Genomic DNA, 56,819 nt, shown 5'->3' with positions numbered 1-56,819 from the left:
CGCCGCTGCTGCCCCTGCAGCTGGCGGCGCGCAGGCCAAGGCTGTGGCCCCCGTGTCCCCCAAGCGCGGCACCACCGAGAAGATGAGCCGCATGCGCAAGCTCATCGCGACGCGCATGGTCGAGTCGCTGCAGGTCTCGGCTCAGCTGACCCAGGTGATCGAGGTCGACGTCACCAAGGTCGCCCGTCTGCGCGCCAAGACCAAGGCCGACTTCGAGCAGCGTGAGGGCGTCAAGCTCAGCTTCCTGCCCTTCTTCGCCCTGGCGACCGTCGAGGCGCTCAAGGCGTACCCCCAGATGAACGCCAGCGTCGAGGGCGACTCGATCGTCTACCACGGCAGCGAGAACCTCGGCATCGCGGTCGACACCGAGAAGGGCCTGTTCGTCCCGGTCGTCAAGGACGCCGGTGACCTCAACATCGCGGGTCTCGCTCGCAAGATCGCCGACCTCGCCGGTCGTACGCGTGACAGCAAGGTCAAGCCCGACGAGCTCGGCGGCGGCACGTTCACGCTGACCAACACCGGCAGTGTCGGAGCGCTGTTCGACACCCCGATCATCAACCAGCCGCAGGTCGGCATCCTCGGCACGGGCATCGTCGTCAAGCGGCCGGTCGTGGTCACCGATGCCGACGGCGGCGAGACGATCGCGATCCGCTCGATGGTCTACCTCGCCCTGTCCTACGACCACCGCATCATCGACGGCGCCGACGCCGCGCGCTTCCTCCAGGCGATCAAGGCTCGCCTCGAGGAAGGCGCGTTCGAGGTCTGAGGATCACCGCCATGACGACACAGCGCGTCGCCGTCACTGGCTCGTCCGGGCTCGTCGGCGGCGCGCTGTCGTCGTACCTGCGCGATCGCGGTGACGAGGTGGTCCGCCTCGTACGCCGTCCGGCACGGTCGGCGGACGAGGTCACCTGGGACCCCGCCCGCCATCAGCTCGACCCGCGCGCGCTCGAGGGCGTCACCGCTGTGGTCAACCTCGCCGGCGCGGGCGTCGGCGACCACCGTTGGACGCCCTCCTACAAGCGCACGCTGGTGCGTTCGCGGGTCGACTCGACACGCACCCTGGTGCAGGCGCTGCTCGAGCTGGATGCCGAGCCGCGGCTGGTCAACGGCTCCGCCATGGGCTTCTACGGCAACCGCGGCGACGAGGTGCTCGACGAGACCAGCTCCCGCGGCGAAGGCTTCCTGACCGACCTGGTCCAGGACTGGGAGAACGCCGCCGCACCGGCCGTCGACGCCGGGTGCCCGACGGCGTTCGTCCGGTCCTCTCTCGTGCTCTCCGGCAGCGGCGGCGTGCTGCAACGGCTGCTGCCGCTCGCGCGTCTGGGCGCCAACGGCCCGCTCGGTGACGGGCGCCAGTGGTGGTCGTGGATCAGTCTCGAGGACGAGGTCCGCGCCATCGCTCACCTGATCGACCGCCCCGAGATCACCGGCCCGGTCAACCTGGCCTCGCCCGACCCCAGACGCCAGAAGGACTTCGCGCGGGCTCTCGGCCGGGCCGTGCACCGACCGGCGATCGCGCCGGCTCCTGCGTTCGTGCTGCGGGTGGTCGTGGGTGAGATGGTGCAGGACATCCTCGGCAGTCAGCGCCTGGACCCCGGCGTGCTCAGCCGCACGGGCTTCACCTGGCGGCACCCCGGCCTGGACGACGCGCTCGCGCACGCCGTCCACTGAGGCGGGTCAGCGCGGCGTCCAGCTCGCGATCCGCCACCCACTGCTCGTCCACGTCAGTGTGAGCTCGGCCAGCTCGGCCCGGCTCGCAGGCACGGTCCGCGGTCGAGCCTGCTGCGTCACGGTGTACGCCGACCGGTCGACCACGACGTCGACCACGGCGTGGTCGCCCACCAGCTCGAGGGCCGCCTGCCGCACCGTGAAGGTCAGCCCCGCGTAGCGCACCGCACCACGGGACGCAGCCTGCAGGTCGCGACGGTCCTGGTTCCACGCGGGCGAGCCGGCCTCCAGCGCCCCCGCCAGATCGGCCTCACGTCCGGTGGTCCAGGCGCGGGCCCGAGCCGCTGCGAGCGTCTGCACCACGGCGCGCGGGTTGCTGCCGAGCGCTCCCGCCGACCGCGGGTCGGCCGAAGGCGTCGGGGACGCGGGTGACGTCGGCACGGCCGACCCGGACGACGTCGAGGTCGGTCGGGCCGCGGTCGGGTGTGCACTCGGCACTGCTCGGACCAGCGCACCGGGCGTCGACCGCGCGTCGGTCGACGCCGAAGCGGCAGGAGTCGCCCGGCTCGGGCCCGGACGAGGAGCGTCGGTGGTCGGTGCCTGTGTCGCCGAGACCGTCGTACGCGGAGCACCGGAGCCGCTCCCGGTCCCACCGCTGGCGGGAGACCCGAGCGCGGCGTACCCGGCACAGGCGGCGCCGAGCGCTGCGGCCGCCACCGAGGTGGTCCGCACGACCCGGTGTCGCCACCAGGGCGCGACCGGGGGCTCGGGCACGGCGACAGCGCGTTCACGGATGCGCTGGGTGAGGCCCGCGGCCGGGTCGACGACCGATGCCGTACGCCGACCGGTCGAGCCGGCCACCGGCGCGGGCTCGGGCGTCCCGAGCTCCCACAGCCGCAGGGCGAAGTCGCCGGGAGCAGGTCGGGCCTCAGCAGTGTGCGCCAGGCACGTGAGCACCAGGTCGCGCAGGGCGGCCGGCGCCTGGGGCGCGACGTCGCCGAGATCAGGGCGCAGGGCAGCCGGCTCGGGCGGCGTGCCGACCAGGGCGGTCCAGGCGAGGGCACCCAACGCGTAGACGTCGGCCGCAGGGCCGGGCGCACCGCCGTCGAGCACCTCAGGTGCCACGAACCCGTTGCTCCCCCACACCTCGGCGTCAGCCATCCCGGCCAGCCGCGCGATGCCCAGGTCGGCGATGAGCGGACGGCCGTCGTCGGTGAGGAGGATGTTGGCCGGCGACAGGTCACCGTGCACCAGGCCCAGGGAGTGCAGGTCGTGCACCGCACGCGCGATCGGGCACAGCACGGTCACCAGCTCACCCACGGTCAGGTGCCCTCGACCGGCCACCGCGTCGGCGAGCGAGCCACCGCCTGCGAGCTCGGTGATCAGGGCGGTGCGGGGTGTGCCGTCATCGGCCGGGGCGAGAACGACGTCGACGAGCCGCAGGACGTGGTCGTGCTCCAGCCGCTGCAGCAACGCCGACTCCAGACCGGTCTCCTGGTCCGGTGCGAGCACCTTGGCCGCGAGCCGCGCACCATCACCGTCACGGACGACCGTCCACACCTGCCCCGAACCTCCTGCACCCAGGAAGGGGCCGGTGCGGTAGCCCGGGATGACCGGCGGGACGGGTGTGGCGTCGGGAGCCTCGGCGTACATGGGTGCAGCCTGGCAGTCCGAGGGCGCCCGGAACCGTTGTCCACAGGCACGGGATACGTTGCCTGCCATGAGTACGCCGGAGCTGATCCCCGCGGCCGCTGCGGCCGACCTCCTCGGCGTACGACGCCAGACGCTCTACGCCTACGTCAGCCGCGGGATCCTCACCCGCTCGCACGCCACGGACGACCGGGGCCACCGGGTGTCGATGTTCGACCGACGCGAGGTGCTGGCGCTGACCGAGCGGCACCGTCGCGATCGCACGGGCGTGTTCGAGCTCCACCTCGACACGGCCGTCACGCACCTCGACCCGGCGGGCCGGCTGCTCTACCGCGGCCGTGACGCCTGCGACCTCGCTCTCACCCACTCTTTCGAGGCCGTGGCCGAGATCCTCTGGGACACAAGCAGTTCCGGCGACTGGGACGTCTCCGATGAGGCGCTGTGGGTATGGCAGCACCTGGATGCAGCATGCCCCGCCGACGCCATGCCGGCCGCCCGAGTGCGGGTCGCTCTGGCGATGCTGGCCGCCTGCACCGCCGGCCCGGACCGTCCCTCGCCGAGCGATGTACGACGTCTCGCGCGCGTGGCGGTGATGACCGCCGCGGGTGCGCTCGGCCGGCCGACAGCCCCATGGCCCGGCAGCGTGGCACTCGCTGCGTCCCGTGCACTCTCCCCGACCGGTGACCGCGCAGCCTCGGCCATCGGCACGGCGCTCGTCCTGCTGGCCGACCACGAGCTGGCGACGTCGACGGTGGCCGCGCGCGCTGCTGCGAGCACGCACGCCGATCCCGTGGTCACCTTCCTGACCGGCGCGGCGGCGATGGGTGGGCCGTTGCACGGCCGGGCCGGCGAGGCGGCGTACGCACTGCTGCGGGACGCGGCCACACTCGGCGCGGCGGCGGCTCTGGACCGACGCGGTGAGCGCACTCCGCCGGGGTTCGGGCACGCGGTCTACACCGATACCGACCCCCGTGCGGAGTGCCTCCTCGACGTGGTCCTCGACGGGCAGCCGCACCTCTCCGACACGATCGACGACCTGTCACTGCAGGTACGCCGGCGCCACGGGCTGGCGATGAACGTCGACCTGGCGATGGCCGCAGCGACGATGGCGCTGCCGCTGCGGCCCGGCGCCGCCGAGGGCATCTTCGTGGTCGCCAGGCTCGCCGGGATGGCCGCGCACGCTCTGGAGGAGCTCGAGCACCGCCTGCGCTTCCGGCCGCGCGCCGTCTACACCGGCGAGAGCTCTGGCTAGCGTGCGTCGAGCGACGGTACGGCCTGCGGCGGCTGCTGTCCGACGTAGCGCGAGCTCGGACGCACGATCTTGCGACCGCGGCTCTGCTCCAGCACGTGCGCGGTCCACCCGACGGTGCGGCTGACCGCGAACGTCGGCGTGAACATCTCGCGTGGGATCCCGCACGCCTGCATGACGACGCCCGCGTAGTACTCGACGTTGGCGCGCAGCGGCCGGTCCGGCTTGGCCTCGTCGAGCACGCGGACGACCTCCTGCTCGACCTGCACGGCGAGGTCGGCCGTCGGACCGCCCAGCTCGACGGCCGTCTCGCGCAGCAGCTCCGAGCGCGGGTCGAGCCCGCGGTAGACCGCGTGCCCGAACCCCATGACACGCTGCCCCGCCGCGAGCTGGGCCCGCGCCCACGGCTCAGCGCGCTCGACCGTGCCGATCTCGTCGAGCGCGTCCAGCGCCCGCGAGGGTGCCCCGCCGTGCAAGGGCCCGGACAGCGAACCGATCCCCGCGACGACGCACGCGCTCAGGTCGGCGCCGGTCGAGGCCACCACGCGCGCGGTGAACGTCGAGGCGTTGAAGCCGTGGTCGACCGTCAGGCACAGGTAGCGGCTGAGCGCACGCAGGTGCTGCTCGGACGCCTCCTCACCCGTGACCATCCACAGATAGCTGCCGACGACGCCCAGCTCAGGGCGCGGCTCACGGACGGGCTCGCCGGCGCGCACCTGGCGAGCCGCCGTCACCAGCCAGGGCACGGCCGCCGCCGTCCGGATCGCCGCGGCCTCCTTCGCGTCGGCGTCCAGGTCCCACAGCGGCCGGTCGCCACGCAGGGCGCCGAGCGCGGAGACCGTCGTACGCAGGGAGACGAGCGGGTCGTCGCTGCCGCTGCGGCGCATGATCTCGACCAGGTTGTCGGCGAGATCCGTTGGCAGCACCGCGTTCTCGGCGATCAGGTCGTTCCACTGGTCGAGCTCGGCGGCGGTGGGCAGATGCCCGCGTACGAGCAGGTGCCAGACCTCCTCGAAGGTCACCTCGCGCGCCAGCTCGGTGGCGTCGTACTGCCGGTAGTGGAAGAAGCCCTCGGCGCCGCGGACATCGCCGATCTCGGTGTCGGCGACCACGACTCCGGCGAGTCCGGGCGGCGCGATCAGGGGTTCGTTCTGCGTGGAGGTCGTCATGGGTACGACCCTGGTCCCGGTCCGCGCCAGGTCCAACGTTGATCGTGTCAACGTGGGGTCGGCTGGTCCTTCAAGAAGGCGTCCACCTCGGCACGGGTCGGCGCTGTAGCGGGCCCCTTGCGCGTCACCTTGATGGCACCGGCAGCATTGGCCCGCTGTGTCGCCGTCGCCCAGTCGGCGCCACGCGCACGCTCGGCCACCAGCACGCCCGTGTGCGCGTCACCAGCCCCGTTGGTGTCGACCGGTTTCTGCGGATAGCCGGGCACGTACGACGTCCGCCCACCCTCGCGCAGGAAGCACCCCTGCGGGCCGTCACGCACGATCACGACGGCACCGTCCGAGAGCTCGTCCGCCACCGCTGCCGTCGAGCCCTCGACGTCGTCGACGCCGGTGAGGTCGGCGGCCTCCTCGGCGTTGCTCGTCCACACGTCGGTGATCGCGAGCATCCGTCGACGGACACCGGCGTCGAGCTCGGCGAACGGCGCTCCCGGGTCGAGGACGACCACCACGGAGGCGTCCAACGACTCCAGCCAGCCAAGCAGCGGCTCGCACGTCTCGCCGAGCAGCGTGTAACCGGTGACGCACACGATGTCGTCGTCGACCGGGGCCGACGCGGCGAGCGACTCGGGCGTGATCCGGCGTTCGGCGCCAAGGGTCGTCACGAACGTCCTCTCAGCGCTCGGCTCGATCATCACGAAGCAGATGCCGGTGTCCACGTCGTCGACGGGTTGCGTTGCCACCTGGACGTTCTCGGCGCTCAGCGCCTCGCGGACGAGGTCGCCGTTCGGCCCCGTCCCGACCGCTCCCGCGTGCACCGCTGCAGCCCCCGTGCGCGCGGCGGCGACGAGGATGTTGACGGCGCCACCGGCGTACCGCTCGTACGACGACGCCATCGCGTTGCCGCCGCGGCCTGGCAGGCCGGGGACGTCGACGACGACGTCGACGAGCGCCTGACCGGTGTGGATCACTCTGCTCACAGGGCCACCTCTCTCAGGTCCAGCAGATCGGCGGTGAGCTGCCGCAGATGCAGGTCGTTGACGACCTCGACGGTCGTGCACCAGACGTCGGGCAGTCCGCTCCGGCCGACCACCGCGCCTGTCATCGCCCCGAGCATGGCAGCGATGGTGTCGGTGTCGCCGCCCAGACGCGCGGCCCGGCACAGTCCGTCGGCCGGGTCGGCGACCGCGGCGGGGAGCAGTGCGAACGCCGCCGGCACAGACTCGGCGGTGGCGACCGTGGTGCCGACGACGTCGTACAGCCACGCGTCGAGGTCGTCCCCGGTGCGACGTGACGCCTCGTGGCGCACCCACTCCAGGCGCGCTGCGACCGACGGACCCGGTACGCCGGTGCCGCGCCTCTCCCCCAGCCGCGCACCGTCGAGGGCGGCGTCCAGCACCGTGTCGAGCGGATGTCCGTCGACAGCGGCGGCCACCGCGCATGCCACGGCTGCTGCACCCGCGATGGCCGTCCCGGTGTGGTGGGTGGGCAGGCACGCCTCCTCGACACGGTCGACCACGGCGTGCACGCCCTTCGCCCAGGACACGAGCAGACCGATCGGCGCCACCCGCATCGCTGCTCCGTTGGTGGTGCCCGACGACCCGGCCTCGGCCGGGTCCTCGCCCGCCCGGATCCGCTCGATGGCACGCCGCGTCGACGGGCCGAGCAGGTCACGCGACCTACGCGCCACCATCGAGCGCTCCCACGCATCGAGAGCGCCGCTCCACCGTGCGGCGTCGACGTGGCCCGCTCCCTCGATCAGCTCGCGTGCCAGCAGCACGGCCTGCTCGGTGTCGTCGGTGACCCGGCCGCGGCCCATGCCGGGAGCGATCGGCTGGTCGGGCGGTGCGTCGACCAGGTCCGTGAGCCGACCGAACCGTTGCGCGATCCGGGCGCGGCTCAGCGACTGCGTCGGCATCCCGAGCGCGTCACCGAGAGCGAGTCCGGCGAGCACACCATGAGATCGGTCGAGCGCTGAGCTCACCACGTGCAGAACACCTTTCGGCCACGCGACCGGTGCTGGTCGCGAGGCCCACAGTACGAGCGTCCGGGCTACTCGTGGGTACGCCGAGGCGCCGGTCGGGAGAGCCCGTCACCGGCGTACCGTGACGGCATGCGCATCGAGCACCTGGGCTTCGACCCCGACCTCGTCGACTACGAGGAGGCGTGGCAGATCCAGCGGGCCGTCCACGCCCGCGTCGTGGCCCGCGAGCAGGACGACACCACCCTGCTGCTGGAGCACCGCGCCGTCTACACCGCCGGCAAGCGCACCGAGCCGCACGAGCGGCCGTTCGACGGCACGCCGGTCATCGACGTCGACCGCGGCGGCAAGATCACCTGGCACGGCCCCGGTCAGCTGACCGGCTACCCGATCGTGCGGCTGCCCGACCCCGTCGACGTCGTCGGGCACGTACGCCGGTTGGAGCAGCTGATGATCGACGTGTGCGCCGACCTCGGACTCGACACCGGCCGTGTCGAGGGTCGCAGCGGCGTGTGGCTGCCGGCCGACGGCGGACGTCCGGAGCGCAAGCTCGGCCAGATCGGCATCCGTGTCAGCAAGGACGTCACGATGCACGGGTTCGCACTCAACTGTGACTGCGACATGGCGTGGGCCGAGACGATCGTGCCGTGCGGCATCCCCGACGCGGGCGTGACGTCGCTGTCGGCCGAGCTCGGCCGCGACGTCACCGTCGCCGAGGTGGTGCCGTTCATCGAGAAGCGCCTGCCCGACATCCTCGGCTGACGTCGCACCGCCGCCGGACGACCCCGATCAGCGGGCGAGTACGGCGGCGTACCCTGGAAGACACCGTGCCCGCGACTGCTTCGCCGCGGGCTCATCCTCGTGGCAAGGGAGCCGGAGAACCGATGACCGTCGCACCCGAAGGACGTCGTCTGCTGCGCGTCGAGGCGCGCAACGCCGAGACCCCGATCGAGCGCAAACCCAGCTGGATCCGCACCACCGCCAAGATGGGGCCCGAGTACTCCGCGATGCAGTCGCGGGTCAAGAGCAGCGGGCTGCACACCGTGTGTCAGGAGGCGGGCTGCCCCAACATCTTCGAGTGCTGGGAGGACCGCGAGGCGACGTTCCTCATCGGCGGTGATGTCTGCACGCGCCGATGCGACTTCTGCGACATCGCCACCGGTCGTCCCACCGCGCTCGACGTCGACGAGCCCCGTCGCGTCGCCGAGTCGGTCCGCGAGATGGGCCTGCGTTACGCCACGGTCACCGGTGTCGCACGCGACGACCAGCCCGACGGCGCTGCCGGCCTGTACGCCGAGACCATCCGTCAGATCCACGCGCTCAACCCCACGACGGGTGTCGAGATCCTGCCGCCCGACTTCGGTGCGGTGCCCGAGCTGGTGGGTCAGGTGTTCGACGCCCGCCCCGAGGTGTTCGCGCACAACCTCGAGACGGTGCCGCGCATCTTCCGCCGCATCCGGCCGGCGTTCACCTACGAGAAGTCGCTCAAGGTCCTGACCATGGCCCACGAGCAGGAGCTCGTCACCAAGTCCAACCTGATCCTCGGCATGGGTGAGGAGGACCACGAGATCGAGGTGGCGCTGGTCGACCTGCACGAGGCCGGCTGCGACATCCTCACGATCACCCAGTACCTGCGCCCCTCCAAGCTGCACCACCCGATCGACCGGTGGGTCAAGCCCGAGGAGTTCGTGCGCTGGTCCGAGCGTGCTGAGGAGATCGGCTTCAAGGGCGTCATGGCCGGACCGCTGGTGCGCTCCTCGTACCGCGCCGGTCGTCTCTACACCCAGGCGATGAAGGCGTACGGCCGTCCGCTGCCCGAGCACCTCGGCCACCTCGCGGCCGCCGCGAGCGACCCCGCACGCCAGGAGGCGGCGTCGCTCGTGGAGCGCCGCCTGTCCGACGTATCCTGAACCCCATGGCCTCTTCCGACTCCGCGAAGGACGCGACCCCCAAGAAGTCGCGCTTCGCTCGCAAGCCCAAGGACCCGAGCAACCCCGGCCGCGGGTCTCAGCTCAAGCAGGTCTTCCAGACCACCAAGCAGCACGACCCGGCCATCGTGTGGTGGCTCGCTCTGGCGTTCCTCGTGGTCTTCGGCGTGTTCCTGCTCATCGGCCTCGCGGTCGGCCACCCCGTTTACCTGGGCATCATCGGTGTGCTGTTCGGTCTGGTCGCCGCGATGTTCGTGCTCGGCCGCCGTGCCGAGAAGGCCGCGTACTCCTCGATCGCCGGCCAGCCGGGCGCGACGGGCGCTGCCCTCGGCTCGCTGCGGCGTGGCTGGCTCGTCGAGCAGGAGCCTGTGGCCGCCGAGGCCGGTCGCGCTCGCAACGTCAAGGACATGAGCAGCGCTGCGATGGTGTTCCGCGCGGTCGGCAAGCCGGGCGTCGTCCTCGTGGGTGAGGGCCCCAAGGGCTCGGCCGCCAAGCTGCTGGAGTCCGAGCGCAAGCGTGTTGCTCGCGTTGCTGGACCGGAGGTCCCCGTGCACACACTGCGCGTCGGCCAGGGCGAGGGCACGGTCGCTGTCAGTGACCTGACCAAGTCGATGCGCAAGCTCCCCGACAAGCTGACCAAGGACGAGGTCGGCGCGGTCACCAAGCGGCTGCGTGCCCTCGGCTCGGCCAAGCCGCCGGTGCCCCAGGGCATCGACCCGCGCAAGGCCCGCATGGACCGCAAGTCGCTACGCGGCAAGTAGAAGACCCCTTCACATGACGAAGGCCCCGACGAGCGTCGGGGCCTTCGTCATGTCGGGGGGCGGCGTGGCGTACGCCGCGAGTCAGCGGGTGCGTACGAGCACGGTGCCGGCAGCCCGGTCGTGCATCCCGCGCCCGTCGCGACCCCAGATCACGGCTGGGATCACGAGGCAGACCAGCAGGGTGCGGATCGCTCCGGCGACCGGCCCGGCCACTCCCCCGTCGAGCCGCGTCACGTGCAGTCCGAGCAGACGATGCCCGAGAGTGTAGCCGACCGTGCCCACGAGGAGCAGGTTCTCGACAGCGAAGACGAGCAACGGCGCGAAGCTCGCGGCGCCTGTCCCCCCGAGTCGGTAACCGAAGAACGCGGCGGCGATCAGCGAGCAGACGACCCAGTCGATGAGCAGAGCGGGCACCCTCCGCCCGAGACCGGCCAGCGACCCTGGGCCGTCGGCGGGGAGCCCGAGCGCGTCCGCGCCCTCTGGGGCGGAGGTGTCAGTACCTTGGAGCCAGGAGCCCATGTCCTTGCGATCGACCACGTACAGAGCCTACGGGTGCGGTGTCAAGACCCTGTCTTGTGGTGCGTTACACGCGCGAAACACACGAGTCATGGTCGAGAAACTGCCTGCCGATAAGGTCAGTGGCGACCTGATGCGCGCCGGCTTCCATGGCGCGCACCCAACCAGGAGGTTTCATGTTCACCAGCGCTGACGAAGTCCTGAAGTTCATCAAGGACGAAGGCGTGCAGTTCATCGACATCCGGTTCTGCGACCTGCCGGGCGTCATGCAGCACTTCAACGTGCCGGCCGAGACGTTCGATGCGGACGCGTTCGAGAACGGCCAGATGTTCGATGGCTCCTCGATCCGTGGCTTCCAGGCGATCCACGAGTCGGACATGAAGCTGATCCCGGACCCGACGACGGCGTACATCGACCCGTTCCGCAAGGCCAAGACGCTCATCATGAACTTCTCCATCGTGGACCCGTTCACCGGTGAGGCCTACAGCCGCGACCCGCGCAACATCGCGGCCAAGGCCGAGGCCTACCTCAAGTCGACCGGCATCGCCGACACCGCGTACTTCGGTGCCGAGGCCGAGTTCTACGTCTTCGACGACGTGCGCTTCGAGACCAAGTCCAACGCCGGCTACTACTTCATCGACTCCGTCGAGGCGGCGTGGAACTCCGGCCGCGAGGAGGAGGGTGGCAACCAGGGCTACAAGACCCGTTACAAGGGTGGCTACTTCCCGGTCCCGCCGGTCGACCACTTCGCCGACATCCGCGACGAGATGGTCCTGAAGCTGGGCGCGGTCGGTCTGCAGGTCGAGCGCGCCCACCACGAGGTGGGCACCGCCGGCCAGCAGGAGATCAACTACAAGTTCGACACCCTGCTGCACTCGGGCGATGACGTGATGAAGTTCAAGTACGTCATCAAGAACCAGGCCTTCGAGGTCGGCAAGTCGGCGACGTTCATGCCGAAGCCGCTGTTCGGTGACAACGGCTCGGGTATGCACACCCACCAGTCGCTCTGGAAGGACGGCGAGCCGCTCTTCTACGACGAGAAGGGTTACGGCGGCCTGTCCGACATCGCCCGCTGGTACATCGGTGGTCTGCTCAAGCACGCCCCCTCGCTGCTGGCGTTCACCAACCCGACGCTGAACTCCTACCACCGTCTGGTGCCGGGCTACGAGGCTCCGGTCAACCTGGTCTACTCCGCCCGCAACCGCTCGGCGTGCGTCCGCATCCCGATCACCGGTTCGTCGGCGAAGGCTAAGCGCGTCGAGTTCCGCGTGCCGGACCCGTCGTCCAACCCGTACCTGTGCTTCGCTGCCCAGCTGATGGCCGGCCTCGACGGCATCAAGAACCGCATCGAGCCGCCGGAGCCGGTCGACAAGGACCTGTACGAGCTGCCGCCGGAGGAGCACGAGAACATCGCGCAGGTCCCGGGCTCGCTGCCCGAGGTCCTCGATGCGCTCGAGGCCGACCACGACTACCTCACCGAGGGCGACGTCTTCACCGAGGACCTCATCTCGACGTGGATCGACTACAAGCGCACCAATGAGGTCGACCCGGTCCGCTTCCGCCCGCACCCGCACGAGTTCGAGATGTACTACGACATCTGAGGAGTGAGGCGAAGGTCGGCGGCGTCGCGACGTAGGAGCAGCCACCGGCCGGAGCCGAGCCCCCGGAAGATGTCGTCATCAGATACGACATCTGAGGTCGTCATCAGGTACGACATCTGATCCGACATCTGAGTCCGTACGACGAAGGGCCGCCAGTCATCGCGACTGGCGGCCCTTCGCCGTGCTCGGGCGGTCAGACGTCGGCCATCGATCTCGGGAAGGTCGTCGGGGTGAAGTGCATCGCCCCGGCGGGAAGCATCCACGGGAGCGCGACCAGCTCGAACACGCCGGCCCGCACAGCCGGGTCGGCGCTCTTGAGACGCAGGGCCTCGTCGCGGTCACAACGCAGGATGGACAGCCCGCGGTAGCGGCGCTCGTCGGTGCTGTCCTGCAGCGGACCCGCCGCGAGCAGCACGCCTTGCTCGTGAAGGTCGGCGAGGTGGCTCAGGTGAGCGTCCTGCAGTCGGTCGGCCTCATCCTCGGACAGCCGCGGCGGCTCAGCAGGGGTCACCAGCAGCACGACGGTGTAGCGGTCGAAGTCCATGCCGCATCCTACGAGACGCCTCGTCTCGACGAGCTCGTCACAGCCCAATCATCTTGCACCGCAACGTCATTCGCGCTCGATCCTGCCCTCAAGGCCGTCGACCAGCAGGGCCTGGGAGATCGTGTACGACGCGAGCACGAACGCCTCGGCTGCGGCCTGTGCGCGCGGGCCGCGCAGCAGGTGCTCACGCACGATGATCGTCGCGTCGGACGCGAGGAACGCCGCTCCCCCGGCCTGGGTGCCGGCTCGAGTGCTGTCCGGCGCACCCATGGCCAGCGCGGCCATCGAACCGAGCAGCACCCCGTAACCCGTCAATACCGGGTCCGGAGCGGCCACGCCGCCATCGCCGGATCGCGACTCGAGCAGTGCCAGACCCGCGAGCGTGGCGACGACCGGCACGACCGTACGCCGCGTAGGCCGGTGCCCGGCGCGTAGGAGAAGCGCGATGTAGCCCGCCTGCTGGACGCCGAACGCGCTCGCACCCGCCCGGAGGCGACGCCGGCCGCGCTCATCGCCCCCGGACGCCTCGAGCGTGAACCAGTCGCCGACCGCAGCGCCCGTGGTCGCGGTGAGCAGGGTCGCGAGCCCTGCGGGCCGGGAGGCGCGCGCCCGGCGTACGAGCCCGACCTGCAGCATCGGCACCAGCGGTGTCTTGACGACGGCGTGCGCACGGTGCCGCTCGAGCGCACCGGTCACGGTCGTCGCGGCGGCGAGGGCGATGTACGCCGCACGCTCGGGGTGCGCGGTCACGGCACGGGTCAGTCTGCTCAGCACCCCCGCATCCTGGCCCAACCGAGGTGTCGAGCGTTCTGCGGTCTCGACCACTGGCAGAGTGGCAGGGTGACCGTTCTCATCGACCCGCCGATCTGGCCCGGCCACGGCACGGTGTGGTCGCACCTGGTGAGCGATGCGTCGCTGACCGAGCTGCACACCGTTGCAGCGCGGATCGGGTTGCCGCGCAGGCTGTTCGACGAGGACCACTACGACGTGCCCGAGCGCCTCTACGACGAGGCGGTCGCCGCAGGCGCTCAGCCGGTCGCGGGGCGGGAGCTGATCCGCCGGCTGCTCGCGAGCGGGCTCCGACGTGATCGTGCGACCCGTGGGGAGCAGCGGTGACGCCGTGCGTGTTCTGCCAGATCGTCGCGGGCGAGGTCGCGGCCGAGGTGGTCCACGAGACGTCGACGACCGTGGCGTTCCTGGATGCCCGGCCCGTGCAGAAGGGCCACGTCCTCGTCGTGCCGCGCGAGCACGTCGTCACGCTGCCCGACCTGCCGTCGGACGAGCTCGCACCGTTCTTCGCCGAGGTGCAGCACATCGCGCGGCTGATGCCCTCCGCGCTGGAGGCGCAGGGCACGTTCGTCGCGATGAACAACGCCGTGTCCCAGAGCGTGCCGCACCTGCACTGCCACGTCGTGCCGCGCACCAAGGGCGACGGCCTGAAGGGGTTCTTCTGGCCACGGCACCGTTACGCCGACGGCGAGCAGTCGTCGTACGCCACCCGGCTGCGTCAGGCACTCAGCACCGACGAGGAGCCGCCCTCGACACTCTCAGGCTGAGATCAGTGACTTTCCAGACGGCCGCTCTACCATCGAAGAACCAGGCCGTCCGGCCTGTGACGACGGTCGACGCCGAGCGCTCGACGTCCCCCGCCGCCATGCGACCGCCTGAGAGAAGGTCATCATGGAAGGCATCGTCCACCCCGGCAGCATCGTGGTCGGCATCGACTCCTCGAGCGAGAGCCTGGCCGCTCTCGACTGGGCCACCGAGCACGCCCGCCGCTACTCGGCCCCGCTGCACCTGATCACCGCGTACAGCCCTGTGAACCGCCCCGGGGTTTCCGGACACTTCGTGTTGTGTCTCTACCCGGACGGGATGAGACGGTTTCGTGCAGCGTAGTGGGCTGATTCGACCTCGATGGGTGTCAGGTCGTCGATGGACTCGTGGGGTCGGTCGTGGTTGAACCAGTGGACCCACTGCAGGGTGTCGAGCTCGACGTGCTCGACATCGCGCCACGGCCCGTCGGGACGGATCAGCTCGGTCTTGTACGCGCCGATCTGGGACTCAGCCATCGCGTTGTCGTAGGCGTCGCCCACCGAACCCACTGATGGGTCCACGCCGGCGTCAATCAGCCTGGTAGTGAAGGCGAAAGAGGTGTACTGGCTGCCGGCGTCGGTGTGGTGCACCAGCCCGGTCAGGTCGTCCACGCCGTGCTGGCGGCGTGACCAGATCGCGTGCTCGAGGGTGTCCAGCACCAGCTGGGTGCTCATGCTGGTGGCCGCGCGCCAGCCGACGATCATCCGGGAGTAGACGTCGATGACGAACGCGACGTAGACGGTCCCGGACCAGGTCGCGACATAGGTGAAGTCAGCGACCCACAGCCGGTTCGGGGCCGAGGCGGTGAAGTCTCGCTGGACCAGATCCGCCGCTCGGGCATCGCGCGGGTCAGCGATGGTGGTCCGCACCTGCTTGCCCCGCAGTGCGCCCTGCCAGCCGTTCGCGGCCATCACTCGCTCCACGGTGCACCGGGCCACGTCATGGCCCTGCCTGCGCAGGTGCAACCACATCTTGCGCGCACCGAACCGGGTCACGAACCGCTGCTGACGCGCGGACCGGATCAGCTCGCCGACCTGCGCATCGCGCAGCGTCCGCGCTGAGGGCGCCCGATCGCGGGCCTCGTAGTACGTCGACGGGGCGATCTTGACGCCGTGCTCGCACAGCACTCGACAGATCGGCTCGACCCCGAACTCCTCACGATGAGTGTCGATGAACTCGGTCAGTACCTGGGTGGGCGGTCGAGCTCCGCCGCGAAGAAAGCCGACGCTGACTTCAAGATCTCGTTCGCCCGGCGCAGCTCGGCGTTCTCCTTCTTCAACGCCCGGATCTCCTCCAGCTCCTGGGTCGTGCGACCCGGTCGGGTCCCGCCATCGACCTGGGCCTGGCGAACCCACTTACGCAGGGTCTCGGGAGACCCGATGCCCAGTCGAGCCGCGATCGTGCGGATCGCTTCGAACTCGCTGGTGTACTCGCCGGCGGCGACTGACTCCGTCACCATCCGGACCGCACGCTCCCGCAGCTCACGCGGGTACTTCGAGGGACGTGCCATGACTTCATCCTCCAGTAATGAAGTCTCCGGACATCCCGGGGCGGTTCACTGAGCTCGCCGAGGTGGGCTGGGGCGAGGGTTCGACGTACGACGCAGCGCGCGAGGCCGGCGAGCACCTGCTGTCGCGTGCCCGCAACCGCGTCCAGCTGCGCGACCGCACCGTCCAGGTCAGCACGTCGCACCCGGAGAGCTTCCCTGCCGCGCCCTTGATCCGTGCGTCCGAGAACGCCCTGATGGTGGTCGTCGGGTCGCACGGCGACAGCCTCGCGCACTTCGGCACCCTCGGTGCGACCGCGCTGCAGGTCGCATCGCACGCCGCCTCTCCGGTGGCCGTCGTCCGGCAGGAGCACGAGCACGGCACGTTCGGCCGCGTGACGGTCGGCGTCGACCGCGTCGACGACGCCGCGCTGGGCTGGGCGTTCGACGAGGCGGCCCGCCTGGACGCCGAGCTGCTCGCGCTCCACGCCTGGCAGCCGCGTGATGCCCGTGACCCCGGCCTCGTGCACGACGCGAGCTGGTCGGACTACGCCCGCCGGTGCGCCGAGGTGATCGGCGAACGCGTCGAGCAGCACCAGCGCACACATCCCGACGTCAAGGTCCGGACCGAGATCAGCCAAGGCAACCCGAGCAAGATCCTGGTCCACGAGTCGCACAGCAGCGACGTGCTGGTCGTCGGCCCCCGCGGCGCGGGTGGCTTCCCCGGCCTTCCGCTCGGACATGTCGCTCAGGGCGTGGTCACGCGTTCGGGCTGCCCGGTCGTGATCGCCCGCTGAGACCATGACCGCTGACGTGCTGATCGTCCTGCACGCCGAGGCCGATCTCGCCCGCGGCGGCTCGTCCCTGACCCCGTGCGGGCTCCAGCAGGCAGCGGCCGTGGCCGATCGCCTCGCGGTGGCACGCCCTGCTCTTCTGCTCTCCGAGCCGGCTGACGCAGCCGCCCTGACAGCAGAGGCCATCGCGCAGGCGGTCGCGCTCAGCAGCACCGCGACCGATGACCTCAGCGAGGGCGGCCGCCTCAACCGGGCGATGCACCGCGCAGCCCGGCACGCCGAGCACGGGCCGGCCGTGCTCGTCACCGACAGCGCGGCGACGGTCGACCTCCTGCGCAGCATCATGGGCGAGCGCCAGCTCGAGCACCGCTACCCCGGAGCCATCTCAGAGGGGCTGCCCGACACCGCGGTCACGCACGTCATGCTCACCCCCGGAGACGAGGCCCGCGTGGTCTCCGTGGCCGACGTCGGTCACCTCGCGGCCGGTCTCGTCACCGGTCACCTGCCGTGACCGTCGTCCGTCAGTCCTTCAGCTCGGACGCGTCGACCGCGTCCAGCAGGAACGCCGTCTCGAACGCCGCGTCACGCCACGCGTCGTACCGACCGCTCTGACCGCCGTGCCCCGCGACCATCTCGGTCTTGAGCAGCACCGGGCGCTGCGTCTGGTCGCTGGTGACGGTGCGGCGCAGGGCCTGCACCCACTTGGCGGGCTCGACGAAGAACACGCGCGTGTCGTTCATGCTTGTCGTCGCGAGCACGGCCGGGTAAGCGGTCGCGGCGATGTTCTCGTACGGGGAGTACGACTTCATGTACGCGTACACCTCGGGGTCCGCGAGGGGGTTGCCCCACTCCTCCCACTCCCCCACGGTCAACGGCAGCGACGGGTCGAGGATCGTCGTCAGGGCGTCGACGAACGGCACCGCGGCGTGGACGGCGCGGTAGAGGTCCGGAGCGAGGTTGATCACGGCACCGATCAGGAGACCGCCGGCCGAACCGCCTTCTGCGACAAGACGATTCGGGGCCACCCACCCGCTGCTGACCAGCTCACGTGAGCACGCGACGAAGTCGGTGAACGTGTTCTTCTTGCGCAACAGCTTGCCCTCGTCGTACCAGCGCCGGCCCATCTCGCCGCCGCCCCTGACGTGAGCGACTGCGTACACGACACCGCGGTCGAGCATCGACAGCCGCAGCGCCGAGAACGACGGATCGACCGGTACCTCGTACGAGCCGTAGCCGTAGACGAAGCCGGGGTTGCTGCCGTCGGGCTGCACGTCACGTCGACGAACCAGTGAGATCGGAACGCGTGTCCCGTCGTCCGCATCGGCCCAGATGCGCTCCTCGACGTACGCGCTCGCGTCGTAGCCCGGGACCTCACGCTCCTTCAGCACGGTCGACGCACCGGTGGCCGGGTTGTGGTCGATGACGCGCCGCGGGGTGAGGTAGGACTCGGCGATCACCTGCAGCGCCGAGGCGTCGTACGCCGGGTTCGACCCGACGGCGACCGATGCCAGGCCGGTGAGCGGAGCCACGTCGGCCGGCTCGCCGTACGCGCCGTCGGGACCTTTGGACAGGATCTGCACGAGAGGCAGGCCGTCGCGTCGCATCGTCACCGCGACGTGACCGGCGAACGCGTGGGCGGCGAGCACCCGCTCACCGTCGCCACCCGTCAGCAACGGCCGCCAGGACTCGCGCGCGAGGTCATCGACGGGCGCCCACGCGAGATCGAAGTCCGACCGAGAACCGTTGTGCACCAGCAGAGCTCGGTCGCCATCCATCTCGACGCCGTAGTCGAGTCCGGGCGTGCGCGGGTGCACCTCGCGCAGCTCGTCGGTCGGCGACCGCAGGTCCAGCAGCCACGCCTGGGTCGTCGTCCTGGACTCGGCGTGCACGACCAGCCACCGGTCGTCGCGCGACCCCTCGATCGAGAGCCAGAACTGCTCGTCGTCCTCCTGCAGCACGAGCACGTCGTCGGCCGCGTCCGTACCGACACGGTGCCGCCACACCTGGTAGGAGCGCCATGCCTCGTCGCGGCGCGTGTAGAACAGCAGGTCCCCGGCAGTCGACCACACCAGCCCGCCACCGGCACCGCGCACCGTGTCGTCGATGACCTCGCCGGTCGCGATGTCGCGGACCTGGACGTCGTAGCGCTCGTCGCCGCGCACGTCGTACGACAGCGCGAGCCGACTGCCGTCGACGCTGACCTCGAGATCGCCGAGCTCGTAGAACTCCTGTCCCTCCGCCTCGGCGTTGGCATCGAGCAGGACCTGCTCCCCGGCGATCTGCGCACCGTCCTCGGGCGCCGGACGGCCCACGCCTGCGGTGTACGGCGCGCGGCACTGGATCTCGTACTGCGAGCCCTCCTGGGTGCGGCTGTAGTACCACCACTCCCCCAGCCGGACGGGCACGCTCAGGTCGGTCTCGCGGATGCGTGACCGCAGCTCGGAGTAGATCCGCTCCGTGAGCGGCTGCAGGTGTGCAGTGCGCGCAGCGGTGTAGGCGTTCTCGGCCTCCAGGTGAGCGATCACCGCCGGGTCATCGCCGTCACGCAGCCACTCGTACGGGTCGACGAAGGTGTCGCCATGATGGGTGCGGCTGACGGGGATCTGCTGAGCCACCGGGGCGGGAACGTCATTCACCCGCCCGACGCTAGGCGGTGCTGCTTCGCCGGCACACACCGGCCGAGCCTCAGGCCGATGCGGACAGCAGCCGGAACCACAGCCCCACGTCGACGACCCCGTCCTCGACCATGCCGAGTCGCCGCTGCACGTCGCGCACCGTCATGTAGGTGCCGGTGCCGAACACACCGTCCATCTCCATCGGCTCGACGTCAGGCAGGTGGCTGAGCAGCCACTGGCAGGCCTGCACGCCGTGGCCCGTGCAGCCGATCGCCAACGTGTTGCGGGTGCACAGCAGGCGCCAGTCGTCCTGACCGATCGCGCCCGTGGCCGGACGCTCGTGGGTCCGCTGGAAGTCCAGGACCGCTGCTCGCGTACGGGGGCCGAGCACACCGTCGGCCTGCAGAGAAGGGTCGACCTCCCGCAGCATCAGCTGGGCGGTCGAGATGACCGGCAGCACGTGCGACAGGTCGGTGCTGCCCGGACCGACCGACGGGACCGCGGGCCCGGGCATGACCCGCTGCGCCTGAGCGGTCCGCAGGAGCCGCAGGTCGACGCGCACGTCCGCCGGCACCACCACCGGCCGCGACATGTCGACGAGACCGGACACGTCGTCGGCTCCCAGAACCGTTGCGCCCGAGGGCTTCCCAGCCTTCGCCCACCGGAAAGCGGTCGCCCCGCCGCTCGTCGGAGCGATCGATGTACGACCCACAGCGCTGGCACCTGCAACGACGACACTCATGACGACCCCTCATGCCGGGACACGAACGCCGGGTGCCGCCGGGCGCGGCTGGTGTCCCCGGTGGCGTCGGTCCTGCGGTCCGACGGCGTCGTACGGGGCGCGGTTCCGCACCTGCCTGCACCCGTCAGCTGAGGCAGGCCGGACCGAGCAACGCCTTGAGGTCGCCGAACAGCGCGGGCGAGGCGGTCACCCTGTGAGCATCGTCGAGCTTGACCGTCACCGAGCGCCCCGGCTGGGTCAGCTTGAGGTGCACCTCGGTGACTCCGGGGTGCTCGCCGAGGACGCCCTTGAGGCGCTCCGCGAGCCCGTTGGTCGCCCGGGCGAGCGGCATGGTCAGCAGGACCGGACCCCGAGGTCCTTCCTTCAGCTCGGGCAGGGTCAGCTCCATCGCGTTGAGGGCGACCTGCTCGTCGCGTCGGTTGACCCGACCCTTGACCACGCACACGACGTCCTGGCTGAGCATTGTCGAGACGGTCATGTAGGTCGAGGGGAAGAACAGGCACTCCACCGCGCCGTCGAGGTCCTCGACGTTGGCGATCGCCCACAGGTCGCCCTTCTTGGTGCGCTTGATCTGCAGACCCGTGATCAGACCCGCGATCGTCACCGTGGTGCCGTCCGGCGGACCCTCGTCACCCGACAGCCGCGCGATCGAGGTGTCGGCGTGCTGGGCGAGCACGTGCTCGATCCCGAACAACGGGTGATCGGAGACGTAGAGGCCGAGCATCTCGCGCTCGAACGCGAGCTTGGTCTGCTTGTCCCACTCGATGTCGGGGATCGGCGGCAGCGCCGCGAGCTGGATGCCCGGCTCGTCCCCGCCGAAGCCTCCGAAGAGGCTGTCCTGGCCTACGGCCTCGAACTTCTTCTCCTCGGCGAGCGAGTCGACGTACGGCTCATGGATGTGGACCAGGCCCTGGCGTGGATGCTGCAGGTCGTCGAAGGCACCAGCCTTGACCAGCGACTCGACGGTGCGCTTGTTGCACACGACCGCGGGAACCTTGCGCAGGAAGTCCTCGAAAGAGCTGAACCGACCCTTCTCCTCGCGCGCGGCGACGATGCCCTCGACGACGTTGCCGCCGACGTTGCGCACGGCCGCCATCCCGAAGCGGATGTCGGTGCCGACAGCTGCGAAGTCGGCCAGCGACTCGTTGACGTCGGGCGGCAGCACCTTGATGCCGAGCTTGCGGGCGTCGGCGAGGTAGATGCCCATCTTGTCCTTGGTGTCCTGCACCGAGGTGAGCAGCGCGGCGGTGTACTCGGCCGGGTAGTTGGCCTTGAGGTACGCCGTCCACACCGAGACCAGGCCGTAGCCCGCCGCGTGCGACTTGTTGAAGGCGTAGCCGGCGAACGGGAGCATGACGTCCCACAGGGCCTTGATCGCGCCTGCGGAGTAGCCGTTCTTCTGCATGCCGGCCTCGAAGTTGGCGAACTCCTTCTCCAGGATCTCGGCCTTCTTCTTGCCCATCGCTCGACGCAGCAGGTCTGCACCACCGAGCGTGTAGCCCGCGAGCTCGCGGGCGATCGCCATGATCTGCTCCTGGTAGACCAGCAGGTGGTAGGTCTCGCCGAGGATCGGGTCGAGGGCGTCCTTCAGCTCGGGGTGGATCGGTGTGATCGGCTGGCGACCGTTCTTGCGCTCGGCGTAGTTGATGTGCGCGTTGGCGCCCATCGGTCCGGGGCGGTAGAGCGCGAGCACAGCGGTGATGTCCTCGAAGCCGGTGGGCTTCATCAGCCGCAGCAGGTTGCGCATGGCGCCGCCGTCGAGCTGGAACACCCCGAGCGTGTCACCGCGGCCGAGCAGCTCGTACGTCGCCGGGTCGTCGAGCGGGATCGTCTCGGTGCTGAGCTTCTCGCCACGGTTGCCCTCGATCAGCTGGATCGCGTGGTCGATGATGCCCAGGTTGCGCAGACCCAGGAAGTCCATCTTGACCAGGCCCATCTCCTCGCACTGCGGGTAGGAGAAGCCCGTGATGATCGTGCCGTCCTTGTCACGGCGGTGCATCGGGATGAGGTCGAGCAGCGGCGTCGAGGACAGGATGACCGCCGCAGCGTGCACGCCGGTGCCGCGGATCAGCCCCTCCAGCCCGCGTCCGGTGTCGATGACCTGCTTGACCTCGGGGTCGGCGTCGTACAGCGCTCGGATGTCGGCGCCCTCGCCGTAGCGCGGGTGCTCGGGGTTGAACAGCTCCTTGAGCGGGACACCCTTGCCCATGACGTCGGCCGGCATCGTCTTGCTGATCTTGTCGCCGACGGAGAACGGCTTGCCGAGGATGCGGCTGGCGTCCTTGACCGCAGCCTTGGCCTTGATGGTGCCGAACGTGTTGACCTGCGCGGTGTACTCGGCGCCGTACTTCTCAGTGACGTAGCGGACCATCTGGTCGCGCTTGCGGTCGTCGAAGTCGAGGTCGACATCGGGAGGGCTGATGCGCTCGGGGTTGAGGAACCGCTCGAACAGCAGGCCGTGCTCGAGCGGGTTGAGCTCGATGATGCGCGTCAGGTAGGCGACGAGTGAACCCGCTGCCGAACCACGGCCCGGGCCCACGGGGATGCCGTTGTCGCGCGCGTACTTGCAGATGTCGGAGACCACGAGGAAGTAGGAGGAGAAGCCCATCGGCTCGATGACGGCCATCTCGGTCTCGATACGCTCGTGGACCCCCTCGGGCACGTCGTCGCCGAAGCGCTCCTGGATGCCCTCGGCGATCCGCTCACGCAGGAACTCACCCTGCGTCTGCCCCTCCGGAACGTCGGGGAACTGGGGCATCCGGTCGACGTGGGCGAACACCTCGTCGTACGGCTCGACCATCTCGGCGACCCGGAGCGTGTTGTCGCACGCCTGCGGCAGCTCGCGGAACAGCTCGCGCATCTCGTCGGCGGACTTGAGGTAGTAGCCCGAGCCGTTGAACTTGAACCGGTTGGGGTCGTCCTTGTTCTTGCCGACGCCCACGCACAGGAGGTTGTCGTGCGTGTCGGCGTCCGCCTCGGTGACGTAGTGGCTGTCGTTGGTCGCCAGCAGCGGGATCCGCAACTCGCGCGCGATCTTGACCAGGTCGTGGCGCACGTTGCGCTCGATGTCGAGCCCGTGGTCCATGAGCTCGAGGAAGTAGTTGTCCTTGCCGAAGATGTCCTGGTACGCCGCAGCCGCAGCCAGCGCCTCGTCGTACTGCCCGAGGCGCAGCCGCGTCTGGACCTCACCTGACGGGCAGCCGGTCGTGGCGATGATGCCCTCGGAGTACTGGGCGATGATCTCGCGGTCCATGCGGGGCTTCATGTAGTAGCCCTCGAACGAGGCCAGTGAGGAAAGGCGGAACAGGTTGCGCAGACCCGCGGTGTTCTGGGCCCACATCGTCATGTGGGTGTAGCGCCCGCCACCGGAGACGTCCTTGCCGCCCTCACCGTCAGCGTCGACCGCCCGCTGGCCACCCGGAGCCCAGAACTCCTGCTTGCGCGAGTGCCGCGTGCTCGGCGCGACGTAGGCCTCGATGCCGATGATCGGCTTGACCGCGGTGTCCTTGGCCAGGTGGAAGAACTCGTACGCGCCGAACATGTTGCCGTGGTCGGACATCGCGATGGCGGGCATCTGCAGCCGCTCCGCCTCGGCGATCAGCGGCTTGTTCTTGGCCGCCCCGTCCAGCATGGAGTACTCGGTGTGCACGTGGAGGTGCACGAAGCTGTCACTGCTGCGGGAGGGGGCCTGGTCGCTCATCGCGAGCGAGTCTACGTCCGTCCACCGACATCGCTCGACGGCACGCTGCGATGGGACGGATGTGACGAATGTGCGTGTGCGAGAACCCCGTTCAGAGGTCGCGGATCCGGTCGAGCGCGCGCTGCAGGTCGTCCGGGTAGTCGCTGGTGTAGGTGACCCACTCACCGCTGCCGGGATGCTCGAAGGACAGCTCGACCGCGTGCAGCCACTGGCGGTCGAGACCGAGCTTCTTGGCCAGTGTCGGGTCCGCGCCGTACAACGGGTCGCCGACACACGGGTGATGCAGCGCCGAGAAGTGCACCCGGATCTGGTGCGTGCGACCGGTCTCGAGGTGGATGGTCAGCAGCGATGCCGACCGGAAGGCCTCGAGGACCTCGTAGTGCGTGACGCTCGCCCGCCCGGACTTCATGACTGCGAACTTGTAGTCGTGACCCGGATGCCGCCCGATCGGTGCCTCGATCATGCCAACCACCGGGTCGGGCAGGCCCTGGACGAGAGCGTGATACGTCTTGTCGACGGTCCGGTCGCGGAAGGCCTGCTTGAGCACGGTGTAGGCGCGCTCGCTCTTGGCCACCACCATCAGGCCGCTCGTGCCGACGTCCAGCCGCTGCACGATGCCCTGCCGCTCGGCCGCACCCGAGGTCGAGATCCGGTAACCGGCGGCGGCCAGGCCGCTCACGACGTCCGGGCCGTCCCAGCCCACGCTGGGGTGGGCTGCGACACCCAGCGGCTTGTCGACGACCACGATCTCGCTGTCGTCGTGCACGATCCGCATCCCGGGTACCTCGGCCGGGCGGACCTGCGCCTCGCGCGGTCCGACGCGCTCGGGCATCTGCACCTCGAGCCACTGGCCCGCGTGCACCCGGTCGGACTTGCCTGCAGGCTTGTGGTCGAGCGTGATCGCACCGTCAGCGGCGATCTCGGCGGCCCGCGTCCGGGAGAACCCGAGCAGCCGAGCGACCGCGGCGTCCACGCGCTCGCCCTCGAGCCCGTCGGGCACGGGCAGCGCCTTGACCTCGCTCACAGGCGTGTCGACCCGGAGCTCGAGCCGTCCGTCGAGGACTCGGCCGAGTCCGCGTCGTCGGCGCTGTGCGATGCCGGGACGTCGTCGGCGCCATCATGCTCCGCAGTGTCTTCGGCGGCGTCTTCGGCGGCGTCGGCGTCCGTCTCGTCCTCGACCCGTGTGCCGTCGACCCCGATACCGACGAACGCCAGGATGCAGATGAGGACGGCCGCCGACACGATGCAGATGTCGGCGACGTTGAAGATCGGCCAGTTGGGCAGCTCGAGGAAGTCGACGACGTGGCCCCTGCCACCACCGGGCGCACGGAAGAAGCGGTCGGTGAGATTGCCGAGCGCACCACCGATCAGCAGTCCGAGGGCGCACGCCCAGGCACGGCTGCGCAGCCGGCGGGCGATGTAGATGGTCGCGACGATGACGCAGCAGGCGACAGCGGTGAGCACCCACGTCGCGTTGGTCGCGATCGAGAACGCCGCACCCGAGTTGGACGTACGTCGCAGGCGCAGCAGGCTCCCGATGAAGTCCTGGGGTACGCCGACCTCGAGAGCACTCACCGCCCACGCCTTGGTCACCTGGTCCAGGCCGTAGCCCACCAGGGCCACACCCGCCAGCAGCGCGATCTTGCCGCGCGCGAGACCTCGGACCTCGGTCGCGTCAGCGTCAGCATCGTGCTCAGGGGTCGCTGCGGAGTCGGGGGTGCTCACGATGTCCTCACTCGGGTCGGCGTCACCGCGAACGCCCACTCCGGACGGCTGGGTGCTCAGTGACGCTCCTGCTGCTGCTTGCACGACAAGCACAGGGTCGCACGCGGAAACGCCTGCAACCGCATCTTGCCGATGGCGTTGCCGCAGTTCTCGCACGCCCCATAGGTGCCGTCATCGATCGCCCGCAGCGCGCGCTGGGACTGCACCAGCATCTCGCGAGAGTTCTGGGCCACGCTGAACTCGTGCTCACGCTCGAACGTCTTGGTGCCGGCGTCGGCCTCGTCGTCACCGGCGCCGTCGCCGCTGTCCTGCATGAGCCCCATGATCTCGAGCTCGATGTCGGAGACCTCCGAGATGAGCCGCTCGATGTCCTCGCCGAGCTGGGTGCGGACCTCCTCCAGCTCCGGGGCCGTCCACGGGTCCTCGTCTCCACGGACCTTCAGGACCGGGGCGGCGTCCTTGGCCGCCTTCTTGGCCACGGGCTTGACGGCCTTCTTGCGCGTCTCGCGCTGGGGCTTGGTCGTCACACTGTCCTCGCTGGTCGTCGGTGAAGGGCGGGAGGTCGAACGGGTCTTCGAGGATGCCGACTTCTGGGCCGCGCGCTTCGTGGCAGCGGTCTTCTTGGCGGCGGTCTTCTTGGTCGTGGACTTCTTGGCGGCCGGCGCCGTGGCAGACGTGGCAGCCTTCGTGGACGACGCGGCCTTCTTCTTCGTCGTGGGCTCCGGCGCGGACGCCTTCTTCGCCGACTTCTTCGCGGCCGTCTTCGTCGCCGCCGACGAGCCGGCGGACTTCTTGGCGGCCGTCTTCTTCGCCGTCGCGGCCTTGGCCGTGGAGGAGCCGGCGCCGTCGGAGGCGGGGCCTCGTCGTACGGCCTTCTTGAGCGCTCTGGTCACTCGCCCGCCGAGGCCAGAGCTCTCGTCGGTCGCCTGTCCCTTCTTCACAGCCATCGAATCCTCTCGGGATGTCGCGGCCGCTCTGCCCCCGGTTGCTCAGGCGTGAGCGGATGTACCGGCAGAGGATAAATGACGGCCGGGCCCCGAACAACGGCACCCTGCACGTGTTGGCTGTTTCTTGACACCACGTTGACGTACGCACGGACGCCGTCGGCGCCCCTCCACCCAACGGGAGAGAGGCGCCGACGGGCTGATCTCACGCCTTGGTGCTGGCGTTCTTGCCGTCCATCGGAGCGTGGTCCAGCTGCTTGAGCTGACCCTCGATGTAGCCCTTGAGCTTGGTGCGGTAGTCACGCTCGAACGTGCGCAGCTGCTCGATGTCCGAGGTGAGGCGATCGCGCTCGGTGTTGAGCTGACCGAGGATCGTCGACTTCTTGGACTCGGCCTCGCCGACCAGCGTGTTGGAGCGGTCCGTCGCGTCCTTGATCAGAGTGTCGTGCTTGTTCTGACCGGTGCTCACGAGCTCGTCGTGACGCGTCTGACCGGTGCGGATCAGCTCGTCGTACTTGGCCTGGCCCTGCTTGAGCAGCTCGTCGCGCTTGCTCGTGGCCTCACCGACGACCTTGTCGCGGTGCTGCTCACCTTCGCTGATGAGCCGCGAGCGGGTGCTCTGGCCCTCCGACACGTGCTCGTCGTGCAGGCGCTGTGCCAGGGCGATGACGCCTGCCGCGTCGCTGTCGCCTCCGGCCTGCGGTGCACTCGCAGCGGCAAAGCTCGACGCAGCGGGCTGCCGGGCCTGCTGGGCGGCCGACGTGGCCTGGTCGGCGCGCTGGCGTGCGTCACGCTCGGCGGACTCGGCCTTCTCGATCTCGGCCCGCAGCGCAGCGAGACGATCCTGGGCCTGCTTGGCCTGGGCCTCGATCTGCGCCTGCGCGTCCTTGGCGGCGCGAGCCGACTCCTCGGCGCGCGCCGTCTCCGCCTTGACCGCTGCGAGGCGGTCCTGGGCTGCGGAGAGCTCGCCGGCGACCTTCTCGGAGTCTCGGTCTCGCCCGCCGCCGACCGGTGTCAGACCGGGAACGGCAGAAGCGCCCGACGCGGAGGCGCCGGCCTGGTCACGACCCGACACACCCTTGGAACGACGGACCTCTTCGAGCTGTCCGGTGAGCTCCTCGTTCTCAGCGTTCAGGCGACGCAGCTCAACGACGATCTCGTCGAGGAAGTCGTCCACCTGGATCTCGTCGTAACCACTACGACCGAAACCCTTGGGCTTCGTGAACTCCTTCTTGACTACGTCTTCAGGCGTCAACGCCATCTGTGCTCACCTCAGTAACCACGGTGTGGTCGCACGACACGCGAGCATGCGCGAGCGCGCGACCTGCCGACCTAACGAATGTCTGTCGACCTCACCTTAGAAGACTGAGCAGCAAAGAGACAGCCAGGATCAGGACGAGGAAGGCGAGGTCCAGGCGCACCTGCCCCAGACGAAGGGGCGGAATGACCCGCCGGAGCGCGCGCAGCGGAGGGTCGGTGATGGAGTAGACGGCCTCTGCGAGCACCAGGATCGGGCCCCTCGGGCGCCAGTCGCGGGCGAGCACCTGGATCCAGTCCAGGATGAGGCGCGCGAACAGCACGATGAGGAACAGGTACAGCAGGAGCGCGAGCACAGCGCGCACGGCGGTCATGAGGGAAAGTCTCCTGGACGCAGGTCAGGCAGATGACCGCGGGGCAGGTCGGGCGCTGGTCAGGACTGGTTGAACAGGCCCCGCGGGGCCTTGGCCGCCTCAGCGCCGGACGTCGCGACCTCGATCGAGGAGGGCGACAGCAGGAACACCTTGCTCGTCACGCGCTCGATCGACCCGTGCAGACCGAAGACCAGACCAGCGGCGAAGTCGACCAGACGCTTGGCGTCGTTGTCGTCCATGTCGCTGAGGTTCATGATCACCGGCACTCCGTCGCGGAAGCTCTCACCGATGTTCTTGGCCTCGTTGTAGGTCCGCGGGTGAATGGTTGTGATGCGACTCAAGGACGCCACCTCCGGGTCGTGCAGGTCACGCACGGCACGCGGAGCGGTGCCACGCTGGTGCAGCGGGGTGACCTCGGCGGACCGCTCGACGACGGGCTCGCGCTCGTACGCGGGCTCCTCGTCGTAGTAGTCGGCCTGGTCGTCGTCGTAGTAGTAGTCGTCACGTCGGCCCTGCTGGTCCGGGTGAGCCGGGTCGACCTCGGCCAGACCGAGGTACTCCATCGTCTTGCGCAGCGCGCCAGCCATGTCCCGCTCCTTGGATTCGTGCTGTCCCGGACCATCAGCGCGGCCCTGAACGTGTTCGGTCGTCCGCGCTCGACGCTACCGAAGGGCCGGGCGGGAACCGAGGATTGCGCTTCCGACACGCAGGTGTGTCGCGCCCGCGGCCACAGCAGCCTCCAGGTCGGCGCTCATCCCGGCCGAGACCCAGGTCGCCTCAGGGTGGTCTGCACGCAGCGACGCCGACAGCTGCATCAGACGCTCGAAGGCGTCACGCGCCTCGGCCCCGAGAGGCGCGACGGTCATCAGCCCCTTCAGCCGCAGTCGCGAGCACTCGGCCACCGCGTCGGCGAGCGCCGGCAGGTCGGCGGGCCGCACTCCCCCACGGGCGTCGTCGTCACCGCCGAGGTCGACCTGGATCGTCACCTCGAGCGTGCGGTCGTGGCGCTCGGCGCCCCGGTCGAGAGCGCGCGCGACCTTGACGCGGTCGACCGACTGGACCACGTCGGCGTACGCCGCCACGGCCGCGGCCTTGTTGCTCTGCAGCTGTCCGATGAAGTGAGTACGCAGGTCGTCACGCACTGCTGGGGGCAGCTCCTGGACCTTGGCCGAGGCCTCCTGGTGCTTGTTCTCACCGATGTCGCGCACGCCGAGCGCGTGCAGTCGCTGGACGTCGCCCGCTGGGAAGTACTTCGTCACGACGACGAGCGTGACCTCCTCTGGGTCGCGGCCCGCCGCGGCAGATGCGGTGGCGATGCGCTGCTCGACTGTCTGCAGGCGTCGGCCGAGCTCGTCTCGACGCGGGTCGTGAGTCGCGTCGGACGTCACGTGTCACGCCTCAGGACGACGACCCCTGCGCTTCGACCGGTGCGCTGGTCGCGGCGGTAGGAGTACAGGTCAGCGGACTCGCGAGTGCAGCCCGGGACCCAGGTGACCTCGACGCCCTCGCGCGACAGCTGGTCGACCACCCCTGCCGCGACATCGATCGCCGGCCTGCCCTGCCAGGTGACGGTCGCCGACACCGGGCTCGCAGCAGCAGCGGCAGCCCGCATCTCGGTGGGGACCTCGTAGCAACGACCGCACACCGATGGCCCGACCGCGGCAGAGATCGAGGTGGCGCCCAGCTCACGCATCTTCGCGACCGTCGCCGGCACGACACCGGCGGTCATCCCTGGCCGTCCCGCGTGCACCGCCGCCGCGACTCCGGCCACGGGATCGGCGAGCAGCACCGGCGTGCAGTCCGCGACGAGCACGACCAGGCCGAGATCGGGCTCGGTCGTCACCACGGCGTCGTAGGGCTGTGCCTGCTCCGAGCGCGGTCCGTTGACGACCTCGACGTCTGCGCCGTGCACCTGGTTCATGAACACCAGCCGGTCGCGCTCCAGACCCAGCGCACCGGCCAGCAGGCGGCGGTTGCGCTCGACATCCTCAGCACGGTCGCCGACGTGGGCGCCGAGGTTGAGCCCCGTGAAGGGTGCGGCGCTCACACCACCCGCGGCATCGGTGAAGCAGCGTTCGACGCGTGCGCCGGCGGACTCGACCCGGTCCTGCCAGGCGATCATGCGCTCACTTCAGGAAGTCGGGGACGTCCAGGTCGTCCTTGTCGTCGAACGTCACCTCACGCGGAGGGCGAGCGACCTGACCCTGCTGGACCTGTCCCGGCTGCACCTTCTGCGGGGCGGTCGTGTCGTCGTGGCCCTCGGCCGGGGCCTGCGTCGATGCACCGCTCTGAGGGGCACCCTGCGCCGGAAGCTGCTGCGCCGGGACCGCCTGGACGGGCGGCTGCTGAGGCGCGGACGCCTGCTGCTCGCCGGATGCCTGCTGGGCAGGGACCTGGCGCACGGGCTCGGCGGGACGCACCGTCGACGCGGGTGCCTGCTGCGCGGGCGCGGGCGCCGAGCCCTGGCGCGCCGAGCTGCCCTGGATCTGTCCCAGGGCGCGGTCGTCACTGCGCTTCTGCGGGGACCCGCCGTCGAACCCGGCCGCGATGACCGTGACGCGCACCTCGTCGCCGAGGGCGTCGTCGATCACCGCACCGAAGATGATGTTGGCCTCGGGGTGGGCGGCCTCCTGCACCAGTCGCGCCGCCTCGTTGATCTCGAACAGACCGAGGTCGGACCCACCCTGCACCGACAGCAGTACGCCGTGCGCGCCGTCGATGCTGGCCTCGAGCAGAGGCGAGGAGATGGCCAGCTCAGCGGCCTGCACCGCCCGATCCTCACCCCTGGCCGATCCGATGCCCATCAACGCTGAACCGGCGCCCTGCATGACCGACTTCACGTCGGCGAAGTCGAGGTTGATCAGACCCGGTGTGGTGATGAGGTCGGTGATGCCCTGAACACCGGACAGCAGCACCTGATCGGCACTGCGGAAGGCGTCCATCATGCTGACGTTCTTGTCGCTGATCGACAGGAGCCGGTCGTTGGGGATGACGATCAGGGTGTCGACTTCCTCGCGGAGCGCGTTGATGCCGAGCTCGGCCTGGTTGGCGCGACGGCGACCCTCGAAGGTGAACGGTCGCGTGACCACACCGATCGTCAGAGCGCCGATGCCCTTGGCGATCTTGGCGACGACGGGCGCTCCACCCGTGCCGGTGCCGCCACCCTCACCTGCCGTGACGAACACCATGTCGGCGCCCTTGAGGACCTCTTCGATCTCCTCGGCGTGATCCTCGGCGGCCTTCTTGCCGACCTCGGGATCGGCACCGGCGCCGAGACCGCGCGTCAGCTCACGGCCGACGTCGAGCTTGACGTCGGCGTCGCTCATCAGCAGCGCCTGGGCGTCGGTGTTGATCGCGATGAACTCGACACCCTTCAGGCCCACCTCAATCATCCGGTTGATGGCGTTCACGCCACCGCCGCCGATGCCGACGACCTTGATGACGGCCAGGTAGTTCTGGGGAGTTGCCACGAGTGAGGGCCTTTCGCAAAGCGGTGGTGTAACGAGGTTTGACCTCTGGTCGAGCCACATGTCACCTACGCGGCTCGTGCGCCGATCATGACGCGTCCCGACGCGCTCCCGTGGGTGCGACACGCGATGCACGAACGTGTGGGCGGATTTCGGCATGCTACGCGACGATCCGGGCGGGACACGAGTCTCAACCTCACCTCGAACCTGACGGGCCGACAGCCTTCGGGACCTGCGGCGACGCCCCCGCGCGCACACGCGAGGGGCGTCCCGACCACGGGTTGCACACCATCAGGACAGAACAGGACGGCCGGGTGTGCTGATGTCCAGCCGGGTCGCCTTCTGCCCTGCCGCAACAGGCTGCATGGCGCGAAGAGTCCTCGCCTTGGCGGCCGACGCAGAGCCGTCGCCCCACAGCACCTGCAGGGCTCCCATCCGGAAGGTCACCCAGCCGCCTCGGTCGGCCTGCAGAGCGGTGACCTGGGCGCGTTGGCCCCCGTCAAGCGCGCCGAGCACCGCCGCCAAGGACCGCAGCTGCGCCGGCGACGTGGCTCCTGTCCCGACGGGTACGACGGGAAGGCCGCCCACGGACCCGGCCGGCGCGTACGCCCTGCCGTCGCGGTCGACGAGCCGACGAGATCCGTCCTGCCCTGTGATCACGAGGACCGGCGTACGGGGTACCACGCGGACGACGAGCGTCGAGGGGAACCCGCGCTCGACCTCGACACCGGCGACCGGACCGAGCCCTGCCACAGCACGGCGCACCTTGGCCACGTCGACGCGGGCCAGCGGCTCTCCGAGCGTCGACCGCGCTTCCTGGCGCACCTGCTGGGTCAGCGCCCCCTGGCTCCCCTCGACCCTGATCGTCCGAACGCTGAGCAGCGAGCTGAACCACACGAGCCACGCGAGCGCGGCGACCAGGACGAGGCACAGGCACACGAGCAGCCGCCTCCGACGCGACGAGGCTCGCAGCCCAGCCGCCCGGTCGGCGAACTTCGCGTGCGGCACGCTCACGACGTGGCGCGGTCCGACAGTCGCTCGAGGATGCGCGGACCGAGCGCGGTGACGTCACCGGCTCCGACCGTGAGCAGCAGGTCACCCGCCGAGACCGCGTCCACGGCCGCGGCGACTGCCGCCTCATGGTCCTGGGCGAACACCGCCCCTGGGACCTGATCGGACACCAGACGCCCGGAGACGCCCGCCACTGGCTGCTCCCGAGCGCCGTAGACGTCCATGACGACGGCCTGATCAGCAAGACGCAGTGCTGCCGCCAGCCCGTCGGCGGCTTGCGCGGTGCGGGAGTACAGGTGGGGCTGGAAGAGCACGACGAGGCGGCCGTTCTCACGCAGCGCCAGCCCTGTGCGTACGACGGCCTCGAGCTTGCCGGGGTTGTGGGCGTAGTCGTCGACCACCCGCACGCCCCCGGCCTCACCGCGCGGCTCGAACCGCCTGGACGTCCCGGCGAAGTGCGCCAGACCGTCGACCGCCTGCTGGGGGGTGAGGCCGAGCCCGGCGGTCAGGGCCAGGGCGACCCCAGCGGCGTTCAGCAGGTTGTGGGCGCCGGGAACCTTCAACCTCAACGGCAGGGTTGAGCCTCCGGGGAAGGTCAGCGTCGCGGACCAGTCGAACCCGCTTCCCCGTTCGTCGGTCAGGCGCAGGTCGGCATCAGCGCTGCGGCCGTACGTCACGGCCCGGCCACCTCGGGTGCGGTGCTCGGCCGCGAGAGCCGCGCTGCCGTCGTCGTCAGCGCACGCCACGAGCAGACCGCCGTCACCGACCGTGCCGGCGAACTCGGCATACGCCGCGTGCAGCCGCTCGGAGGTGCCGTAGAAGTCGAGGTGGTCGTCACGGACGTTGGTGACGATGGCGACCTGTGGGTGGTAGACCACGAACGAGCCGTCGCTCTCGTCGGCCTCGACGACGAATCCGTCTCCGGCACCGGGTGCCGCGTTGACCCCGATCCCGGCGATGTCCGCCCCGATGGCGAAGGACGGGTCGGCTCCCGCGTGACGCAGCGCGACCACGGCCATCCCGCTGGTCGTCGTCTTGCCGTTGGCGCCCGCGACCGCGAGGCCGGTGCGGTCCCCCATCAGCATCGCCAGCGCCTGCGACCGGTGCAGCACCGGCAGACCGCGACGGCGTACCTCGATCAGCTCGGGGTTGTCCTCACGGATGGCGGAGGAGATCACCACCACGGCGTCGTCGCCGACGTCGGCGAGGTTGGCCGGGTCATAACCGACCGCGATCCGCGCCCCCGCTGCGCGCAGTGACGCCAGGACGGGTACGTCGTTGTTGTCGGAGCCGCTGAGGGGAACGTCCCGCGCGAGCAGCAGCCGGGCGATGCCGGACATCCCCGAACCGCCGATGGCGATCATGTGGACCGCCGCGACGTCGGCGATCGCCGGCAGCGGTGCGGCGAAGTCGAACCGCTCGTTGACGCCGTCGGCCATCAGCGGGCCGCCCCGGCCGCGACGGCCTCCTCGATGAGGTCGACCAGCTGCTCGTCGGCGTCACGGTGACCATGCCGCGCAGCAGCGGTCGCGAGCTGCTGCAGGCGTTGGCGGTCCTTGACCAGCGCGGGTACGTGCTCGGCGACCCACTCAGGGGTGAAGTCGTCGTTGTCGACGAGCACCGCTCCCCCGTCGTCGACGACCGCCTTGGCGTTGAGGCGCTGCTCACCGTTGCCGACGGGAAGCGGGACGAAGACCGCGGGCAGCCCCACCGTGGTCGTCTCGAACACCATGTTGCCGCCGGAGCGCGTGACGACCAGGTCGGCCGCGGCGTACGCGAGGTCCATGCGGTCGGCGTACTCGAGGACGACGTACGGCGCCTGACCCGGCTCTCCCGGACCCGGGTCGAAGCCCTTGCCACGGCCCGTGACGTGCAGTACCTGGACACCCTCGCGACGCAGGAGGTCGACGTTGGCCTGGAACGAGTCGTTGATGCGCTGGGCGCCGAGCGAGCCACCGGTCACCAGCACCGTCGGCAGCCCGTCCTGGAGTCCGAGCTCGCGCAGCGCCTCGGGGCGCACGGCCGCACGGTCCAGGCGCGTGATCTGACGTCGCAACGGCATGCCGATCAGCCGGGCCTGCGGCAGCGGCGTGATCTCGAACGTCTTGGCGACGTGGTCGGTGTAGCGGATGCCGAGCTTGGTCGCCATCCCCGTGATCGCGTTGCCCTCGTGGACGACGATCGGGATGCGGCCCTTGGCGGCGAGGTAGGCCGGCGGGCAGACGAAACCGCCGAACCCGACGACCACCTGCGGCTCGACCTCGTCGAAGATCCGCCGCGTCTGGCGGACGGCTCGCGGCAGTGCGACCGGGAACTTCAGCGCGTCGAGGTCGGGTCGACGAGGAAAGGCCACCTTCGGGATCACGCGCAGGTCGTAGCCGCGCTCGGGCACGAGCCGCTCCTCGAGGCCGCCGCGGCTGCCGAGAACGGTGATGCGGACGCCGGGGTGACGCTCACGAAGCGCGTCGGCCGTGGCGAGCAGGGGCGAGACGTGCCCTGCTGTCCCTCCACCAGCGAGTACGACGGAGGACAGGACGGTCACGAATTCTCCTTGCGAGTGGGCAGTACGGCGAGCGATCGGCGGATGAGGCCGGGACGGGCAGCGAGAGCGGCACGGCAAGCAGGGTCGTGCCGCGCGAACGAGACCAGCATGCCGAGCGCGAGCATGGTCGTCACCATCGCCGACCCACCTGCGGACACCAGGGGCAGGGGTACGCCGATGATCGGGAGCAGGCCGGTGACCGACCCGATGTTGATCATCGCCTGGCTGACGATCCAGACCATGATGCCTGCGGTCGCGAGGCGCACGAAGAAGTCGTTGCTGGTGATGACGATGCGGTACGCGGCGAACGCCAGCGCGGCGTACAGGCCGAGGACGACCAGGGTGCCGGGGAGCCCGAGCTCCTCGCCGATGATGGCGAAGATGAAGTCGTTGTGCGCCTCGGGCAGCCAGTCCCACTTCTCGCGGCTCTCACCGATGCCGAGACCCCACCAACCACCGTCGGCGAGGGCGTACATGCCGTGGACCTTCTGATAGCACTCCGCCCTGGTCTGGTCGGCGCAGGTGCCGAGCCAGGCGTCGATGCGACCCATGCGGTTCTGGTTGGTGAGGACGAGCACCAGGACGCCCAGGGCGGCGACGACGGCCGGGATCACGAAGACGCGCACGCGCAGCCCGGCGACGAACAGCACGCCCGCACCGATCAGCAGCAGCACGAGCACGGTGCCGAGGTCATGGCCGAGGAGCACCAGCGCCACCATCGCCAGCGCCATGGGGACGAACGGGACCAGGGCATGGCCCATGTGAGCGAGCAGCGTGCGCTTGCGGGTCAGGACGACGGCTCCGACGAGGAGCAGTGCGAGCTTGCCGAGCTCGGACGGCTGCATGCTGAAGCCGCCGAAGGCGAGCCAGTTGCGGTTGCCGTTGACGACCTTGCCGAGCGGGCTGAACACCGCGAGCTGCAGCACCATGGCCACGGCGAACAGGGGCAGGGCGATGCGCTTCCACCACACGACGGAGATCCGGCTGGCGACGGTGGCGGCGACGAGCCCGAGCGCGGCGTACATCGCCTGGGTCTTGAAGACGGTGTACGACGACCCGCTCTCCTGGTAGGAGGTCACGCTCGATGCAGAGAGCACCATCACCAGTCCGAACGCCACCAGCAGCGTGCTGGCGCCCAGGATGATGTAGTACGCGGCGACCGGGGACTCCAGTCGCGCCCGCAGACCTTCGACGGACCACGGGCTGCTGACGGGTCCGGGCCGGTCGGTCGTGCTCGATGCGCTCACGTGCTGCTGCCGGCCGCACCCTCGGCGAGCCTGCGCACCGCGGCGGCGAACGCGTCACCACGGGCCTCGTAGCTGGGGAACATGTCCTTGGACGCCGCCGCGGGTGCGAGCAGCACCACGTCGCCGGGCTGAGCCAGCGCGTGTGCCTCGCGCAGCACGTCGTCCATGACTTCAGTGTCGGTGCTCGCGAGCTGTCGCACCGGCACATCCGGCGCGTGTCGGGCGAGCGCATCTGCGATCTGTTGCTGGTCGACACCGATGAGCACGGCGCCCCGTAGGCGAGGCGCGACCTCGCGGACGAGGTCGTCGACGTCGGCTCCCTTGAGCTGCCCGCCTCCGACCCACACGACGTGGTCGTACGCCGTCAGCGAGGCGCGCGCGGCCGGCGGGTTGGTCGCCTTGGAGTCGTCGACGTAGCGGACGTCGTCGAACGTGGCGACGGCCTGTACACGGTGCGGCTGCGGGTGGTAGGCGCGCAACCCGTCTCGGACCGCTGCCGGCGCGACGCCGAACGACCGGGCGAGGGCCGCGGCGGCGAGCGCATCGGCGACGTAGTGGGGCGCCGGCGCCGCGCCGTCGACCGCCAGGTCGGAGACCTCGCACAGCTCGGCCGCCGAGGTCTGCCGCTGCTCGACGAACGCACGGTCGGCCAGCACGTCCTCGACGACGCCGACCATCGAGCGCGCCGGCAGCCCGAGAGTGAAGCCGACCGCCCGACACCCCTCGACCACGTCGGCGTCCCGGACGAGCTGCTCGGTCTGGGGGTCCTGCACGTTGTAGACGCACGCGACCTGGGCGTGCTCGTAGATGCGGCCCTTCATCCGGCGGTACTCGTCGTAGGAGCCGTGCCAGTCGACGTGGTCGGGGGCGACGTTGAGGCACACGGCGGAGTGCGCGGAGATGCTGCGCGACCAGTGCAGCTGGAACGTCGACAGCTCGACCGCGAGCACGTCGTACGGCTCGGGGTGCAGGACGGCCTCGAGGATCGGCAGACCGACGTTGCCGGCAGCGGTGGCACGCAGCCCGGCCGTCTGCAGGATCGACTCGAGCATGGTGACGCAGGTCGTCTTGCCGTTGGTGCCGGTGACGGTGAGCCACGGCGCGGCGCCCTCACGAGAACGCATCCGCCACGCCAGCTCGACCTCGCCCCAGACAGGGATCCCGGCGTCGGCGCACGCGACGAGCAGCGGGTTGGTGGGTGGCACACCGGGCGAGGTCACGACCAGGTCGGTGTTGACGGGCGCAGCGTCCGCGAGCGGTTCGCCGGCGACGACGCGTGCCCCGAGCACCTCGAGGATGCGTGCGCGGTCAGCGATCGCGTCGTTGGTGTCGGGGCTGACCACGCTGACCACGGCGCCGCGCTCGAGCAGCGCGTCCGCAGCGGCGAAGCCGGAGACGCCGAGCCCCACGACCAGCACGCGCAGCCCGGACCAGTCGGCGTCACGGTGGGTCAGGTCGCGCACGCCGCCGAACGGCTCGTACGACGGGTCGAGCGGTGCGCTCATGCCCGGACCCCCGCACGCGTCGGAACGAGGACGCAGCTCATGCTCCGACGACCCACTCGGCGTAGAACAGGCCGAGGCCGAGCGCGACGCACAGTCCGCAGATGATCCAGAACCGGATGACGACCGTGATCTCGTTCCAGCCGAGCATCTCGAAGTGGTGGTGGATGGGCGCGATCCGGAACACGCGTTTGCCGCGTGTCTTGAACGAGCCGACCTGGATGATCACCGAGAGCGTCTCGAGGACGAACAGACCGCCGAGGATGACCACGAGCAGCTCGGTGCGGGTCGTGATCGCGAGGCCGGCGAGCGCACCGCCGAGGGCGAGCGAACCGGTGTCGCCCATGAAGATCTTGGCGGGGCTGGCGTTCCACCACAGGAAGCCGAAGCAGGCACCGGTGACGCACGCGGCCACGAGCGCGAGGTCGTACGGGTCGCGCACCTCGTAGCAGCCGCGGCTCGGTGCGCGGGTGCAGCTCTGGTTGTACTGCCAGATCGAGATCAGCACGTAGGCGCCGAACACCATCACGCTCGCACCGGTGGCGAGTCCGTCGAGGCCGTCGGTGAGATTCACGCCGTTGCTGGTGCCGGCGATCATCAGGTTGGCCCAGATCACGAACAGGATCAGGCCGACCACCGTGCCGCCGAACGCCAGGTTGAACCAGGTGTCGCGCACGAACGAGATGTGCGTGCTCGCCGGCGCGACGCCCTTGCGCTCGAACTGCAGCGCGAGCACCGCGAAGATCACCGCGACCACGGTCTGCCCGATGAGCTTCTCGTGCGAGCGCAGGCCGAGGGAGCGCTGCTTGGAGATCTTGATGTAGTCGTCGGCGAAGCCCACACCGCCGAGCGCGGTCATCAGGAACATCACGAGCAGACCGCTGGCGGTGAACGGGGTCCACGTGAGCAGGTGCGCACCGGCGTACGCGAGCACGGAGGCGCCGATGATGACGGCACCGCCCATGGTGGGCGTGCCGCGCTTGGTGTGGTGGCTCGTCGGGCCGTCGTCACGGACGAACTGGCCGTACCGCTTCCGGATGAGGAAGCGGATGAATGCTGGGGTGCCCAGCAGTGATGCTGCCAATGAGATGATGGCAGCGATCAGGACAGCCCTCACCGTGCGCCCTCCGTGTGTGTCGACTCGACGTCCGCGACTACGCGATCCCCCAGGAACCTTAGGCCCGAGTCCCTGCTGGACTTCAGCAGGATCACGTCTCCGCTGCGTCTGTCGCTGCGAAGCAGGTCATAGGCGGCGTCGACGTCGGGCACCGAGACGGTCGCCGCGTCGGTGGCGCCGGCTGCTCGGGCCCCGGTGACGATGCCCTGGGCGTCGGGGCCGACCACGACGAGCCGGTCGATGCCGCACTCGACGGCCAGGGCTCCGACGGCCTGGTGCTCGGCCTCGGCGTCGTCGCCGAGCTCACGCATCGTGCCGAGGACGGCGACCGTACGACGGCCCCCCGCGCCCATCCGCGCGAGGGCGCGCAGCGCGGCCGCCATCGAGTCGGGGTTGGCGTTGTAGGCGTCGTTGACCAGGGTCGCGCCGTCGGGCAGGTCGTGCATCTCCATGCGCCACCGGCTCGCCGCCTCGGCTGTCGACAGCGCTGCGCCGATGTCCGCGAGGGATACGCCGAGGTGCCTCGCGGCAGCGACCACCGACAGGGCGTTGCCGATGTGGTGCTCCCCCAGCAGGCGCAGCCGGACCTCTGCCCGACCGTCCGGGGTGACGACCACGAAGCTCGCTCGACCCAGGTCGTCGACCTGCACGTCCGTGGCACGGACGTCAGCGTCCGCCGACCTGCCGACCGTGACGACCGGGGCGAGGGTCTTGTCGCGCATCGCGAGCACGGTGGGGTCGTCGGCGTTGAGGACCGCGAGCCCGTCGGGCGCGAGGGCCTGCACCATCTCCGACTTGGTCCGGGCGATGGCCTCGACCGAGCCGAACTCGCCCAGGTGGGCGCGGCCGACGTTGAGCACGACGCCGATCTGCGGCGGCGCGATGCGGGTGAGGTAGGCGATGTGCCCCTCGCCGTCGGCGCCCATCTCTGCGACCAGGAAGCGGGTGGTCGGCGTGACCCGGCAGACGGTGAGTGGGACACCGACCTCGGAGTTGTAGGAGCCGACCGGAGCGACGGTCTCGGCGACCGGACGCAGCACGGCCGCGAGCAGGTCCTTGGTCGAGGTCTTGCCGGAGCTGCCCGTGATGCCGATGACGGTGAGGTCGGGGCTGCGGTCGACCACGCCGCGTGCCAGTGCCGCGAACGCCTCCTGCACATCGGCGACCACGACAGTCGGGCCGTCGTCGACGACACGGGTCCCGAGGACGGCGACCGCACCTGCAGCCCGTGCGCCGGGGACGAAGTCGTGCCCGTCGGCGTGCTCGCCCACCCGGGCGACGTACAGCGACCCTGGCCCGCACTCGCGCGAGTCGGTGACCACTGCCCCCTCGACCAGGACGTCGTGTCCGTGCTGCTCTCCGCCGGTGATGGCGACGATCTCACTCAGTCTCAGCGGGATCACTTCTGCTCCGTCGCGGGTGGGGTCTGGTTCAACGGGTACGGCTGGGGGGTGTTGCCCGACGGCGGGACCTTACGCTGCTGCAGCCCGAAGGACATGATCTTGCTGAACACCGGACCGGACACCGGACCACCGTAGGTGCCGGCGAGTGGACGCTGGATGGTGACCGCCACGACGAGCTCCGGCTTCTCAGCGGGTGCGAACCCGATGAACGACGCGGTCGTGCCGCTGTACTTCTTCAGCGTCGAGTCGTACCGCTCGGCCGTGCTGGTCTTGCCCGCCACGGTGTAGCCCGGCACCTGCGCCTGGTGGGCCGTGCCCTCCTCGCTGACGACCGACTGCATCATCCGGGTGAGCTGGTTGGCGGTCGACGTGGACACGACCCGCTGCGGCTTGCGGTCGTCCTCGGGCTCGGTGAACCCGCCGTGGCCGTCACCGACCTTGTCGACCATCCGCACCGGCATGCGTACGCCACCGTTGGCGATCGTCTGGAAGACCGCCGCCTGCTGGATGGCTGTACCGGCCAGGCCCTGGCCGAACATGACGGTGTAGCGCTGGTCGCCCTTCCAGTCCTGCGGCTTGGCGAGGATGCCGCGCGACTCCCCCGGAAAGCCGACACCCGTGCGGGAGCCGAGCCCGAACTTGGTCATGTACGCGTGCAGCTGGGCGGCGGGCATCTTCTCGCCCGCGAGGATGGTGCCCATGTTGGAGGAGTGCGCGAGCACTCCGGCCAGCGTCATGCGCTCGGTGCCGTGGTTCTCGGAGTCGTGGAACGGGCGACCGGCGCGCCTCAGCGTCGGCGGCACCGTGACCGGCGTGGTGGGTGTGGCGTAGCCTTGGTCGATGAGGGCGGCCATCGTGATGACCTTGCTCGTCGAACCCGGCTCGTAGACCTCGTCGAACGGCCGCAGACGCAGATAGCTCGGGGCGCTGCCCATGTCGTTGGGGTCGAAGCTCGGGTAGGACGCCGCAGCGAGGACGTTGCCCGTCTTGGCCTCCATGACCACGACGTCTCCGGACAGACCCTTGGTCTCCTTGACCCGCTGCGCCAAGGCGTTCTGGGCGTACCACTGCAGGTCGTTGTCGATGGTCAGGCGGACGTCCTTGCCGGGCTTGGCAGGCGTGTCGGAGTTGTCGCCCGTGGCGATGATCTGGCCGCTCGGGTCACGCTCGTAGATGTGCGTCCCGGGCGTGCCGACGAGGTTCTTCTCCTGCAACGCCTCGACGCCGCCGCCGGGCTTGCCGTTGGTGCCGACCCAGCCGACGAGCGGTCCGAGGCTGGTGCCCTGAGGGTACTCCCGTCGTACGACCCGCTCGCTCGAGACCCCGGGGACATCGAGCTCCTGGACCGCGCGCCACTGCGTGGGCGACACGTCCTTGGCGAGGTAGGTGAAGCGAGAGCCCTTCTTGTGCGCCTTCTGCAGGGTCGCCAGCAGATCGCTGGACTTCAGCCCGAGCAGCGGGGCGATCTTGGCCGCCGCACCCTGCAGGCCGAGCTCGACCTTCTTGCCGTTCTCGCGAGTGAAGTACTGCGCGATCGCCACAGCATCGCCCGCGACGTTGCGGCGGTCGACGCTGTCAGCGAGGACCACCCCGTCGCGGTCGGTGATCGTGCCGCGCTGTGCCGGGATCGCCACGCGCTTGGTGCGGCTGCCGAGCGCCTGCTGCGAGACGCTCGCGGAGTCCACGCCCTGGATGCGGACGAGCTGGACGGCGAACATGCTGAACACGAAGAGCATCGCGACGATGAGGACGCGTGCCCGGCGACGCGGGTGGCCGACACCGAGGCCGACCGGTCGACGCGGCGGACGCGGCGGCTGCCGGGGCGGTGCCTTACGAGCGGGCCGGGGTCGCTGTGGGCGCTCGGCGGCTGCGGCCTTCGTGGTCGGCTGACGACGAGGGGCCGCAGGTGCGGACCGTCCGCGAGGTGTGGGCCGGTCCCGCCGGACGGGTCGAGCCTGGGTAGGTCCACCCGGTCGGCGGGACTGGCTCACGTGCTCACCTCGTGCTGGTCGGTCGCGCTGACTGACTCTGCGGCTTCTTGGCTCCGGTCGTCGGCTTCGGCGACTTCTGCTTCGGGGTGACCTTCGTGGGCGTGGGCTGCGCCTTCGGGCCACCGGACTTCTTCTGGGCGGTCTGGGGTGTCGGCTTCGCCGTGGCGTTCGGCGTCGCCGGCGTGGGCGGTGTCGGCTTGGCCACCACGATGCTCCGGTCGGCTGCTGATGCGGCCTGGCCGGCCACCGTGCTGGCCGGGGTGTTCGGCAGTGTGCCCACCGTAAAGGTGCTGGCTCCGGTCGCGTTCTTCGCCACGCCGAGCACCTTGTGGTCGGAGGTCCGGACGTAGGCGACCTCGCCGGCGGGAACCATGCCCATCTCCTGTGCCTTCAACGCCAGCTGTTGCGGCGCCTGGACGTTGGCGAGGTCGGTGCGCAGCTGCTCCTCGTTGTCCGAGAGACGGTCGGAGGTCTGCTGCAGGCTGCCGAGCGCGAACGACTGCTCGGCACGAGCGGTGTTCAGCAGCAGCACGGCGAGCAGGCCGACCGTCATCAGCAGTGCGCACAGCACGCCGAACCCGGTGTTGCTGCGGCGCACCTCCTCGCCGGTGATGACGCGCAGGCGGGCGGGACGTGACACGCCGGCGGCGCGGCCCGGGCGGTGGATCGGTAGACGCGCGGCCCGCTGCGTGGTCACCGGAGCGGTGAGCTGGCTCATGACCTGGTTCCCTTCGTCGGTCGGGTTCGTTCGGCGGCGCGCAGGCGGGCTGATGCAGCGCGCGGGTTGGTCTGGGTCTCCTGCTCGGACGGCTCCTCGCCGCCGCGGGTGAGCAGTCCCAGGTAGGGCTGGTGCTCGGGCAGCTCGACCGGGAGCCCGGGCGGAGCGGTGCTGCGTGCGCCGGCCGTGAGGGCTCGCTTGGTGATGCGGTCCTCGAGAGAGTGGTAGGACAGGACGGCGATCCGACCACCGACGGCGAGAGCGTCGATCGCGGCCGGCAACGCCGTACGCCACGCGTCCAGCTCGCGGTTGACCTCGATGCGCAGAGCCTGGAAGGTCCGCTTGCCCGGGTGTCCCCCGGTGCGCTGCGACGCAGCCGGGATCGCGGCACGCAGCAGCTCGACCAGGCGCTCCGAGCGGTCGAACGGTGCCTTCTCGCGCTCCCGCACGACGGCCGCGGCGATCCGACGGGCGAAGCGCTCCTCGCCGTAGTCGCGCAGGATCCGCTCGAGCTCGGCCGCGTCGTAGGTGTTGAGGACGTCCGCAGCCGTCGGGCCGTCGGTCTGGTCCATGCGCATGTCCAGCGGCGCGTCGTGCCGGTAGGCGAACCCGCGCTCGGCCTCGTCCAGCTGGAGGGAGGAGACCCCCAGGTCGAACAGCACGGCGTCGACCTGCGCGATGCCCCGGTCGGCGAGCACCTCGGGCAGCTCGTCGTACACCGCCCGCGCCGGGACGAACCGGTCGCCGTACGAGGCGAGTCGCTCGCCGGCCAGCCGCAGGGCGTCGGTATCGCGGTCGACGCCGATCACGGTGGCCTGCGGGCACGCCTGCAGGAGCGCCTCGGTGTGACCGCCCATGCCGAGCGTGCCGTCGACGGCGACCGCACCCTCGTGGTCGAGCGCCGGCGCCAGGAGCTCGACGATGCGGTCGCGCAGGACGGGTACGTGCCGGTCGGCGGCGGATCCGGTGGTGGACATCGTGGGCTCCTTTCTCATGGGTCAGGTGGTTCGGGGTGGGCCGGCTGCCAGGTCCCCCACCGCGTCCTCGTCGTGGGTGCTGCGGCGCCGGGGAAGTGACGTCGCAGCGTGTGACGTGAGCGGGTGGAGACCTCGCAGCCGGCCCGTGGGGCCGAGCTTGGGTCTAGAGGAGTCCGGGGATCACCTCTTCGGACTGCTCGGAGAAGGACTCCTCGGTGGCGGACAGGTACTCGTTCCAGGCGGCGGTGTCCCAGACCTCGACGCGAGCGCCCGCACCGATGACCGTGCAGTCACGGGACAGGCCGGCGTACTCACGCAGCACGGCCGGGATCGTGACCCGGCCCTGCTTGTCGGGGATCTCGTCGGAGGCGGCGGACAGGAACACGCGCTGGAAGTCGCGCACGGCTCGGCTGGTCACGGGCGTGGAGTTCATCGTCGTGGTGATGCGCTCGAACTCCGGCATCGCGAACACATAGAGACAGCGCTCCTGTCCGCGCGTGACGACGAGACCACCGGCGAGCTCCTTGCGGAACTTCGCCGGGAGGAAGAGGCGGCCCTTGTCGTCCAGCCGGGGCGTGTGCGTACCGAGAAACATCGGATGCCCACCTCCCTGACCGGATGAGTCGAGACCACTTCCTTCCAGTGCGCTCCACCGTACTCCACTTTGCACCACTTACCACACCCCACACGCCCGTTCCGGCGAGGTTTCCGAGTCGATCGAGATGCATCGCCGCAGGTCAGAGGCATGGGGGTGGACGGTGGTGCGTGAGTGGGTGAAATTCCGTCAGAAGCGCTGTCCGGGGTCGCTCAGCGCCGCCCTCCCAGGCCATGAACGCCGGAACGGGGCGCAGGTGGTGCGCCGGGTGGTGCGAAGTGGAGGAGGCCGGCGCCACCTGCGGACACCGGCCTCGCGCCCCGGGAGGTGACGCGGGCGTGCCGCCGGGAGAGAATGGTTCGGCCATCCAGGTAACGATCACGGCGCGGGAGCCCGATCGGACTCCGTACTCCCCGAGCATCAGGCAGGATCGACGTCATGCACTCAGGGCTTGAGACCGAGACATCGGCACGACGCGGGGGGACGAGCCTGGAGGAGCTGCGCACTGTCGCCGGCGACATCCATCGGGCGGTGTCCTCCGTCATCGAGGGCAAGGGCGACGTCGTACGCACTGCGGTGACGGTGCTGCTCGCCGAGGGCCACCTGCTCATCGAGGACGTCCCCGGCGTCGGCAAGACGATGCTCGCCAAGGCGCTCGCACGCTCGATCGACTGCCCGATGCGCCGCATCCAGTTCACGCCCGACCTGCTGCCCAGCGACATCACCGGCGTGAGTGTGTTCAACCAGGACTCCCGCGGCTTCGAGTTCCGGCCCGGCGCGATCTTCGCCAACATCGTCGTCGGCGACGAGATCAACCGCGCCTCGCCCAAGACTCAGTCGGCGCTCCTGGAGTGCATGGAGGAGGGGCAGGTCACCGTCGACGGCACGACGTACGACCTACGCCGGCCGTTCATGGTCATGGCGACCCAGAACCCCATCGAGATGGAGGGCACGTTCCCGCTGCCCGAGGCCCAGCGCGACCGGTTCATGGCGCGCATCTCGATGGGCTACCCCACCGCGGGCGCCGAGCTCGACATGCTCGACACCCACGGTGGCCGCTCACCGCTGGAGACCCTTCGACCCGTCACCGACGCGAGCACCGTGCAACGCCTCGCCGACCACGTGACGACGCTGCACACCAGCCCAGGGCTGCGCCAGTACATCGTCGACCTCGTGTCGGCGACCCGCTCCTCCTCAGCGCTGCGGCTCGGCGCGTCGCCGCGTGCCGGCCTGCAGCTGCTGCGGGCATCGCGGGCCCACGCAGCACTCGAGGGCCGCGACCACGTCATCCCCGAGGACGTCGCCGCCCTGGTCACCCCCGTCCTCGCCCACCGTGTGCTCCCGAGCGCCGAGACGCAGATGGCTCACCGGACGACGGCCGACGTGCTACACGACCTCGTACGCCGCGTGCCGGTGCCGACCGGCACACGCTGAGCGATGAGCGAGGACCGACCCCGCACCCTGACCGGGCGCGGGCGCGCACTGCTCACCTGTGGCATCACCCTCGTGCTCGGCGGAGTCCTGCTCGGCTTCCCCGACATCACCCGGATCGGGGTGCTGCTGGCCGCGCTGCCGCTGATCGCCCGGCTGCTCGCGAGGCGGCGGCCACCACGCCTCGGCATCGAACGCACGGTCTCGCCGTCACGGCTGCAGCCCGACGAGCGTGCCGAGGTGACCGTCGACTTCGCCAACCTCGGTGAGAAGTCCACGCCGCTCTACCTCGCCGAGGAGCGGATCGCCTACGTCCTCGGCGACCGGCCCCGGTTCCTGCTCCCCCGCCTGGAGTCCGGTGCGCGACGCCGCCTGACCTACCGCGTGCGCTGCCACGCCCGCGGCCGCCACGAGCTCGGCCCGATCGCACTGCAGCAGCAGGACCCGTTCGGGCTCACCCACGTCGACCTGATCGTGCAGTCCGTCGGCGAGGTCGTGGTCCTCCCCCGCATCGAGGAGCTCGGTGGCGGCCGCCCACCCGGGTCGGGCCTCGGCAACGAGGGCGAGACGCCGCAGATGGTCGCGCTGCACGGTGAGGAGGACGTCAGCATCCGCGCCTACCACGACGGCGACGACCTGCGGAAGGTCCACTGGCCGGCCACCGCTCACCGCGGCGAGATGATGGTGCGCCAGGAGGACCGGCCCGCACGTCGTTCGGCAGTGCTCCTGCTGGACTCCCGGCGCGAAGGGCACTCGGGCAGCGGCTCGCACAGCTCGTTCGAGTGGGCCGTCAGCGCGATCGCCTCCATCGCGGTCCAGCTCGACCAGAACGGCTACACCCTGCACCTCGCGGCGCGCGAGACCCTCCTGGACGGCACTGTCGACCAACCACGCTCGGCCGCCGAGGTGGTCGACATCCTCGCCGTCGCCGATCTCGGCACCGACCGTGAGCACGACCAGCTCGTCCAGGCCGCGCACGGCGTGACCGAGCGCGGCGGGAGCCTGGTTGCAGCGGTCAGCAACCTCGACGACCGCAGCGTGAGCGACCTCGCCGGCCTGCGTCAGCCCGGCACCTCGTCGTTGGCCATGGTCCTGGACGCGTCGGCGATCGGTGAGGGACGGCGTACGACGGGGCCCGTGGCAGTCGCCCACTGCGAGCTGCTCGGGTCCGCCGGCTGGCGCGTCGTACCCGTCACCTCGGGGATCACCGCACGCCACGCCTGGGAGAGCCTGACCCGGTCGGGCACGTTCGCGGTGGGTGCGCGATGAGCCGTGCACGGGGCACCGAGAGCGCTTTCGCCGCGCTGGCGGTCCTCATCGCGTCCTGGCCCATCACCACCCTGCTGATCGGCGGGCAGTGGGTCCGGCCCGTCCCCGTGCTCGTCCTCGTCCAGATGGCCCTCGGCATGGGCGGCCGCGCTCTCGGCCTGGGTCGCACGCTCGTCGCGTGCGTCCAGGTGGCCGCCGTCCTGCTCGGGACGCTGGCGCTTCACCTCGGAGACCACCTCGCCCCGGGACGCTGGGCCGACCTCCCCGGCGCGATCGGCGACCTGTTCGCGGGCGCTGCTGACACGCTGTCGCAGTACGCCGCACCCGCGCCCGCGACGCCCGGTGTCGTCTTCGCACTGACGCTGATCGTCCCGCTCATCGGCGTCCTCGTCGACGTGCTCGCGGTCTCGCTCCGCATGCCGGCCGTCGCCGGGCTCCCGCTGCTGGCGCTGTTCCTCCTCTCGACGTCCAACACAGGATCGGCGCTCAACCCGGTCTACTTCGTCGCGCTCGCCGCCGCCTGGCTGCTGATGCTCGCCCGCGGCGGCCTGCAGCTCATGCGGCGGTGGTCCTCCGCCGAGGCGTACGCCCGCCAGCCCGAGCGCATCGAGGACCGACTCGGCCTCGCCGGCTACTCCTCAGTCGCACGCGGCATCGGCATCGCCACGGTGGCCCTGGCCGTGGTCCTGCCTGCGTTCATCCCGCACCTGCCGCCGCGCTACATCTCCGACGGGCTTGCGCGATCCACGTCGGGCAACGGCAGCGGCGTGGGGTCGGTGGGCTTCTCCGACCGCCTGGACCTCACCCAGAACCTGCGCAGCCGCAACCAGGACCCCGTCCTCAGCTACACCACCAACGACCCCGAGCCCCCGCCGCTGAGGGCGTTGTCGATGTCGCTGTACTCCGGCGGCGACTGGGTCCACGACGATCCCCCGCGCGAGCGCCCCGGTGCCAACCAGGAGCGGCTCCCCGCCCCTGAGGGTCTCGGCGCTCAGCCGCAGACGCTCTACCGCAGCCAGGTCACGGCCAACGGTGTCGACTCGCCGTACGTCGCGGTCCCGTGGCCGGTCACGTCCGCGGACTTCGGCGGGACCGCGTGGACGTACGAGCCCGGGGCCGCGATGCCACGGGTGTCCGAGCGCCCGGATCGCTACACCATCACCTACACCACCCTGCGCGCCAACGCCCGCCCGACGAGCCCGCGCGCCGGGGACGCCGGCGTCGCACCCGCCACGCTCGCGGTCGACCCGTCCTCGTCCGAGCGCGTCCGCACCACCACGGCCGACGTCGTCCGCCCTGGTGACAGCGACTTCACCAAGGCGGTCAAGATCCAGGACTGGCTGCGCGACCCCTCGCGCTTCACCTACTCCTTGACGCTCAAGCCGACCCAGACGGTTGACGGCCAGCGCCTGGACCCGATCAGCAACTTCCTGCAGACCCGTCAGGGCTACTGCACCCAGTTCGCGACCGCCATGGTGATGATGGCCCGGTCGCAGGGCATCCCCGCTCGGCTGGCCGTCGGCTTCCTCTCCGGCGTGGCCGAGGGCGCCACCTACGAGGTGCGCCAGTCCGACGCCCACGCCTGGCCCGAGCTCTACTTCCCCGGCCTCGGCTGGACCCGCTTCGAACCCACGCCCGGCGTGCGGTCCGGCACCGTCCCGGCGTACGCCACACCGTCGACCGATGCCGGCTCGACCGGCGCCGGTCGCGAGGAGGACGAACCGACGGACACCGCGACCTCGACAGCACCGACCACCTCCGCAGTCGCACCCACGACGACGCAGGCCGCCCCGCCGGCGGCCCCCGAGAAGTCAGTCCTGCAGGACAGTCGACTCTGGTGGACCCTGCTGGTCCTGGTCGCCGGCGCGATGGGTGCTGTCGTGCTCCCGCTGGCGGCCCGGTGGCGGCGCGACCAGCCGTTGCGCACCGCCTCCGACCCGCGCGAGCAGGTCGAGGGCGAGTGGCAGGCGCTGCAGTCCCGCCTGGACGACCTCGGCGTCCAGGCTCCGCACGGCCGCACACCGCGGCAGATCGAGCAGCACTACCGTCACCAGGCCACGCTGGGAGGCGAGGGTCGCGCCGCACTGCACCGGGCCGTACGCACGCTCGAGGCCGCCCGCTACGCGCCGCCGTCGGACGAGACGCGCACGCTGCACGGCGACGCCGACCGCATCCTGCGCGAGGTACGCAGCAACGCGTCGTGGCCGACCCGTACCTCGGCAGCGCTCACCCCGCGGACCGGCCGCCGGGTCGTCGCCGACCTCGTCCGCCGCGCAGTCGGTGCGCCCGGCGCCTGGTGGGACCGCCGACGCGGCGACTGACCGACCCGTACGCAGCAGCGCCCGGCTCCCCTGCGGGAACCGGGCGCTGCTGTGTGTGACTCGTCAGTCGAGGTAGTCGCGCAGGACCTGGCTACGCGACGGGTGACGCAGCTTGCTCATCGTCTTGGACTCGATCTGGCGGATCCGCTCGCGCGTCACGCCGTAGACCTTGCCGATCTCGTCGAGGGTCTTGGGCTGACCGTCGGTCAGACCGAAGCGCATGGACACCACACCGGCCTCGCGCTCGGACAGCGTGTCCAGGACCGAGTGCAGCTGCTCCTGCAGGAGCGTGAAGCTCACGGCGTCCGCGGGTACGACGGCCTCGGAGTCCTCGATGAGGTCACCGAACTCGGAGTCGCCGTCCTCGCCCAGGGGCGTGTGCAGCGAGATCGGCTCGCGACCGTACTTCTGGACCTCGACGACCTTCTCCGGGGTCATGTCGAGCTCCTTGGCGAGCTCCTCGGGCGTGGGCTCGCGTCCCAGGTCCTGCAGCATCTGGCGCTGCACGCGGGCGAGCTTGTTGATGACCTCGACCATGTGCACCGGGATGCGGATGGTGCGTGCCTGGTCGGCCATCGCGCGGGTGATCGCCTGACGGATCCACCAGGTCGCGTAGGTCGAGAACTTGTAGCCCTTGGTGTAGTCGAACTTCTCGACCGCACGGATCAGACCCAGGTTGCCCTCCTGGATGAGGTCCAGGAAGAGCATGCCGCGGCCGGTGTAGCGCTTGGCCAGCGAGACCACCAGACGCAGGTTGGCCTCGAGCAGATGGTTCTTGGCCCGCTTGCCGTCCTGGGCGATCCACCACAGCTCGCGCTTGAGCTTCATCTCGATCTTGTCGCCGGAGTTGAGCTTCTCCTCGGCGAACAGGCCGGCCTCGATGCGCTTGGCGAGCTCGACCTCCTGCTCGGCGTTGAGGAGCGCGACCTTGCCGATCTGCTTGAGGTAGTCCTTGACCGGGTCCGCCGTCGCACCGGCCGTGACGACCTGCTGGGCGGGCGCGTCGGCGTCGTCGTCCTGACGCAGGACGAAGCCGCCGGTCTCGGTCTCGGGCTCCTCCTCCTTGGCAGGTGCCTCGGTCTCCTCCGGCTCATCGCCGGCAGTGGGCATCAGGTCGGCCGCGGCGGCCTTCTTGGCGGCGGCCTTCTTGGCAGCGGCAGCGGTCGGCGCTGCTGCCGGCGCGGCGGCCTTCTTGGCGGCGGCCTTGGTGGTCGACGCCTTGGCCGCGGTCTTCTTGGCGGGCGCGGCCTTCTTGGCCGGCTTGTCGTCGTCGGTGCTCGTCGCTGCAGGCTTCTTGGCCGCCGCCTTCTTGGTGGTCCGAGTCGCCTTCTTGCGCGTCGCGGTCGCCGCGACGGCCCGCTGTGCGGTGTCGGGGTCGAGCGTCACGCTGACGCCGTGCTGCTCGAGCGCGCGCAGCACGGTCTTCATCCGCTTGGGCTCGATCTCGGCGGTCTCGAGGGCGTGCTTGAGCGCCAGGCTGTCGACAGAACCGTGGGTCTGACCCGCACGCATCAGCTCCTGCAGGGCAGGGTGGGCGAACTCGCCCGGCAGGGCGGGGGCCGGGGTCTCAGCGGGGGTCTTCGACACTGGTGTCAACGGGCTACCTTCCGGGGTACGTGCGGTGTCGTGCCGAGGGCAGCACGACAAGGGCCGTCGACATGCGACGGCGACCTGGGTGGCGGGTTGTGGAGCGGGTGCTCATCGTCCGGAGTGCGGTCTCCGGCGAGCGCTCCACGACCATTATAAAACCGAACCGCCGCCTCTTTGGACCAACGGCACTCACACGTAGGGCATTCCCGCAGTTCAGGGCGCCTTGACAGCCAGCACGGGGCACGCCGCGTCGAGCAGAATGCGTTGCGCGTTGGACCCCAGGATCAGCTTGCCGACCGGGGTCCGCCGGCGCAGACCGATGACGATCAGCTCGGCGTCGACCTCCTCGGCAGCGGCGATGATGTCCTCAGCCGGGTCGGCGTTGTGGGTGAGCGCCCGCAGCTCGGCCTCGACGCCCTCGGCTCGCGCCCGCTCGAGGGCCTGCGCGAGGTAGGGCTCGTCGGACTTCTTGGCCCGTGAGTCGAGCACGAGCAGCCTGGTCGAGCGAGTGCTCGCCTCCTGGACCGCACGGTCCAGGGCAGCGTGCCCCTCCTTCGTCGCGACGTATCCGACCACCACTGTCACGGAGGACCTCCTCGTCCGGACGCGACCGCCGCCGGTCGCCGTGCCTCGACGCTACCGGACCGGCGCCCGCTCCTGGGAGACCTCAGCCCAGAGCGGTGCTCAGAGCACGCGCGATCTGATCGGTCTCGATCAGGAAACCGTCGTGGCCGTGCGGCGACCGCACGACATGAACGTCACCGGTGCCGTGTGCCGCCACCAGCTCCTCTGACAAGGACACGGGGAACAGGCGGTCGGAGTCGACCGCGATGACGTGCAGGCCGCCGTCGTACGACGACAGTGCCGCGGCCATCCCGCCGCGGCCGCGACCGATGTCGTGCGTGGCCATCGCGCGGGTCAGCGCGACATAGGTGCCGGCGTCGAAACGGCCGACGAGCTTGGCGGCGTGGTGGTCGAGGTAGCCCTCGACCGAGAACCGACCGCCCCGCAGGGGCTGCTCACCGGCCTGCTCGACGACGCCGAATCGGCGGTCGAGCTCGTCGGCGCTGCGGTAGGTGGTGTGGGCGATGCGTCGCGCGAGGCCGAGTCCGTGCGAGGGCACGACACCTCGGTCGTAGTAGTCGCCGCCGTAGTAGTCGGGGTCGCCGGTGATGGCCAGGATCTGCGCCTGTCCCCATGCGATCTGGTCGGCCGCAGCGACTCCGGCGCTTGCGATGACCGCGGTGTCCTGGACACGGTCGGGGTAGGACGCAGCCCACTCGGCTGCGCGCATGCCACCCATCGACCCACCGACGACCAGACGCCACCGGTTGATCCCGAGCAGATCGGCGACCTGAGCCTCGGCCGCGACCTGGTCGCGCACGCTGATCTGCGGGAATCGCGAGCCCCAGGGCCGCCCGTCCGGCGCCGGGCTCGACGGGCCGGTGCTGCCACGGCAGCCACCGAGAGCATTGGTGGCCACCACGAAGTAGCGGTCGGTGTCGATGGCGCACCCCGGCCCGACGACCCCCGGCCACCACCCTGCTGTGGGCTGACCCGGGCCTGCCGCTCCGATGACATGCGTGTCGCCGGTGAGGGCGTGCTCGACCAGGACGGCATTGGCGCGGTCCGGCGCGAGCCGTCCCCAGGTCTGGACGGCGATCGTGGCCTCCGGAAGCGTCTCGCCGCTCTCCAGTGCCTGCGGCCCGATCCGGACCCCGAACGCGTCCGGGTTGCTGCCGGGAGGCAGCGGCTCGAGCACGTCAGGGCGCACACCGGTCGGTCGTCGGCTCAGCACTGTCACGGTGTCGCTCCCTGGTCAGGGGCCACATCGGCGCTGGCCCCGCGCTTGTCGGACCACCTGCAGGCCCGACCCTGTCCTCACCCGGGGCACCCCACCGCGGTGGAGGGTTGCCGCTCAGCCAGCCGGGGCTTGTCGCTGAGACTCTTGACGAGACCTGACGTTAGCAGCGGCGCGACACAGTCCCAACTCTCACAAGGCGATCTCTCGGGGGCTGGACCGCAGGTCCTGCGGACGGACACCGAGGCTCATCGCGTGGAGCACCAGCTCGGCCATCCGGGCCGGTCCGGCCTCGGCAGCGCGCTCGAGCGCGACCCCGGCCAACGCTCCGTTGCCGTGGACCCAGCACCAGTAGCCCAGCAGGGTGCCGGTGCCGGTGACCCAGTCCTCCGGAGTGATCGTGACGAGCTCTTGCAGCCGACGCGTGACCCGGACGACCTGGACGTCGTGCTCGACGCCGCCGCGTTGATCGGGTCGTCGCCAGGACGGCGTACCGATCGCCCGGGTCAGCGCCGTGCGCAGCCACGGGTCGGCGGCAGGCAGGTCGAGCGCGTCAGGGGTGAGCCAGCCCATGAGGTCATCGCGCAGCGGCAGGTCCAGCAGCGAGCGCGTCGCGATGCTCAAGACCTCCACCGGGAGCGCCGCAACCGGCGGCGCCGTGTCACCCGCGTCGACGACGGCCGCCCACGCTGCGGCGAGCCGTGCGCTGCTCACCTCACCCGGCTCCGCCGCCCGCACGGCAGCGGTGACCAGCGGGTGCCCAGGGCACACGCTGGCCGCCAGCGCGGCGCGGTCGGCGTACACCTCGATCTCGCGCAGGACCTGGTCGGCGACGGCGGGGACGCGGTCAGCGGTGGGAACGGGCCGGCTGGGGCCGAGATCGCAGCGACCGCACCCGCAACGCTGGAGGCGCCACCGGCCGTCGGCGACCAGCACCTCGTGCGCGGGGACGCCCATCTCGTCCGCGATGAGGGCGACCAGCTCGCTCACGTGCTCGTGGTCGTCGAACCCGATGACGTCGACCCGTTCGAGAGGGACGCGCTCCATCTGGTCGGCCACCGTCATGGCCACCGCGGCGAGGTCCGCAGCGGACGCGGGCACGTCGACGCGGGAGGTCGGACCGACGCCGGTGGCAGTGGTCGCGACCACCACCACCGACCGCGCAGGGACGAATCCGAGGAGGTAAGGAACGTAGGCGACCAGCTCTCCGAGGCCGCGCAGCTTGGCTGTCATGGACCGCAGCCTCGTGGGCTGCAGCCGTCACGTGCCATCGGGACGGGCCCTCCTGTGGACAGGCGTCCGCAGCGCAGGGACCTGTGGTCAGCGCACCCGCTCGCTGCGCACGGTCCGCTCGCGCGACTTCTCCCAGGCCAGGAAGTCATCGGTGTCGCGCACGAGCGCGCTCGCGAACCAGGCGAGCACCACCGCGTCATCCGCGAGTCCGACGACCGACAGCACCGCCTCCGGCAGCAGGTCGACCGGCGAGACGATGTACGCAGCCGCGCCGACGAGCGCAGCGAGGTGCAGGGGCGTGCACCCGTCGTACTCACCGGACACAGCCGCTCGCACCATCCGCGGCACCGCAGCGAGGCGGGTCGGGACGCTCGGCGCACCCGGTGCGCTGGCCGCACGGACGGCGGCGTTGAGCTGGCGCATCGCGCCCCACTGCATCGAACGTGGACGTGGTGTCGGCATCTGAGCTCCTTCGTGCGGACTCCCCCGAGCCCGTAACACGTGGTCAACGACGCGGCTGCTGCGGACATTCCGCCGAGCGCTCACGCGACCGGCGGGAACTCCTTCTTGGCGCCGCCCGCGATCTTGTTGGCGAGGTAGAGGTCGAGGCCGGCCCCGATCACACCGCCGACGACCGGGATGCCCTTGCCGAGCTTGGCGAAGAGCTTGCTTCCCATCTGCCCGATGAGGCGGAACCCCACAGCCTTGTTGATGACCATCAGGGCGGGCGCCGGCAACCGCTGGGCGGCGAGGTTGGCGAGGCGGCCGGTGCTCACCACGCCGGCCTTCTTGAGCAGGTCGTTGGTGTCACCGCCCACCAGCGTGAGCAGCACGGCGGACCGCAGCTCGGGCTGGTCGATGTCGTGACCGCGGACCGCTGCGATCGCGGCCGTCATCCGGGTCGCCAGGAGATAGAACCCGAGGACGTTGGCGGGCATCGCGACGGGCAGGGTCACGAACCCACCCAGTCCCGTGAGAAAGCCGCCTGCTGCCACGAGCCGGCGGTGGTCGCTGATGATCTCCTCGACGGCCTTGTCGGCGTTGCCGCCGTGCTTGGCCAGGGCGTCCTGGGCCACCTTGCGCGCCGAGTCGAACCCGGCCTTGCCCTCGAACCCGATGTCGAGGAGACGCAGCGAGAGGTTGGAGGCCGCCTTGTCGAGGGGACCGTCGTCCAGTCGAGGCGGCACGGGCTGGGCGGGCTTCTTCTTCCCTAGTCCGAACATGGGCGTCATCCTGCCAGTCCTGCACGCCTCGACCCAGCGTCCACGTGGCGAGCCTCGCGAGGAGATCGCGCGCGCCCGCGGCGTACGGTGACGCCATGCCCGCTCCTCGCGACGAGAACCCTGCCTTTGCCGAGTACGCCCACCCCGAGCGCCTCGTGAGCACTCAGTGGCTCGCCGACCGTCTCGCCTCTCCCGCGCCCGATCTCGTCGTGCTCGAGTCGGACGAGGACGTCCTGCTCTACGACACCGGCCACATCCCGGGCGCTCTCAAGCTCGACTGGCACACCGACCTCAACGACCCGGTGACCCGCGACTACGTCGACGGCGCGCGGTTCGCTCAGGTGATGTCCGAGCGCGGCATCGCCCGTGACACGACCGTCGTGATCTACGGCGACAAGAGCAACTGGTGGGCCGCGTACGCCCTGTGGGTCATGACGCTGTTCGGTCATGAGGACGTCCGGCTGCTCGACGGCGGCCGGGCCGCCTGGCAGGCCGAGGGACGCGAGCTCACCCGCGACGTCCCGACGGTGTCGCCGGTCGACTACCCGGTGGTCGAGCGCGACGACGCACCGATCCGTGCGTTCCGCGACGACGTCCTGGAGCACCTCGGCAAGCCGCTGGTCGACGTCCGCTCCCCCGGCGAGTACTCCGGCGAGCTGCTGCACATGCCCGACTACCCGCAGGAGGGCTCGGTCCGCGGCGGGCACATCCCGGGCGCGAGGTCCGTGCCGTGGGCGCGGGCGGCGCAGGAGGACGGCCGGTTCAAGGCGCGCGCCGAGCTGGCCGCGATCTACGAGCAGGAGCAGGGCCTGGCCGCTTCCGACGAGGTCGTCGCCTACTGCCGCATCGGTGAGCGCTCCTCGCACACGTGGTTCGTGCTCACCCACCTGCTCGGGTTCGAGCACGTCCGCAACTACGACGGCTCGTGGACCGAGTGGGGCAACTCCGTGCGTGTCCCCGTCGAGCAGGGAGCGCCGGCGTCGTGACCGACCTGCCCGCTCCCCTGGCCGAGCTCATCGAGGACTTCGAGGCCGTCGGGCCCAAGGACCGCCTGCAGCTGCTGCTCGAGCTGAGTGAGGAGCTC

Annotated in this window: 55 protein-coding genes, 1 riboswitch and 1 other annotated feature (2 of these 57 running past the window's edge); of the genes, 18 read left to right on the top strand and 37 right to left on the bottom strand. The window is 70.5% G+C overall.

Going from position 1 to position 56,819, the window contains the following annotated elements; translation table 11 throughout:
- Together sucB and VV01_RS06735 are read left to right on the top strand one after the other, a co-directional pair.
- Window positions 1-766 carry the final stretch of a 2-oxoglutarate dehydrogenase, E2 component, dihydrolipoamide succinyltransferase gene (gene sucB / locus VV01_RS06740; RefSeq protein WP_050669222.1) on the top strand. Its footprint begins 1,151 nt before the window's first position, so the window shows 766 of its 1,917 coding nt (coding positions 1,152-1,917); its start codon lies beyond the left edge, outside the window; it ends in the stop codon at window positions 764-766.
- 11 nt (window positions 767-777) lie between these two features.
- Window positions 778-1,674, top strand: a complete 897-nt coding sequence (locus VV01_RS06735) for a TIGR01777 family oxidoreductase (RefSeq protein WP_050669221.1) — start codon at window positions 778-780, stop codon at window positions 1,672-1,674.
- Window positions 1,675-1,680: 6 nt separating this feature from the next.
- Here VV01_RS06735 and VV01_RS06730 read toward each other — a convergent pair whose 3' ends face one another.
- Entirely contained in the window at window positions 1,681-3,324 is a 1,644-nt protein-coding gene (locus VV01_RS06730) for a serine/threonine protein kinase (RefSeq protein ID WP_050669220.1), read from the bottom strand.
- Between the two features lie 67 nt (window positions 3,325-3,391).
- Between VV01_RS06730 and VV01_RS06725 the strand changes: the two genes are divergently transcribed.
- Complete coding sequence (locus VV01_RS06725; protein WP_050669219.1) at window positions 3,392-4,573, top strand: citrate synthase; 1,182 nt, start codon at window positions 3,392-3,394, stop codon at window positions 4,571-4,573.
- On the opposite strand, the gene VV01_RS06720 is transcribed toward VV01_RS06725, so the two are convergent.
- Genes VV01_RS06720 through VV01_RS06710 form a run of 3 tightly spaced genes read right to left on the bottom strand, consistent with a single transcriptional unit; the run spans window position 4,570 to window position 7,723 of the window.
- A complete protein-coding gene (locus VV01_RS06720; protein WP_050669218.1) occupies window positions 4,570-5,739 on the bottom strand; it encodes a citrate/2-methylcitrate synthase in 1,170 nt (389 codons plus the stop codon). The two genes, VV01_RS06725 and VV01_RS06720, sit on opposite strands and share 4 nt — an antisense overlap.
- A 47-nt stretch (window positions 5,740-5,786) precedes the next feature.
- Window positions 5,787-6,716, bottom strand: coding sequence for a PfkB family carbohydrate kinase (locus VV01_RS06715; RefSeq protein ID WP_050669217.1), 930 nt, complete (start codon window positions 6,714-6,716; stop codon window positions 5,787-5,789).
- Window positions 6,713-7,723 carry an ADP-ribosylglycohydrolase family protein gene (locus VV01_RS06710; protein WP_231635175.1) on the bottom strand — a complete coding sequence of 337 codons (1,011 nt, stop codon included), beginning with the start codon at window positions 7,721-7,723 and terminating at the stop codon, window positions 6,713-6,715. Before VV01_RS06710 ends, VV01_RS06715 begins: the two co-directional genes overlap by 4 nt.
- A gap of 126 nt (window positions 7,724-7,849) precedes the next feature.
- On the opposite strand from VV01_RS06710, the gene lipB reads away from it, so the two are divergent.
- The 3 genes from lipB (at window position 7,850) to VV01_RS06695 (ending at window position 10,406) form a co-directional block, all read left to right on the top strand.
- Window positions 7,850-8,479 carry a lipoyl(octanoyl) transferase LipB gene (lipB, locus tag VV01_RS06705; protein WP_050671768.1) on the top strand — a complete coding sequence of 210 codons (630 nt, stop codon included), beginning with the start codon at window positions 7,850-7,852 and terminating at the stop codon, window positions 8,477-8,479.
- 122 nt (window positions 8,480-8,601) lie between these two features.
- A complete protein-coding gene (lipA, locus tag VV01_RS06700) occupies window positions 8,602-9,627 on the top strand; it encodes a lipoyl synthase (protein ID WP_050669216.1) in 1,026 nt (341 codons plus the stop codon).
- 5 nt (window positions 9,628-9,632) lie between these two features.
- Window positions 9,633-10,406: a DUF4191 domain-containing protein gene (locus VV01_RS06695; protein WP_050669215.1), complete on the top strand. Its 774-nt coding sequence runs from the start codon at window positions 9,633-9,635 to the stop codon at window positions 10,404-10,406.
- Between the two features lie 81 nt (window positions 10,407-10,487).
- On the opposite strand, the gene VV01_RS06690 is transcribed toward VV01_RS06695, so the two are convergent.
- Window positions 10,488-10,943 carry an RDD family protein gene (locus VV01_RS06690; RefSeq protein WP_050669214.1) on the bottom strand — a complete coding sequence of 152 codons (456 nt, stop codon included), beginning with the start codon at window positions 10,941-10,943 and terminating at the stop codon, window positions 10,488-10,490.
- 155 nt (window positions 10,944-11,098) lie between these two features.
- Between VV01_RS06690 and glnA the strand changes: the two genes are divergently transcribed.
- Window positions 11,099-12,523 (top strand): type I glutamate--ammonia ligase, encoded by a 1,425-nt coding sequence (gene glnA / locus VV01_RS06685; protein WP_050669213.1) that lies wholly within the window; start codon window positions 11,099-11,101, stop codon window positions 12,521-12,523.
- 193 nt (window positions 12,524-12,716) lie between these two features.
- On the opposite strand, the gene VV01_RS06680 is transcribed toward glnA, so the two are convergent.
- Window positions 12,717-13,067, bottom strand: coding sequence for a YciI family protein (locus tag VV01_RS06680; protein ID WP_050669212.1), 351 nt, complete (start codon window positions 13,065-13,067; stop codon window positions 12,717-12,719).
- Between the two features lie 66 nt (window positions 13,068-13,133).
- Entirely contained in the window at window positions 13,134-13,841 is a 708-nt protein-coding gene (locus VV01_RS06675; protein ID WP_231635174.1) for a lysoplasmalogenase family protein, read from the bottom strand.
- Between the two features lie 66 nt (window positions 13,842-13,907).
- Between VV01_RS06675 and VV01_RS06670 the strand changes: the two genes are divergently transcribed.
- The 3 genes from VV01_RS06670 to VV01_RS06660 all read left to right on the top strand — a co-directional run bounded on the left by VV01_RS06670 (window position 13,908) and on the right by VV01_RS06660 (window position 14,963).
- Window positions 13,908-14,183 carry a DUF4031 domain-containing protein gene (locus VV01_RS06670; RefSeq protein WP_050669211.1) on the top strand — a complete coding sequence of 92 codons (276 nt, stop codon included), beginning with the start codon at window positions 13,908-13,910 and terminating at the stop codon, window positions 14,181-14,183.
- A complete protein-coding gene (locus tag VV01_RS06665; RefSeq protein ID WP_050669210.1) occupies window positions 14,180-14,623 on the top strand; it encodes an HIT family protein in 444 nt (147 codons plus the stop codon). The genes VV01_RS06670 and VV01_RS06665 overlap by 4 nt, the downstream gene beginning before the upstream one ends.
- 124 nt (window positions 14,624-14,747) lie before the next feature.
- Entirely contained in the window at window positions 14,748-14,963 is a 216-nt protein-coding gene (locus VV01_RS06660) for a universal stress protein (RefSeq protein WP_050669209.1), read from the top strand.
- On the opposite strand, the gene VV01_RS06655 is transcribed toward VV01_RS06660, so the two are convergent.
- Window positions 14,927-16,170 (bottom strand): IS3 family transposase gene (locus VV01_RS06655; RefSeq protein WP_157508689.1). Its coding sequence is split into 2 segments (ribosomal slippage): window positions 14,927-15,882 and window positions 15,882-16,170, totalling 1,245 coding nucleotides; the frame shifts between segments, so codons are not numbered across the junction. The two genes, VV01_RS06660 and VV01_RS06655, sit on opposite strands and share 37 nt — an antisense overlap.
- Window positions 15,755-15,883: a sequence feature (AL1L pseudoknot), on the bottom strand. (Overlaps the previous gene by 129 nt.)
- A 17-nt stretch (window positions 16,171-16,187) precedes the next feature.
- Between VV01_RS06655 and VV01_RS06645 the strand changes: the two genes are divergently transcribed.
- Window positions 16,188-16,943, top strand: coding sequence for a universal stress protein (locus VV01_RS06645; RefSeq protein ID WP_050669208.1), 756 nt, complete (start codon window positions 16,188-16,190; stop codon window positions 16,941-16,943).
- Between the two features lie 4 nt (window positions 16,944-16,947).
- A complete protein-coding gene (locus tag VV01_RS06640) occupies window positions 16,948-17,451 on the top strand; it encodes a histidine phosphatase family protein (protein ID WP_050669207.1) in 504 nt (167 codons plus the stop codon).
- Between the two features lie 10 nt (window positions 17,452-17,461).
- Here the strand turns inward: VV01_RS06640 and VV01_RS06635 are convergent, their stop codons facing one another.
- From VV01_RS06635 to VV01_RS24315, 6 genes are all read right to left on the bottom strand, one after another.
- Window positions 17,462-19,576 (bottom strand): S9 family peptidase, encoded by a 2,115-nt coding sequence (locus tag VV01_RS06635; RefSeq protein WP_050669206.1) that lies wholly within the window; start codon window positions 19,574-19,576, stop codon window positions 17,462-17,464.
- A gap of 49 nt (window positions 19,577-19,625) precedes the next feature.
- Entirely contained in the window at window positions 19,626-20,165 is a 540-nt protein-coding gene (locus VV01_RS06630; protein WP_050669205.1) for a peptidoglycan-binding domain-containing protein, read from the bottom strand.
- Between the two features lie 256 nt (window positions 20,166-20,421).
- On the bottom strand, window positions 20,422-23,997 hold the full coding sequence (dnaE, locus tag VV01_RS06625) for a DNA polymerase III subunit alpha (RefSeq protein ID WP_050669204.1): 3,576 nt from the start codon (window positions 23,995-23,997) through the stop codon (window positions 20,422-20,424).
- Window positions 23,998-24,088: 91 nt separating this feature from the next.
- Window positions 24,089-25,021 (bottom strand): RluA family pseudouridine synthase, encoded by a 933-nt coding sequence (locus VV01_RS06620; RefSeq protein ID WP_050669203.1) that lies wholly within the window; start codon window positions 25,019-25,021, stop codon window positions 24,089-24,091.
- Window positions 25,018-25,722 (bottom strand): signal peptidase II, encoded by a 705-nt coding sequence (gene lspA, locus VV01_RS06615; RefSeq protein ID WP_231635173.1) that lies wholly within the window; start codon window positions 25,720-25,722, stop codon window positions 25,018-25,020. Before lspA ends, VV01_RS06620 begins: the two co-directional genes overlap by 4 nt.
- A gap of 56 nt (window positions 25,723-25,778) precedes the next feature.
- Entirely contained in the window at window positions 25,779-26,249 is a 471-nt protein-coding gene (locus VV01_RS24315; RefSeq protein WP_050669202.1) for a TraR/DksA family transcriptional regulator, read from the bottom strand.
- Here VV01_RS24315 and VV01_RS24310 point away from each other — a divergent pair.
- On the top strand, window positions 26,239-26,721 hold the full coding sequence (locus VV01_RS24310; RefSeq protein WP_050669201.1) for a hypothetical protein: 483 nt from the start codon (window positions 26,239-26,241) through the stop codon (window positions 26,719-26,721). The two genes, VV01_RS24315 and VV01_RS24310, sit on opposite strands and share 11 nt — an antisense overlap.
- Window positions 26,722-26,871: 150 nt before the next feature.
- On the opposite strand, the gene VV01_RS06600 is transcribed toward VV01_RS24310, so the two are convergent.
- From VV01_RS06600 to mraZ, 17 genes are all read right to left on the bottom strand, one after another.
- Window positions 26,872-27,927 (bottom strand): DivIVA domain-containing protein, encoded by a 1,056-nt coding sequence (locus VV01_RS06600; RefSeq protein ID WP_050669200.1) that lies wholly within the window; start codon window positions 27,925-27,927, stop codon window positions 26,872-26,874.
- Between the two features lie 91 nt (window positions 27,928-28,018).
- Entirely contained in the window at window positions 28,019-28,297 is a 279-nt protein-coding gene (locus VV01_RS06595; protein WP_050669199.1) for a YggT family protein, read from the bottom strand.
- Window positions 28,298-28,356: 59 nt separating this feature from the next.
- The gene (locus tag VV01_RS06590; RefSeq protein ID WP_050669198.1) at window positions 28,357-28,884 is read right to left on the bottom strand and encodes a cell division protein SepF; all 528 of its coding nucleotides are present in this window, start codon (window positions 28,882-28,884) and stop codon (window positions 28,357-28,359) included.
- 75 nt (window positions 28,885-28,959) lie between these two features.
- Window positions 28,960-29,685 carry a YggS family pyridoxal phosphate-dependent enzyme gene (locus VV01_RS06585; RefSeq protein ID WP_050669197.1) on the bottom strand — a complete coding sequence of 242 codons (726 nt, stop codon included), beginning with the start codon at window positions 29,683-29,685 and terminating at the stop codon, window positions 28,960-28,962.
- Window positions 29,682-30,419: a peptidoglycan editing factor PgeF gene (pgeF, locus tag VV01_RS06580; RefSeq protein WP_050669196.1), complete on the bottom strand. Its 738-nt coding sequence runs from the start codon at window positions 30,417-30,419 to the stop codon at window positions 29,682-29,684. The genes VV01_RS06585 and pgeF overlap by 4 nt, the downstream gene beginning before the upstream one ends.
- 4 nt (window positions 30,420-30,423) lie before the next feature.
- Window positions 30,424-31,767, bottom strand: coding sequence for a cell division protein FtsZ (gene ftsZ / locus VV01_RS06575; RefSeq protein WP_050669195.1), 1,344 nt, complete (start codon window positions 31,765-31,767; stop codon window positions 30,424-30,426).
- Window positions 31,768-32,055: 288 nt separating this feature from the next.
- The gene (locus VV01_RS06570; RefSeq protein WP_050669194.1) at window positions 32,056-32,772 is read right to left on the bottom strand and encodes a cell division protein FtsQ/DivIB; all 717 of its coding nucleotides are present in this window, start codon (window positions 32,770-32,772) and stop codon (window positions 32,056-32,058) included.
- Window positions 32,773-32,774: 2 nt separating this feature from the next.
- Entirely contained in the window at window positions 32,775-34,214 is a 1,440-nt protein-coding gene (gene murC, locus VV01_RS06565) for a UDP-N-acetylmuramate--L-alanine ligase (protein WP_050669193.1), read from the bottom strand.
- Window positions 34,214-35,317 (bottom strand): UDP-N-acetylglucosamine--N-acetylmuramyl-(pentapeptide) pyrophosphoryl-undecaprenol N-acetylglucosamine transferase, encoded by a 1,104-nt coding sequence (locus VV01_RS06560; protein WP_050669192.1) that lies wholly within the window; start codon window positions 35,315-35,317, stop codon window positions 34,214-34,216. Before VV01_RS06560 ends, murC begins: the two co-directional genes overlap by 1 nt.
- A complete protein-coding gene (ftsW, locus tag VV01_RS06555; RefSeq protein ID WP_050669191.1) occupies window positions 35,314-36,564 on the bottom strand; it encodes a putative lipid II flippase FtsW in 1,251 nt (416 codons plus the stop codon). Before ftsW ends, VV01_RS06560 begins: the two co-directional genes overlap by 4 nt.
- Window positions 36,561-38,069, bottom strand: coding sequence for a UDP-N-acetylmuramoyl-L-alanine--D-glutamate ligase (murD, locus tag VV01_RS06550; protein WP_050669190.1), 1,509 nt, complete (start codon window positions 38,067-38,069; stop codon window positions 36,561-36,563). Before murD ends, ftsW begins: the two co-directional genes overlap by 4 nt.
- Before the next feature lie 37 nt (window positions 38,070-38,106).
- The gene (gene mraY, locus VV01_RS06545; RefSeq protein WP_050669189.1) at window positions 38,107-39,183 is read right to left on the bottom strand and encodes a phospho-N-acetylmuramoyl-pentapeptide-transferase; all 1,077 of its coding nucleotides are present in this window, start codon (window positions 39,181-39,183) and stop codon (window positions 38,107-38,109) included.
- The gene (locus VV01_RS06540) at window positions 39,180-40,586 is read right to left on the bottom strand and encodes a UDP-N-acetylmuramoyl-tripeptide--D-alanyl-D-alanine ligase (RefSeq protein WP_050669188.1); all 1,407 of its coding nucleotides are present in this window, start codon (window positions 40,584-40,586) and stop codon (window positions 39,180-39,182) included. The genes mraY and VV01_RS06540 overlap by 4 nt, the downstream gene beginning before the upstream one ends.
- Window positions 40,583-42,322: a peptidoglycan D,D-transpeptidase FtsI family protein gene (locus VV01_RS06535; protein WP_050669187.1), complete on the bottom strand. Its 1,740-nt coding sequence runs from the start codon at window positions 42,320-42,322 to the stop codon at window positions 40,583-40,585. Before VV01_RS06535 ends, VV01_RS06540 begins: the two co-directional genes overlap by 4 nt.
- 259 nt (window positions 42,323-42,581) lie before the next feature.
- Complete coding sequence (locus VV01_RS06525; protein ID WP_050669185.1) at window positions 42,582-43,295, bottom strand: hypothetical protein; 714 nt, start codon at window positions 43,293-43,295, stop codon at window positions 42,582-42,584.
- Complete coding sequence (rsmH, locus tag VV01_RS06520) at window positions 43,292-44,272, bottom strand: 16S rRNA (cytosine(1402)-N(4))-methyltransferase RsmH (RefSeq protein ID WP_082220851.1); 981 nt, start codon at window positions 44,270-44,272, stop codon at window positions 43,292-43,294. The genes VV01_RS06525 and rsmH overlap by 4 nt, the downstream gene beginning before the upstream one ends.
- A 163-nt stretch (window positions 44,273-44,435) precedes the next feature.
- Complete coding sequence (gene mraZ / locus VV01_RS06515) at window positions 44,436-44,867, bottom strand: division/cell wall cluster transcriptional repressor MraZ (protein WP_050669183.1); 432 nt, start codon at window positions 44,865-44,867, stop codon at window positions 44,436-44,438.
- Between the two features lie 438 nt (window positions 44,868-45,305).
- Between mraZ and VV01_RS06510 the strand changes: the two genes are divergently transcribed.
- Genes VV01_RS06510 through VV01_RS06500 form a run of 3 tightly spaced genes read left to right on the top strand, consistent with a single transcriptional unit; the run spans window position 45,306 to window position 49,888 of the window.
- On the top strand, window positions 45,306-46,301 hold the full coding sequence (locus tag VV01_RS06510; protein ID WP_050669182.1) for an AAA family ATPase: 996 nt from the start codon (window positions 45,306-45,308) through the stop codon (window positions 46,299-46,301).
- 3 nt (window positions 46,302-46,304) lie between these two features.
- The gene (locus tag VV01_RS06505) at window positions 46,305-47,567 is read left to right on the top strand and encodes a DUF58 domain-containing protein (protein WP_050669181.1); all 1,263 of its coding nucleotides are present in this window, start codon (window positions 46,305-46,307) and stop codon (window positions 47,565-47,567) included.
- Window positions 47,564-49,888, top strand: a complete 2,325-nt coding sequence (locus VV01_RS06500) for a transglutaminase family protein (protein WP_050669180.1) — start codon at window positions 47,564-47,566, stop codon at window positions 49,886-49,888. Before VV01_RS06505 ends, VV01_RS06500 begins: the two co-directional genes overlap by 4 nt.
- 63 nt (window positions 49,889-49,951) lie before the next feature.
- Here VV01_RS06500 and VV01_RS06495 read toward each other — a convergent pair whose 3' ends face one another.
- From VV01_RS06495 to VV01_RS06470, 6 genes are all read right to left on the bottom strand, one after another.
- Window positions 49,952-51,400, bottom strand: a complete 1,449-nt coding sequence (locus tag VV01_RS06495) for an RNA polymerase sigma factor (RefSeq protein ID WP_082221183.1) — start codon at window positions 51,398-51,400, stop codon at window positions 49,952-49,954.
- A gap of 291 nt (window positions 51,401-51,691) precedes the next feature.
- Window positions 51,692-52,063, bottom strand: coding sequence for a universal stress protein (locus VV01_RS06490; protein WP_050669178.1), 372 nt, complete (start codon window positions 52,061-52,063; stop codon window positions 51,692-51,694).
- A gap of 82 nt (window positions 52,064-52,145) precedes the next feature.
- Complete coding sequence (gene metX / locus VV01_RS06485) at window positions 52,146-53,282, bottom strand: homoserine O-acetyltransferase MetX (RefSeq protein WP_231635172.1); 1,137 nt, start codon at window positions 53,280-53,282, stop codon at window positions 52,146-52,148.
- A 36-nt stretch (window positions 53,283-53,318) separates the two neighbouring features.
- Window positions 53,319-53,432, bottom strand: a riboswitch (SAM riboswitch).
- Window positions 53,433-53,471: 39 nt separating this feature from the next.
- Window positions 53,472-54,512 (bottom strand): DUF4192 domain-containing protein, encoded by a 1,041-nt coding sequence (locus VV01_RS06480; protein ID WP_050669176.1) that lies wholly within the window; start codon window positions 54,510-54,512, stop codon window positions 53,472-53,474.
- A gap of 87 nt (window positions 54,513-54,599) precedes the next feature.
- The gene (locus VV01_RS06475) at window positions 54,600-54,974 is read right to left on the bottom strand and encodes a YkvA family protein (RefSeq protein WP_082220849.1); all 375 of its coding nucleotides are present in this window, start codon (window positions 54,972-54,974) and stop codon (window positions 54,600-54,602) included.
- 80 nt (window positions 54,975-55,054) lie between these two features.
- A complete protein-coding gene (locus VV01_RS06470) occupies window positions 55,055-55,735 on the bottom strand; it encodes an EcsC family protein (RefSeq protein ID WP_050669174.1) in 681 nt (226 codons plus the stop codon).
- A 95-nt stretch (window positions 55,736-55,830) separates the two neighbouring features.
- On the opposite strand from VV01_RS06470, the gene VV01_RS06465 reads away from it, so the two are divergent.
- The gene (locus tag VV01_RS06465; protein WP_050669173.1) at window positions 55,831-56,721 is read left to right on the top strand and encodes a sulfurtransferase; all 891 of its coding nucleotides are present in this window, start codon (window positions 55,831-55,833) and stop codon (window positions 56,719-56,721) included.
- Window positions 56,718-56,819, top strand: partial view of a SufE family protein gene (locus VV01_RS06460; RefSeq protein ID WP_050669172.1) — the 5' portion only. 336 nt of this gene lie beyond the right edge of the window; 102 of the gene's 438 nt are visible here — the first part of the coding sequence; it begins with the start codon at window positions 56,718-56,720; its stop codon lies beyond the right edge, outside the window. The genes VV01_RS06465 and VV01_RS06460 overlap by 4 nt, the downstream gene beginning before the upstream one ends.

The organism is Luteipulveratus halotolerans, assembly GCF_001247745.1.
Classification (GTDB): domain Bacteria; phylum Actinomycetota; class Actinomycetes; order Actinomycetales; family Dermatophilaceae; genus Luteipulveratus; species Luteipulveratus halotolerans.
The sequence above is the reverse complement of the archived record's forward strand: the minus strand, read 5'-3'. Positions and strand labels throughout refer to the sequence as shown.

Coding starts and splice junctions, on each gene's coding strand:
- VV01_RS06695 (WP_050669215.1), top strand. CDS start 9,633: ATGGCCTCTTCCGACTCCGCGAAGGACGCGACCCCCAAGAAGTCGCGC.
- VV01_RS06475 (WP_082220849.1), bottom strand. CDS start 54,974: ATGCCGACACCACGTCCACGTTCGATGCAGTGGGGCGCGATGCGCCAG.
- lipB (WP_050671768.1), top strand. CDS start 7,850: ATGCGCATCGAGCACCTGGGCTTCGACCCCGACCTCGTCGACTACGAG.
- lipA (WP_050669216.1), top strand. CDS start 8,602: ATGACCGTCGCACCCGAAGGACGTCGTCTGCTGCGCGTCGAGGCGCGC.
- rsmH (WP_082220851.1), bottom strand. CDS start 44,272: ATGTCCACCACCGGATCCGCCGCCGACCGGCACGTACCCGTCCTGCGC.
- VV01_RS06640 (WP_050669207.1), top strand. CDS start 16,948: ATGACCGCTGACGTGCTGATCGTCCTGCACGCCGAGGCCGATCTCGCC.
- VV01_RS06735 (WP_050669221.1), top strand. CDS start 778: ATGACGACACAGCGCGTCGCCGTCACTGGCTCGTCCGGGCTCGTCGGC.
- dnaE (WP_050669204.1), bottom strand. CDS start 23,997: ATGAGCGACCAGGCCCCCTCCCGCAGCAGTGACAGCTTCGTGCACCTC.
- murD (WP_050669190.1), bottom strand. CDS start 38,069: ATGAGCGCACCGCTCGACCCGTCGTACGAGCCGTTCGGCGGCGTGCGC.
- pgeF (WP_050669196.1), bottom strand. CDS start 30,419: ATGATCGCCTGGCAGGACCGGGTCGAGTCCGCCGGCGCACGCGTCGAA.
- VV01_RS06505 (WP_050669181.1), top strand. CDS start 46,305: ATGAGCGAGGACCGACCCCGCACCCTGACCGGGCGCGGGCGCGCACTG.
- VV01_RS06495 (WP_082221183.1), bottom strand. CDS start 51,400: ATGCGTGCGGGTCAGACCCACGGTTCTGTCGACAGCCTGGCGCTCAAG.
- glnA (WP_050669213.1), top strand. CDS start 11,099: ATGTTCACCAGCGCTGACGAAGTCCTGAAGTTCATCAAGGACGAAGGC.
- VV01_RS06465 (WP_050669173.1), top strand. CDS start 55,831: ATGCCCGCTCCTCGCGACGAGAACCCTGCCTTTGCCGAGTACGCCCAC.
- VV01_RS06590 (WP_050669198.1), bottom strand. CDS start 28,884: ATGGCTGGCGCGCTGCGCAAGACGATGGAGTACCTCGGTCTGGCCGAG.
- VV01_RS06725 (WP_050669219.1), top strand. CDS start 3,392: ATGAGTACGCCGGAGCTGATCCCCGCGGCCGCTGCGGCCGACCTCCTC.
- VV01_RS06680 (WP_050669212.1), bottom strand. CDS start 13,067: ATGGACTTCGACCGCTACACCGTCGTGCTGCTGGTGACCCCTGCTGAG.
- VV01_RS06525 (WP_050669185.1), bottom strand. CDS start 43,295: ATGAGCCAGCTCACCGCTCCGGTGACCACGCAGCGGGCCGCGCGTCTA.
- VV01_RS06535 (WP_050669187.1), bottom strand. CDS start 42,322: ATGCTCTTCGTGTTCAGCATGTTCGCCGTCCAGCTCGTCCGCATCCAG.
- VV01_RS06645 (WP_050669208.1), top strand. CDS start 16,188: ATGAAGTCTCCGGACATCCCGGGGCGGTTCACTGAGCTCGCCGAGGTG.
- VV01_RS06600 (WP_050669200.1), bottom strand. CDS start 27,927: ATGGCGTTGACGCCTGAAGACGTAGTCAAGAAGGAGTTCACGAAGCCC.
- VV01_RS06500 (WP_050669180.1), top strand. CDS start 47,564: ATGAGCCGTGCACGGGGCACCGAGAGCGCTTTCGCCGCGCTGGCGGTC.
- murC (WP_050669193.1), bottom strand. CDS start 34,214: ATGGCCGACGGCGTCAACGAGCGGTTCGACTTCGCCGCACCGCTGCCG.
- VV01_RS06480 (WP_050669176.1), bottom strand. CDS start 54,512: ATGACAGCCAAGCTGCGCGGCCTCGGAGAGCTGGTCGCCTACGTTCCT.
- mraZ (WP_050669183.1), bottom strand. CDS start 44,867: ATGTTTCTCGGTACGCACACGCCCCGGCTGGACGACAAGGGCCGCCTC.
- VV01_RS06730 (WP_050669220.1), bottom strand. CDS start 3,324: ATGTACGCCGAGGCTCCCGACGCCACACCCGTCCCGCCGGTCATCCCG.
- VV01_RS06595 (WP_050669199.1), bottom strand. CDS start 28,297: ATGACCGCCGTGCGCGCTGTGCTCGCGCTCCTGCTGTACCTGTTCCTC.
- VV01_RS06660 (WP_050669209.1), top strand. CDS start 14,748: ATGGAAGGCATCGTCCACCCCGGCAGCATCGTGGTCGGCATCGACTCC.
- VV01_RS06510 (WP_050669182.1), top strand. CDS start 45,306: ATGCACTCAGGGCTTGAGACCGAGACATCGGCACGACGCGGGGGGACG.
- VV01_RS06470 (WP_050669174.1), bottom strand. CDS start 55,735: ATGTTCGGACTAGGGAAGAAGAAGCCCGCCCAGCCCGTGCCGCCTCGA.
- VV01_RS06720 (WP_050669218.1), bottom strand. CDS start 5,739: ATGACGACCTCCACGCAGAACGAACCCCTGATCGCGCCGCCCGGACTC.